Genomic DNA, 57,671 nt, shown 5'->3' on the forward strand with positions numbered 1-57,671 from the left:
TGGCGACATACGGAGCTGACGAATACTAATAGATCGAGGACTTAACCAAATTTTACTTAACAAACTTCAATGTAATTTATCCAGTTTTGAGAGAATAATAAAAACTTTTCTAAAATAGCAAAAAACACTTGCTAAATTTTAAAAAAGATGATATAATTATTCTTGTCCTTAGGTAATACAATAGTCTAGTGACGATGGCAAAGAGGTCACACCTGTTCCCATGTCGAACACAGAAGTTAAGCTCTTTAGCGCCGATGGTAGTTGGGGGTTTCCCCCTGTGAGAGTAGGACGTTGCTAGGCGATCATATTATTCCGAAGTAGCTCAGTGGTAGAGCATCCGGCTGTTAACCGGACGGTCGTAGGTTCGAGTCCTACCTTCGGAGCCATTTTTGGAGAGCTGTCCGAGTGGCCGAAGGAGCACGATTGGAAATCGTGTAGGCGAGTAACCTTGTCTCAAGGGTTCAAATCCCTTGCTCTCCGCCATACACATTTTAATTTATTATATGGCCCCTTGGTCAAGCGGTTAAGACACCGCCCTTTCACGGCGGTAACACGGGTTCGAATCCCGTAGGGGTCACCATTTATAACATATCCGGAGGATTAGCTCAGCTGGGAGAGCACCTGCCTTACAAGCAGGGGGTCGGCGGTTCGATCCCGTCATCCTCCACCATTTAAATTAATAATACCATTATCGCGGGGTGGAGCAGTTCGGTAGCTCGTCGGGCTCATAACCCGAAGGTCACAGGTTCAAATCCTGTCCCCGCAACCAAATGGTCCGGTAGTTCAGTTGGTTAGAATGCCTGCCTGTCACGCAGGAGGTCGCGGGTTCGAGTCCCGTCCGGACCGCCATTTTTTTAAAAAGAATATTAAATTATTATGGGTCAGTAGCTCAGTTGGTAGAGCATTAGATTGAAGCTCTAAGTGTCGGCGGTTCGATTCCGTCCTGACCCACCATAATAATGCCGGTGTAGCTCAGTTGGTAGAGCAACTGACTTGTAATCAGTAGGTCGAGGGTTCGACTCCTTTCGCCGGCACCATGTTTTTCTGGAGGGGTAGCGAAGAGGCTAAACGCGGCGGACTGTAAATCCGCTCCTTCGGGTTCGGCGGTTCGAATCCGTCCCCCTCCACCATTTTTTTATTTTAGGGGCATAGTTTAACGGTAGAATAGAGGTCTCCAAAACCTTTGATGTGGGTTCGATTCCTACTGCCCCTGCCAATTTAAATTATATAATGGCGGTTGTGGCGAAGTGGTTAACGCACCTGATTGTGGTTCAGGCATTCGTGGGTTCGATTCCCATCAGTCGCCCCATTTAATTTTTGACAATAAAACAATTCAGATATAATAATATTATGGCGGTTGTGGCGAAGTGGTTAACGCACCTGATTGTGGTTCAGGCATTCGTGGGTTCGATTCCCATCAGTCGCCCCATATTATTGGGGTATAGCCAAGCGGTAAGGCAACGGATTTTGATTCCGTCATGCCCTGGTTCGAATCCAGGTACCCCAGTTAAATTTGCGGAAGTAGTTCAGTGGTAGAACACCACCTTGCCAAGGTGGGGGTCGCGAGTTCGAACCTCGTCTTCCGCTCCATTTTTTATTTACGGCGGCATAGCCAAGTGGTAAGGCACAGGTCTGCAACACCTCTACCACCGGTTCAAATCCGGTTGCCGCCTCCAATTATTTTAAAAATAACTAAAAATGATCTATAATCATATTATGCCGGTGTGGCGGAATTGGCAGACGCGCACGACTCAAAATCGTGTTCTTTCGAGAGTGTCGGTTCGACCCCGACCACCGGTATCCTAAATATAAATTTTCTAAAGAGTTCTCATTACGAGAGCTCTTTTTTGTTGTCTAAATTTCTTTCTGTGAATAGCGAAGTGAAATTAATCATCAGCAATGACTTTTTGTAATTTAACAAAGTTCATAATTGAAGGAATAACAATAGTGGCATTTAAGTACAAGATACTCTATAGGCACAGTCATTCAATGTTAGCTATAAGGTGCTGGTTTTCTAAATAAGATATTGCAAAATTGGAGGTGGAATTATCTATAATGGAGATTGATTAGGAGTTTGAGTAGGTTACTACAATATTTTATGAACTTAATGAAGAGGGGGAAAGGACTAAAAAAAGGAGGGAAATTTCTCTCCTCTTTTTTATTATTAGCAGTTATAGAAACAAGATCAAGATTTATTGACTTTTATTCCGAAGAAACACATAAAAATTTAACAGGTTTATTTGCGAGATTCAACCAATAATGCGGACTACTAGAGTCGATGATAATGGAGTCATGTTCTTTTAAATGATATTCTTCATCATTAATTTGTACGGTCAGCTTACCATCTAAAACATACAGAAATTCTTTTCCGTGATGAGTAAATTGATTCCCCTTGTTTTCTCCAGGATTAAGAATTATTAGAAGTGGGTTAAAGCCAAGGCCTGTATGATTGCCGGACAGGTCCTTGTAAACGAATTGGTTGACAGTCAAATCCGCACTGTTATTAATTCCCCGAATGACAGTAGGCTGATTTTGTTCTGTTTCTGTGTTGAAAAAGTAACTAGGATTTACTTGAAGTACTTCGGATATTTTCTTGAGCGATTCCAGTGTTAGAGATGATTTCATACGCTCAACTTGTGATAGAAAACTGATGGATAGATTAGTCTTATCTGCAATTTCCTTAAGGGTTAATTTTCTTTCTTTTCGTAGGCTTTTAATTTTATCTCCAATTGTTTTGTCCATAACAATACCTCATCTCAATTTATGTAATGCATACAACATTATATATTTAAAAAATAAAGTTGACAGAATATTAACTCTAATCTAATATTAGGTTATTATAATTTAAGTAATACTTCAATAATGTTGAACTTACACTTAAATTATAAAACATATGTTAATAAATAACTAGAGACTCTTTTTATAAGTAATTTTGAAACAGTATATTAAAAATTGGATTGGAGAGATTTAAATGATTATTAAAAAAGTATATACAACAGTTGATGTACATGTTGCAGGCGAACCATTACGAATAATAACGGACGGGCTACCCGAGATAAAAGGTGATACGCAATTGGAAAGACGTGCTTATTGCATGGAACATCTTGATTATATAAGAGAAGTACTGATGCTTGAACCGAGGGGGCATCATGGTATGTATGGATGTATTATTACGCCCCCTGCAAGCCCTCATGCAGATTTTGGAGTACTGTTTATGCACAATGAAGGTTGGAGTACGATGTGTGGACATGGAATTGTTGGTGTGATCACGATGGGGATAGAAACAGGTCGTTTCATCGTGACAGAAGAAAATCAGAAATTTATCATCGATAGTCCTGCAGGTGAAATAGTAGCTTATGCAAAATGCAATGGTTCTATTGTGGAAGCGGTTTCTTTTGAAAATGTTCCGTCATTTGTATTGGAAAAAGATATGCCTGTAAGTATTGATGGTTATGAATTCAATGTTGATATCTCATTTGGAGGTGCTTTCTACGCAGTTGTTAAAAGCAAAGAGATGAGCTTGAAAGTAAATACTAAAGATTTACCTGCAATTCAAAAATGGGGAACAAAAATCAAACGATACATCGAAGATAAAATAGATGTAGTTCATCCACTTGAAAGTGGTCTTCGTGGCATTTATGGTGTTATTTTCTCAGATGATCCAGTAGGAGAGAATGCAGATTTGCGCAATGTTACAATTTTTGCAGATGAACAAATCGACCGCTCACCTTGTGGTACAGGTACGTGCGCAAGACTAGCAAGCCTTTATGCACATGGTGAATTAGAAGACCAGGGAAGCTTTGTTCACGAAAGTATCACAGATGGCCAATTCATTGGAGAGATTTTATCGATTAGCAATGTAGTGGGGTATCAAGCGGTCATTCCAAAAGTTACAGGAGAAGCTTTCTTAACAGGTTTCCACCAATTTTTAGTTGATCCACGCGACACTTTACCAAGAGGATTTTTACTGGAAGAGATTTGATAGTTTCGAGCTTTAGAGAAAGAATGGACGGTGTAAGATGTTAAAGTGGTGGAAAAAGAAGAATTTTTTTATCCAAGTCGCAATTGGTGCAGTGATTGGAATAATTATTGGTTTGGTTTTTGGACAGCAAACAGGTTATCTTAAACCAATCGGTCATATATTCATCAGATTCCTTCAAACGTTAATTGTACCGTTGACTTTCTTTGTTCTAATTGATGGTATTACAAATTTACCAGGAATGAAATCATTAAAATCGATTGAGGTTCTGCAAGGGGTGCAGATATTGTCATGATGGCAATATTAATGTCCACATTAGGATTACCACTTGAAATAGTAGCAATTTATGCTGCTGTATAACCACTTATTGATACTGGAAACACAGTAAATAATATCGCTGGTGATTTAACGGGAACCGCAATTGTGCACACGCATTTTGGCGATGAAATAGAATCTCTTGAAGAAGCTAAGGAAGCTTCCTTGCCAGAATCAAAAATGGTGGTTCAATAATCTCATAGAGTAACTTGTGTTTGGTGGGAATTTCAGTACTGGAGGAAAAGATATGTTGATTTTAAGTGCACGTGAACAAAAGAATTTGATGGATATGAATGAGGTAATGGACTGTGTTGCGCAAGCATTAAATGAATTTTCCGCATCGAGAACTGAAACACCAATTCGGTTGTCACTTCCTTTTGGCCTATCAAATACAGGACTTGTCATGCCTTCCGTTGCAAAAGAGTTGCAAACAATGGGGGTGAAGTATGTAACGGTTGTTCCCGATAATAAGAAAACTGGCAAAACTATTCAGGGTGTCGTTTTATTGTCTGATATTGAAACTGGTGAACCGTTAGCTTTGCTTGAAGGCTCTTTTTTAACTCTTATTCGAACAGGTGCATTATCGGGTGTTGCGACAAAGTACTTTGCACGTGAAAATGCGAAAGTACTAGGTGTTATTGGAACTGGTGAACAGGCAAAAGGTCTTTGTGAAGCAGTTATGGCTGCAAGATCTATTGAAGAAATCCATTTATTTAATCGTAGTGATGCAAAAGCTAAAGAGTTTGCTCAGTTCTTAGAAGAAAACTTTAATGTGAAAACAGTGCTTTATGATAATCCAAATGAAGTAGTGCGTAAAGCAGATATTCTAGTGACTGCAACGAGCTCGACAATTCCGGTCTTCACTGAAGCATTGAAACCAGGTACGCACGTAAACGCGGTGGGCTCATTCCGTCCAACGATGCAGGAATTACCGTCAAGTGCAATTGCTTCAGCACATAAAGTTATTGTAGAAGCAAAAGACGCAGCTCTGGAAGAGACAGGCGATTTACATATGCCGATTCAAGAAGGAGTGTTCTCTGAAACTGGTATTCATGCAGAGCTTGGAAAAGTGGTAAGTGGGGAACGACCAGGTAGAGAAAATGATGAGGAAATTACCGTTTTTAAATCTGTGGGTCTTGCGATTGCAGATATAGTTGTCGCGAAATATTTGTATGATAAGGCCATTGCGAATAAAGCAGGGGTGCATGTGGAATTATAAGCAAATTGACTAAATAACTAGGCATATTGGTGCCATATTTAATAGTTATGGAAGATACCAGGGAACTGGAACTTAAAGAGCTAAGTTAGTTAACTGTTGATGACATCAAATACACTACTGTCGGTTTTGTAGAATATACTAATAAAGAAATGGAAGAAAATATTGAAATATTCTCTTTCCGAATGAAAGTCGATGAGAACTTATTTGTGATCGAGAGTAATGAGGAATTTGAGAAGCTTCCTGTAGCATTTAAAGAAATAGATGTTTAGAAAAGAGAGGGGCTGAAAGAGTGCTCCTTTTTTTTTGTATATGTCTGCATATAGACCGCTTAGCAATTTACTGGATGGTAGAGGTTTTGATATTAACAGTTCACAATGTAATAAAAGTTACATATTGTAACCTATTTTAAAGTGGTTTTACAGCAGAGTGATAATACATCGGGAATAAGTAAGTCAATGAATGCTTCTTTATTCGCTTTTCATATATAGAGTTTGTTAAAGTAGAAATAAGAACAGAATATATTATTAGGAGTTTTAAGAAATGAAAATACGTCCAAAGAGATTGCAGGTTGGAGATACGGTTGGGATAATTGCACCTGCTAGTCCACCAAATTTAGAGAAGTTAACAAAGTCATTCGCTTTTTTAGAGGAGCTTGGCCTGAAATACGTTATTGGAAAGTCTGTACAACTGAAGAATGGTTATTTGGCAGGAACTGATGAGGAACGTTTATCGGATTTACATGAAATGATTGAAGATCCTAATATTGCTGCTATTTTCTGTGCTAGTGGAGGGTATGGAGCTGCGCGTATTGCAGAACGTATTGATTATCAATTACTAGAGGAGAATCCTAAAATCTTCTGGGGATTTTCAGATATTACGTATTTACATACCGCTTTTGGTTTGTATTCTGATATTGTGACTTTTCATGGTCCAACTTTATCAAGTATGGGGCGAGAAGATGTAGCAGAACGTTCTAAGCATATGTTTAAGCAGTTGTTTGAACCTGCTGAGATTCACTATGAAGAAGATATCTCTACGCTTACAGCAGTTTCTGGTGGAGCTGCAAGAGGAGAACTAGTAGGTGGAAATCTAACGTTAATTGTCAGCAGTATTGGTACTAAGTATGAAATCGATACTAAAGGAAAGATATTGCTTATTGAAGATATTGGTTTAGAGCCAGCCCAAATTGATGGTCTACTCAATCAGTTAAAGCTAACACGTAAGCTAGATGAAGTAGCAGGTGTTATTATCGGAGAGTTTACAAACGCAGAGCCTAAAGAATATGTAGATTCACTCACAATAGATGAAGTATTTGCTCATTATTTTGGTAATTTAGGTAAACCAGTAGTGAAAGGATTCAAAATTGGACATTGTGAACCAAATGTAGCAATTCCATTAGGTGTGGACGCAATTTTAGATGCAGATCGTAAGCATTTAGCTATTTTACCTGGTGTTCAGTGATACCATACAGTTAGGTAAATTCACTGCTTAAATAATAGTTGGAAATTCAATGGGTTTAGGCATAATTCTTCAATCGTTACCTTATAATACAATAACTTCTTGTTAATAAATTTTGCTTAAAATAAATAACATTTACTATGTTACTCATCTCTCTTAGAGGTGAGTTTTTTATTTATTTCTATTAATATATCCATGTAATGATGGAATGAAAAAGTAAATTCATTAATTTATAAATAATTGATATTAAAGTAAATTTCTGTTAATGTATTTTTATGATATTATCAGAATATTATAAAAATGATAGGAGTGGTAGAGTGAAGTATTTTTTATCAGTAGACATGGAAGGGATTACGGGTTTACCAGATTACACTTTTGTATCTCAATCAGAAAATAATTATGAACACTCTAGAAAAATTATGACAGATGAGGCCAATGCGATAATAGGTGCTGCTTTTAAAAGTGGAGCGAAAGAAGTGCTAGTAAACGATAGCCATTCCAAAATGAATAATTTGTTAGTTGAGGAATTGCATGAGGATGCAGATTTGATCACGGGAGATTTAAAGCCGCTCTCAATGGTTCAAAACGTAGATGAAACTTTTGATGGGGTAATGTTTGCAGGATATCATGCGAGAGCAGGGCAACCTGGAGTAATGAGCCATTCAATGACATTTAGCATTCGAACAATGTTCATTGATGATGTGGAAATTGGTGAAATTGGCTTTAATTCATATGTGGCTGGTTATTTTGGGGTGCCAGTTATTTTTCTAGCTGGTGATGATTGTGCTTGTCGTGAGATTGAGGCACTTATTCCTGGTGTTGTAACTGCAGCAGTAAAAGAATCAATTTCAAGATCGGCTGTGAAGACACTACATCCTAAAAAAGCACATGCATTGTTAGCTGAAAAGGCGGCTGAAGCGATTGCGAAAAAAGATTCAATTAAACCACTTGTACCACCAGCTACACCAACATTACGTATAGAATTCACAAATTATGGGCAAGCCGAGTGGGCTGCATTAATGCCAGGAACGAGAATTATTGAAGGCACAACAATGGTGGAATTTAAGGCAAAAGATATTCTAGAAGCATATAGAGCAATGCTTGTAATGGCAGAGTTGGCATACCAAACACGATATTGCTGACAAGGAGGAGGGTTTGAATGATTCAATATATTATAAAGCGCTTCTTCATGATGGTTTTAACAGTGTTGCTTATTGCGACATTGACGTTTTTTTTAATGCATGCAATACCAGGATCACCATTTGATGATGATCGTACTTCAAATCCTACAATTCAAGAAAATCTAGAAAAATACTATAAGCTAGATCAGCCATTGCCGGTGCAATATATGAACTATTTAAAGGCGATAGTTACGTTCGATTTTGGTCCTTCTATTAAGAAACCAAATGACTCTGTTAATAGCTTATTGGCCAGGGGATTCCCTATTTCATTTGAGCTAGGGATCATAACGATACTAGTTGCGGTTTTATCAGGGGTAACGTTAGGCACTTTAGCAGCACTCCGGCATAACGGAATAATTGATTATTTTGCGATGACTTTTGCGGTTATAGGTATTTCAATTCCTAACTTTATTTTAGCAACTTTGCTTATTCAAATTTTTGCAGGTGAACTGAAGTGGTTACCCGCGGCAACTTGGCAGAGCCCGCTTCATATGATATTGCCTACTTTAGCATTAGCAACAGGACCTATGGCGATTATTGCAAGGCTTACTCGTTCTAGCATGTTAGAGGTACTGACACAGGATTATATAAAGATGGCTAGAGCAAAAGGTTTGAAACCGTCTAGAATAATAATCCGGCATGCACTACGAAATGCGATGATGCCTATCGTGACAATTATGGGGACGATGCTAGCTGGAATTTTAACAGGCACCTTCGTTATTGAACGTATTTTCGCAATTCCAGGTATGGGAAAATACTTCGTTGAAAGCATTAATAATCGTGACTATCCCGTAATCATGGGCTCAACTGTTTTTTATAGTGCATTTTTAGTATTCATGCTATTCCTAGTTGATATCGTATATGGCATTTTAGATCCGCGTATTAAATTGCACAAAAAAGAAGGTGAATCATCATGACCAATATAAAAGACGATGAAATAAAAGACGTGTGGTTTAAGCCTAAAGCGAAAAATTTGGAGAAGGCTGAAATGGTTGTAAGGCCGTCATTATCGTATTGGGCAGATGCTTGGCGTAAGTTAAAAAAGAATAAGTTAGCAATGTTAGGGATGTTTTTTTTAATATTCCTTGCCATTATGGCTATATTTGTTCCGATATTTTCTCCGTATTTGGTTACAGCCACTGATTACCCTAGTCAAAATAAAGCGCCTTCTATGACGCATTGGTTTGGAACGGATGAAGCAGGGCGAGATGTGTTTACAAGAACATGGTATGGCGCACGAATTTCTTTGTTTGTAGGTTTGATGGCAGCACTTATAGATTTTTTTATAGGTATTATTTATGGCGGTATAAGTGGTTATAAGGGTGGTAAAGTGGATTTAATTATGATGCGAATCATTGAAGTTTTATATGGTCTTCCACATTTACTTGTAGTTATTTTGTTAATGGTCGTAATGGGATCTAGCTTAACAACAATCATTGTTGCCTTAACAATTACAGGATGGGTAGGAATGGCACGTATTGTACGTGGCCAAGTGTTGCAATTAAAAAATTATGAATTCGTAACAGCTTCTAAGTCTTTTGGGGCTAAGACTTCACGTATCATACGAAAAAATCTGTTACCAAATACTATGGGCCCAATTATTGTACAGATGACACTAACAGTGCCAAGTGCAATTTTTGCAGAAGCCTTTCTAAGCTTTTTAGGCTTAGGTATTAGTGCGCCATTTGCCAGCTGGGGTGTAATGGCAAACGATGCATTGCCTGTTATTTTATCGGGACATTGGTGGAGATTGTTTTTCCCAGCATTATTTATTTCATTAACGATGTTTGCATTTAATGTTCTGGGTGATGGGCTACAAGATGCACTTGATCCAAAATTAAGGGGGTGAATGGCATGGTACGTGAACAAGCGCTGCACAACAATTCTATGGGGCAGCCAACATTAGAGGGAAAAGAGAGAGTGAAAGAAAAAATCTTACAGGTGGAAGATTTACAAGTGACTTTTACTACATTTGGCGGCGTAGTTCAGGCTGTAAGGGGTGTCACATTTGATTTGCATAAAGGTGAGACACTTGCCATTGTAGGAGAATCTGGTTGTGGTAAAAGCGTTACATCAAATGCGATTATGGGATTAATTCCACAACCCCCGGGAAAAATTACAAACGGCAAAGTAATCTTTAAAGGAAAAGATTTAACCTCTTTTAAAAAATCTGATCTTCGTAAAATCCAAGGGCTAGATGTGTCTATGATTTTTCAAGATCCAATGACTGCATTAAATCCAACGATGACAATTGGAGAACAATTGACTGAGGGGCTACGTACGCATCATAAGATAAGTAAGGCGGAAGCTAAAACTAAGGCAATTGAAATGCTCTTACTTGTAGGAATATCAAATCCTAGTGAACGATTAAACCAGTACCCCCATCAATTTTCTGGTGGTATGAGGCAGAGAATTGTTATAGCAATCGCATTAATTTGTGAACCTACCTTATTAATAGCGGATGAACCAACAACAGCTTTAGATGTAACCATTCAAGCACAAATTTTGGAACTGTTTGAAGAGATTCAAAAGAAAACAGGCGTCTCCATTATCTTAATAACACATGACTTGGGTGTGGTTGCTAAAATAGCCGATCGAATTGCAGTTATGTACGCAGGCAAGATTATTGAAATAGGTACGAAGCGAGAAATCTTTTATGAACCTACACACCCTTATACAAAAGGATTATTAAATTCAGTTCCTAGACTAGATTTAGTAGAGGAAGAATTAGAGCCGATTGAAGGAACACCGCCTGATTTATTTGCGCCACCAGTAGGCTGTGCTTTTACAGCGAGATGTCCATATGCGATGGAAGTTTGTAATCATGTATATCCAGTGGCAACATCGCTATCTGAGAAGCATAAGGTAGATTGTTGGTTACAAGATGAACGCGCAAAAGGTTTATTTAACTGAAAATGGTGAGGGGCACATTGTGCTTAATATATTTCACAAAAGAGTTAAAGGGGGATTATTTATGAAAAAGTGGTTAACAGTTTTATTCGTAGCAGTATTTGCAATTGTTTTATCCGCTTGTACGGCAAATAAAGACGCAGGCAAAGAACCGTCATCCACTGAGGGTGGGGGAGATGCCAAGGAAAAAGTACTTTATTTAAATAACGGTAGTGAACCAACTTCTTTCGATCCGTCTGTCGGTTTTAATGCAGTATCTTGGAATGCATTAAATAACTTGATGGAAGGTTTAGTTCGCTTTAATGACAAAGATCAACCTGTAGAAGCGACAGCTGAAAAGATTGCTGTTTCTGATGATGGATTAACTTATACTTTTACAATTCGAGATGGAGCAAAATGGTCAAATGGCGATGCAGTAACGGCGGGAGATTTTGTTTTTGGATGGCTACATATGCTTGATCCAGAAACAGCTTCACCAGCCGCATTCTTAGCTTATCCAATTGATGGCGCTGAAGCTTATAACACTGGAAAAGGTAAAGCGGAGGAAGTAGCTATTAAAGCGACTGATGATAAGACATTTGAAGTGAAGCTGAATGCACCAACTGATGCGTTCTTGAGCATAATTACTAATCCAAGCTTCTTCCCGGTAAATGAGAAAGTTGCAAAGGAAAATCCAAAATGGTTTGCAGAAGCAGATTCATTTGTCGGTAATGGACCATTCAATTTATCAGAATGGGAGCATGATGTGAAATTCGTATTTAAAAAGAATGATCAATATTGGGATAAAGACGCTGTAAAGCTTGATAAAGTTGATTGGGCAATGGTGAATGATACGAATACTGAATATCAAATGTACAAATCAAATGAGCTAGATGTATCGGGTGTACCTGCAGAACTAGCAGAACAGTTAAAGAACGATAAAGAGTTACATGTAGAAGACCAAGCAGGCATATACTTCTACCGATTTAATGTAGAGAAAAAGCCATTTACAAACAAAAAAATTCGCCAAGCTTTTGCTAAGGCAGTAGACCAAGAAAATATCGTGCAATATGTAACGAAAAATGGTGAGAAATCAGCGCATGGTTTTGTAACATATGGCTTCACAGGTCCAGACGGTAAAGAATTCCGAGAATCAGTTGGAGACCTAGTCTCTTTAGATAAAGAAGGGGCAAAGAAATTATTAAAAGAAGGTATGAAAGAAGAAGGATGGTCTAAGCTTCCAAAAGTGACATTAACGTATTCAACAAGCCCAGAACATCAAAATATTGCGGTAGCTTTACAAAGTCAAATAAAAGATGCTCTAGGTGTAGATGCAAAACTACAAAACGTAGAAGCGAGTGTATTCTTAGCTGAACAAAAAGAGCTGAAGCATCAAACATCTCGTTCATCATTCTTATATGACTATGCAGATCCAATCAATGCAATTGAAAGTTTTATTACAGATTCCCCTATGAACCGTACAGCATGGTCAAACAAAAAATTTGATAGTTTGATTAAATCTGCTAAACAAGAAACAGATGCAACAAAACGATGGGAAACTCTACAAGAAGCAGAGCGTGTGTTAATCGACGAAGCGCCAATTGTACCATTATATTTCTATAACCAAGTGTCATTAGAGAAACCTAATGTATCAGGTATTGTTCGCCATCCAGTTGGTTACACGGAACTGAAATGGGCAGACAAAAACTAAAGAGTAGCGGTGCCTATTATAGGCACTGCACTTTCTTTAATAAGTGAGGGAATGTATATGTTACGTTCCTTGATTTATTTTAGAAAGGGAGGAAATGATGATGAAAAATAGACCTATGAGACTTCAAAAGGGCGACACGATTGGGATTATAGCGCCATCTAGTCCACCAAACCAGGAAAGTTTACAACATTCACTCACATTTCTTGAAGGGCTTGGTTTGCATTATAAATTTAGTCCATCAGTAGAGAATATTTATGGTTATTTAGCAGGTACCGATGAAGAGAGACTAAATGATCTACATGCTATGTTCGCGGACCCTACAATTGCTGGCATCATATGCGCTGGTGGTGGTTACGGCTCAGCACGTTATACGGATAAAATCGACTTTCAGCTCCTTGCAAATAATCCTAAAATCCTCTGGGGCTATTCGGATATTACATTTCTACATACAGCGATAGGAAAGTACTCTAATTTCATTACCTTTCATGGCCCAATGTTAGCTTCGGATGTTGGTAGACCTACATTCCGAGAAAAGTCAGGTCAAATGTTCAAACAACTTTTCCAACCAATGGAGTTACAGTATACAGAGGATTACTCACCATTAGAGACAATGGTTGCAGGAGTGGCAAAAGGAGAAATTACAGGTGGTAATTTAAGTCTTTTATCCAATGGACTTGGAACAGAATTTGAAGTCGATACGAGAGGAAAACTTCTATTAATTGAGGATGTAGATGAAGAGCCTTATAGAATAGATTGTATGCTTAATCAATTACGACAAGCGGGTAAATTGCAAGGTGCAGCAGGCATTATTGTAGGTGATTTTAGCAATACTGAGCCGAAAAAGAGAAAGGTCTCATTAAATCTGGAAGAAGTGTTAACTCACTATTTAGGCGCTTTAAATGTACCAGTAGTAAAGGGCTTTAAAATTGGGCATTGTGAACCTCATTTTGCAATACCGTTAGGCGCAGAAGCTATTTTGAATGCGAATGATATAACATTGACCATTTTACCGGGGGTCCAATAAGTGAAGGGGTGAAAAGTCATGATTATCCAATCTATTGATGTATTTCAAGTTGCAGTACCATTAAAAAAACCATTTAAAACTGCGTTACGCACAGTAACGGTCGCAGAATCCATTTATGTACGTGTAACAGTAGAAGATGGGCGGGTAGGTTGGGGCGAGGCACCACCAACATTTGTCATCACAGGAGAAACTTTGGCTAGTATTCAATATGCAATTGAAAAAGTGTTTGCACCATTATTAAAGGGGCAGGATCTCCGATTTTATGAGCAGGTTTTTAAAAAGCTGCATACTGCGTTGGTTGGAAATACAAGTGCTAAGGCGGCAATTGATATGGCATTGTATGATCTATTTGCGCAACGAGCAGATTTACCCCTACATCAGTTCTTGGGTGGATATAAAAAGGAGATAGAAACTGATTATACAGTAAGCGTTAATGCTCCGGAGGAAATGTCAGCTGATGCATCAAAATATATTGCTAAGGGATTTAATGTATTGAAAGTAAAAGTAGGTATTGGTGAAATTACTGATGATATTGCTAGGATAAAAGCAATTCGAGATGAAATTGGCTATAAAACGAAACTTCGACTAGATGCTAATCAAGGTTGGAATGCAAAGGAAGCTGTGTACGCCATTTCTAAAATGGAAGATTTAGGTCTAGATATAGAATTGATTGAACAACCCGTAATAGCACATGATGTGCATGGGTTAAAATTTGTAACGGATCATACATTAACACCAATTATGGCTGATGAAAGTGTCTTTTCAGTTCATGATGCAAAAACTATTTTAGAAATGCGTGCAGCGGATTTAATTAATATTAAATTGATGAAAGCAGGAGGGATTTATCAAGCCTTGAAAATCAATGCATTAGCTGAAAGCTATGGGGTGCAATGTATGACAGGGAGTATGATAGAAACCAAAATAGGTATTACCGCTGCAGCACATTTTGCGGCTAGTCAACCAAATATACAATATTACGATTTTGATGCTCCTCTAATGTTGAAATTTGAAACAATCAAGGGGGGCGTAACATATAAAGAAAGAAATATTACCTTCTCAGAATGTTGTGGATTAGGCATTGAAGAAGTATATACAGGGGGGAATTAAAATGACCACATTACATAATATTTGGCATTGCTCAGTTGCAGTAGCATCTATTTGGACGAAGCCAGAATCAGCTCGAGATATTGATCAGCCAGCTATTACAAACCCTGTACATCTAGTTAAATGGTTAGAAGCGCTTCCTTATAAAGAACGTTTAGACTTATGTGATAGTAATAGAGTCCAAACGCAGTTATTGTTTGGAGAACCTGTAATAGTAGAGGAAATTCAAGGAGAATGGGCAAAAGTGATTGCCATCTTACAACCTACCCATAAGGATGAAAGAGGCTATCCAGGTTGGGTACCTTTGGTGCAATTATCGAAACAAAAACTTTTGGATTCAACGGAATGTATCATTGTGAATGTGGACAAAACTCAATTATGGTCTGAAGATGCTACACCACAAATTGTCTTAACTTTTAATACAATATTGCCTGTATTAGACGAGAAAGCACAATATTATATCGTTGATACACCAACAGGAAGAGGAAAAGTATTAAAATCGAGTGCTATAAAATATACAGGAGACATTGTACAGTCGATGGATAAGGCTGTACAGTTTGGTCTTTACTTTTTGGATTTACCGTACATTTGGGGTGGTATGTCATCGTATGGATATGACTGCTCTGGTTTTACTTATAATATGGCAAAAGCTTGCGGTCTACGAATTCCGAGGGATGCAGGTGACCAAGCTACATATGGTATGGCTATATCAAAGGACAATGAAGAGGAATGGCGAGTTGGAGATTTATTATTCTTTGCAGATGAAAAGGGTACCAAGCCGGTGAGGCATGTAGGTTTTTACTACGGTAAAGGACAAATGCTTCATTCTCCACAAACCGGTAAATCGGTTGAACTAATAAAACTTGCAGGCACAATATTCGAGGAAGAAATCTGTGCTGTTAGACGCTATGGACCGGGAGTGAAAACAACATGACAGAAAAAGTGATTTTATCGGTGCAAAATTTGAAAAAACATTTTGATTTAGGCAAAGGTACAACATTAAAGGCAGTAAATGGTATAAGCTTTGACGTGATGGAAGGCGAGACATTTGGGTTAGTTGGCGAGTCTGGGTGTGGCAAATCTACAGCAGGAAGAACAATTTTAGGACTGTATAATCGTACAGATGGGAAAGTCTTATTCGAGGATGAAGATGTCCATTCAATGACAGAGAAGGAACGCAACAACTTCTTGAAAAAGATGCAAATGATTTTCCAAGATCCATATGCATCATTAAATCCGCGTTCTACTGTCTTTGAAATAATTGCAGAACCAATAGAAATCCATCATTTAAATAAATCGAAAGAAGAACTAAAAGAGAGAGTATATGAGCTACTAGAGGATGTTGGTCTGAATCGTGATCATGCCAATCGATATCCTCATGAATTCTCAGGTGGTCAACGTCAAAGAATCGGAATTGCCAGGGCATTAGCACTTGAACCGAAGTTTATAATTGCCGATGAACCGATTTCAGCTTTGGATGTGTCTGTCCAAGCTTCAGTGGTAAAACTATTGCAGAAGCTCCAAAAGGAAAAAGGTTTAACGTATTTATTTATTGCACATGATTTATCGATGGTAAAATATATTTCAAAACGAATTGGCGTTATGTATTTAGGGCAAATGGTAGAATTGACGACAAGTAAACAATTGTACAATGATCCTCTACATCCATATACACAAGCTTTATTATCAGCTATTCCTATTCCTGATCCGGATATAGAGGAGAAAAGGGAACGTATTATTCTTGAAGGGGAATTGCCAAGCCCTATCAATCCACCAACAGGCTGTGTTTTCCATACCCGCTGTCCAATGGCAAAAGCAGTTTGTTCACAACTACAACCAAAATGGTTAGAAAAAAGCGAAGGGCATTATGTAGCTTGCCATTTATATGATGAAGAAGTGCTTGGGATGGAGCAATTTGAGACGATTGCCCACTAAATAACATATAAAAAACGCGCTCTCCACGAAGGAGAAGCGCGTTTTTTCGTAACGGCAGATCGGGTGATGCTTAACTAATAATTTGTGGGCCTTTGCATTGGTTGGTCATTGGTCACAGTTAATATGTTATCTAGTAAGCGAATATCTTTTCGAACATCTTCAAGTTCAGTATCTACTTCTGTAAGTGAACGCTTTGAAGGTTTGTGTTCTTCGCCTTTTTCCACTTGTACAAAAGCGACACGTTGTAATTCAGAGGATAGCTCATGTACTTTTTTCGCTAATATGCTTTTCAGTTTTACTGCTTCTGCTAATGTAATAGCTCCTACTATAAAACCTCCTTAAATTTCAAGAGATTGTTGAGCATTGAATAATAGACCTGTTGTGAAGTCGCCGCCATGCACTTGTGAGAACATTTTGCCTGCAGCCGCTAATAATGCAATGCTATTTTCAATAGACAAAGATGGACGTAAATAGAACACTTGAAGTGCTTCGGTCGTGTTCTCTGTCACAGCTGTCCGTTTCGAATCAACAAAGGGGCTACCAAAAGGTCCTTTTGCATCTGACGTAACAATAATATTATGTAGCGAATTAAAGCGGCCATTTAATCCTTCATAGCCCGTTTCCTTATCACCAAGAGATACAGTCAAATTACCATCTAAATTTTCAATATCATATATTCCAACTGGCATTTCGTATTGTAATGAAAAGAAATTATTTACATCTACCGCTGAATGAAATGGCGCGATGTAGTTTTGCTTGGCAATACGACGCATCAAACTTTCAGCGGAGTGACGGTAGCGATTTGGATCAGCACCAAGCGCTTTCCAAAGTTTACGCCATTCAGAAATACCAGCACGCTCAGTTACAGGGCTGTCCTGTAATTCTAGAAATAAGTTTTCTTGATATAACTGTGTACGTCCTTTAATCATTTGAGGAGATTCAGACACGACAATTTTGGTATAATGGATAATGCCGATTTTAAAGTCTGGTACTTTGTTAAGTAAAGTAGAATCTAGTGCAACTTTTATCATGAACATCACCTATATTTTGTATTTTCACAAGTGTAACATATAGAAAGGAGTAGAACCAAGTGATTGTCAACGACTTGCAAGAAGAGCTGATTGAGTATGCAAAAACCATTGGCATAGATAAAATTGGTTTTACATCCGCTGCACCATTTATTGAGTTAAAGAACTTATTACTTCGCCAGCAGGAGCTTAATTTTCAATCCGGCTTTGAAGAATCTGATATTGAAAAACGTACTGAACCAGCCCTATTACTAGAAGAGGCACAGAGTATTATTGCTATCGCAATTGCTTATCCATCACGAATGGAAAATGCACCTAAAGGTAAGCGGGGTGAGCGCAGAGGTATTTTCTGCCGAGCGTCATGGGGAATGGATTATCATACAGTGCTTCGCGAAAAATTAGCGTTACTTGAAGTATTTCTACAGGAAAAAGTTCCGCACGCTAAAATGCGTTCAATGGTGGATACAGGAGAGTTATCTGATCGTGCTGTAGCCGAACGAGCTGGCATTGGATGGAGTGCAAAAAATTGCTCAATCATAACTCCAGAATTCGGTTCTTACGTTTATCTAGGAGAAATGATTACGAATATCCCATTCGCTCCAGATGCACCAATGACTGACCAATGTGGGGATTGTACGCTGTGTATTGATGTATGCCCTACAGGTGCCATAGTACAAGCAGGTCAATTGAACTCGAACCGCTGTGTAGCATTTTTGACGCAAACAAAAGGGTTTTTACCCGACGAGTATCGTACAAAAATCGGTAATCGAATTTATGGCTGTGATACTTGCCAAACGGTTTGTCCAAAGAATAAAGGCAAACTTAATTGGCTACATGATGCCTTTAAGCCAGATCCTGAAATTGCGAAACCTCTACTTGAACCGTTATTAACTATTTCAAATAAGGAATTCAAAGCGAAATTCGGCTATATTTCTGGTTCCTGGAGAGGGAAGAAGCCAATTCAGCGTAATGCTATTATTGCTCTTGCTCATTTCAAAGAAGAATCTACCATGCCAAAATTGATTGAAGTTTTACAGAATGACGAACGTCCAGTAATTCGTGGAACCGCTGCATGGGCTATTGGTAAAATGGGTGTAGTAGAAGCAAAAGAAATTTTACAGATAGCACTACAAAAAGAACAGGATCCTGAGGTTATAATAGAAATAGAAAAAGGATTAGCCTTTTTAGCACAAAAATAAAGGAAGTGTCAAAGTTGTCTTTGCATATCGTTTTATATCAACCAGAAATTCCAGCTAACACTGGTAATATCGCTAGAACTTGCGCAGGTACAAATACAAGCTTACATTTAATTCGTCCACTAGGGTTTTCGACGGACGACAAAATGTTAAAAAGAGCTGGATTAGATTATTGGCATAGCGTAAATATTACGTATTATGATTCAGCAGATGAATTTTTTGAAAAGAATGATGGTGGGTCATTTTATTATATTGAAACATATGGTGATAAAGCCTATTCAGATTTTGATTTTAGTAACCAAGATGAAGAGATTTTCTTTATTTTTGGAAAGGAAACGACAGGAATTCCGATGGAGTTAATAGAAGGAAACAAAGATCGTTGCTTGCGTATTCCACAAAGTGATCATATACGCTCATTAAATCTTTCAAATACTGCAGCTATTTTAATCTATGAAGCAATGCGCCAACAAAATTTCCCTGGCTTAAAATAAAAAAAGGACAGCCTATAAGTAGGTTGTCCTTTTTTATACGATGTATTATTTTTCAGAAGTTCCTTGTTTGTCTTCATAACCTGCAGTGAAAATTGCAGTTAAGAATGCTACACAAACACCAAGAATTAAAATTAATTTCATGGAAGTACCCTCCTCATGTTTATAAAAAGTTCTTTATCAAGTATAGCCTACTTTATATAAAAATGAAATATTCGCAGTTATAAAATTATGGCAGAAATCGTTCTTTATTATTTGCAAAGAACATATTAATCGAATAGGATGAAAGAAAGGTGCTAATAATTCATAAGTAATGCATTTTTGTTAAAGGAGCGGATAATATGGATAACAATGAAAAGCAACCAGAAAACGGCTCAATGGCAACTTCTATGGAGGAGCTTAAACAATTAGGCAAGCAAATGGATAAAATGCGTGATGGTGAGGAGCTTGAGCGTGATGGTCGCATACAAGATCCTGTCCAGTCAGATAAAGCACCATCAATTCATCCACGTGATTAAAAAATGCCCATTGCATCTAAATATGCAGTGGGTATTTTTGCGAATGATTAAGATAAGAAAGTTAATTGGAATGCAAATAAAATAGCAAATACATAAAGCAACGGATGCACTTTTTTTGCCTCGCCTTTCGCTATTTTTAGAATAGGGTAAGAGATAAATCCGAAGGCAATTCCTGTCGCAATACTTGAAGTAAGCGGCATGATTAAAAATGCCGGGAAAGCCTCTTCAAATTTCTCCCATTCGATTTCTTTAATAGAACCAATCATCAACGTACCCACAATGATTAATATGGGTGAAGTAATCGCAGAAACTCCTGAAATAGCACTAACTAAAGGTCCAAAGAATGAAGCAGCGACGAATAGAATAGCGACAGTTAAACTCGTTAAGCCTGTACGACCACCAGCAGCAACCCCAGCAGAAGATTCAATAAATGCCGTAGTTGGACTTGTCCCAAACATCGCACCAAAAGTTGTAGCAACTGAGTCTGCTAACAATGCTTTGCGAGCGCGTGGTAATTTACCATTCTTCATTAAACCCGCTTGTTTCGCAACCCCAATCATAGTCCCAGTCGTATCAAATAGTGTAACTAAGATGAACGAAAATACAACGCCGTATAATCCATAAGAAATAACCTGGCCGATAGCTTCAATCGGATTCCAGACTAATATGCCTTCAGGAAGATGAGGAACTGCAACCACCTTTTCAATATGTAATTGATTTGTTAAAGTTGCAACAATACCTGTAGTAAACATACCGATAAATAGGGCACCACTGACATTGCGTACTATTAAAATGACAGTAACAAATAAACCGAATAATGTTAGTAGCACGCCGGGAGAAGTTAAATCACCTAGCATCACTAAGTTACTTTCACTATCGACAATAATATTCCCCATACGCAAGCCTAGGAAAGCAATAAATAAACCAATACCGGCAGCAATTGCCCGTTTTAAATTTTCAGGAATTGCTAAAATAAGTTTTTCACGCAGTGGTGTTAGTGATAACAGAACGAAAATAATACCTGATACGAAAACAGCAGCAAAACCAGTTAAATAATCAATATTACCTTCCGATGATACGACGATTGAATAAGTAAAATATGCATTTAACCCAATACTTGGCCCGATAACGAGTGGATAATTCGCAAATAGCGACATCCATAAAGTACCTATAACGATGGCAATTATTGTCGCTATGAAAACTTGGTCAAGTGGAACCCCAGATGCAGATAACATACTTGGATTCACAACAACAATGTATATCATAGTAAAGAATGTAGTTATTCCTGCTATAAGTTCAGTCTTAACATTCGTTTCATTTTCCTTTAAACGAAACATTTTAATACCTTCTTTCTTGGAAGTGAACGATTTTGATGATGTGAAATATGTTATTTGTGCATATTCGAGAAATAACAAGGGTTTATTAATGATTTCTATTTGAGGAATCAACTCTTTTCCCAAAGTCTTTATTCTCGAAAAAATTTGATTACATTTGTATAATGAAATTAATCAATTAGAAGGAGTTGTGCGATGTGTTGAATATTACATCTACAAAAACACTACATAACGGCGTAGAAATGCCACGTTTTGGCCTTGGTGTGTACAAAATGACTGATCGTGATGAAGCAATTCAAGCGATGACCACTGCAATTGATGCAGGGTATATGGCAATTGACACAGCTTCACTATATAACAATGAAGTAGAGGTCGGGGAAGCAGTCAAAGCTTCTAATGTAAAACGTGAAGATTTATTCATTACATCAAAAGTTTGGAACACTGATCAGGGCTATGATGAAACTTTACGCGCTTTCGAGACTTCATTAAAGAAATTAGATATGGATTACTTAGATTTATATTTAACTCACTGGGCGGTTCCTGATAAATTCAAAGACACATATCGTGCGATTGAACGCTTATATGATGAAAAGCTACTTCGCGCAACAGGTGTTTCTAACCATCAAATTCACCATCTAGAAGAAATATTTGCTACAGCCAATGTCAAACCAATGGTCAACCAGATTGAAGTACACCCATACTTAACACAAGTAGAAGTACGTGACTTCTGTACAGCAAATGACATCGCCGTTACAGCATGGTCTCCATTAGCTAGAGGTAAAACCATAGATGATGAAACTATCACTAGTATTGGCCAAAAATACGGAAAATCTGCAGCACATGTAGTCATTCGTTGGCATTTGCAATTGGGCAATATTGTTATTCCGAAATCAGTAACACCAAGTCGTATAAAAGCAAATGCTCAAGTATTCGATTTCGAACTTACAAACGAAGACATGCAACTAATTAGCGCACTAAACAAGGACGAAAGAACAGGAGCAGATCCGGATAACTTTAGTTTTAAATTTTAATGTTGAAGGCTTTCGCTAAGTTGCAACTTGGTAACGCTTGAAACGTATATTTAGGTACGCTTTAGGGAATGTGTTAGAAGAAAAAATAATAAAAAACGCGAGAAGAAAATGTTGTGTTTTCTTCTCGCGTTTTTTTATTTTATTGCTTGAGAAGCGCCAAAGCGGGAGTGAGAAGAGCTAAAGCCAGCGAGTAGCGTCAAAGCCAGAGCAAGTAGAGCTAAAGCCCGAGTGAGTAGCGCCAAAGCCAGCGAGTAGCGCCAAAGCCCGAGCGAGTAGCGCCAAAGCCCGAGTGAGAAGCGCCAAAGCGGTAGTGAGTAGAGCTAAAGCCAGCGAGAAGCGCCAAAGCGGTAGTGAGTAGAGCTAAAGCCAGAGCGAGTAGCGCTAAAGCCCGAGTGAGAAGCGCCAAAGCGGTAGTGAGTAGAGCTAAAGTCAGTGAGTAGCGCCAAAGCCAGAGCGAGTAGAGCTAAAGCCAAAGTGAGTAACGCTAAAGCCAGCGAGTAGCGCCGAAGCGGTAGTGAGTAGAGCTAAAGCCAGCGAGTAGCGCCAAAGCCAGAGCAAGTAGCGCTAAAGTCTGAGTGAGAAGCGCCAAAGAGGGAGTGAGAAGAGCTAAAGCCAGAGCGAGTAGCGCCAAAGAGGGAGTGAGAAGAGCTATAGCCAGCGAGTAGCGCTAAAGCCCGAGTGAGAAGCGCCAAAGCGGTAGTGAGAAGAGCTAAAGCCAGAGCGAGTAGCGCCAAAGCGGTAGTGAGTAGAGCTAAAACCCGAGTGAGAAGCGCCAAAGCCAGCGAGTAGAGCTAAAGCCAAAGTGAGTAGCGCCAAAGCCAGAGCGAGTAGCGCTAAAGCCCGAGTGAGTAGCGCCAAAGCGAGAGTGAGAAGAGCTAAAGCCAAAGTGAGTAGCGCTAAATCCAAAGCAAGTAACACCAATCCCTACCCAAATTTCCCAATAAAAAAGTACCTCCAAGCAATAAACCGCTCAGAGATACTATGTTAATATTTATTGATCAATAATCTCCATTTTCTTATCTGTAAATGGATGAGCAAATTGGAGTTTTCTTGCATGTAGAGAATAATCGCCAGATGCAGTTTCTCTTGCGTCATATAAAGTATCTCCTACAATAGGATGACCGATATGTGAAAGGTGTACACGAATTTGATGCGTACGTCCAGTTTCTAATACTAGGTTGACGATTGTTGAATATTGCAGATGACGTACGACTTCAAAGTTCGTAATAGCCATTTGACCTTCGGGAGCTACGCGTCGGCGAGTACCATGGTGGCGGTCTTTGGCAATGGCTTCACGGATTGTCCCTTTGCGCTCTTTCATATGACCTTGAACTTCTGCTTCATATACACGAAGGATTTTCTTCTCTTCTAGCAAACGGTCGAAAATGGATTTTGCGATTGGGTGTTTTGCAACTAGTAAAAGCCCAGCTGTACCTTGGTCTAGTCGATGAACATGCTCCGCGTATACTCCACCTTGTTCTTGTATATATTTCATAACATGATTCATACAAGTAAAGCGATCCCAAACGTCATTTGGATGTGTAGCCATACCTTTTGGTTTAGAAACGATTAAGCAATGTGGATCTTCGTATACTACATTAACTTCACATTCACGAGTTGCCTCATATGAAGATTCTGGTACATCCATAGTTATGACAATTTCCATACCTTTTGGACGAGGGTCTTTCCATTGTAGAAGTTCGCCGTTTGTATCTGAGATGGCTTTTGTCATGCGTAATTCATGTACAGTTTTTTTACCTAGCTTCCATTGTTCACGTAGTAGTTCTTCGATAGTTTGGTTATCTTGTAGAATAGTGAATGTCCAAGATTGTTTCATTAATATTCCCCCATTAAAAAGAAGGATTATGTTGTTTGTACAACATAATCCTTTCTAGTTGTATTATTTCACGAGATCAGTTTGTTTTAGGAATGCTTCGAAAGTAGCTTCGTCTGCATCGCCTTCCATACGTTGAATCTCTTTACCATCCTTAAAATAAGAAAGCGTTGGTGTGCCTTTGATGCCGTATTTGTCAAACAAATCATATTCAAGTAAGTTCAATTGATCAATGTGTACACCTAATTCTTTAGCTATTGGCATTAATTTAGGTGTTGCAGCTTTACAATGTGTACACTCTGGACTGAAGAAGTATACCACTGCTGAGTCACCTTTAGATAGCTTTTTCTCAAGTTCTGTCGGTGTAATGATGTTTTGATAGTTTTTATCGCTAAGTAAATTAATTGTAGATTGTTTTAAATCGTCTTTGTCATAAAGGTTAGCTTTTAATTTTTCTTCATTTCCTTGATTGTTTAAGACGATGATTAGTCCAAATATGACAACAATTACGCCGGCAATGATTAGTAGCTTTTTCAATTATTTTCCTCCTTAGATGCTTTTAACATGTAAAAGCTTGCTCCTGCGATTAAGACGAATGCTGTTAATGCAAGGAATGGGATGGTAATGAAGCCAAACCAGTTGATGTATTGCCCTGTACAAGGTACACGACCACATGTTATTGCAGAGCTAGATAAAAATTCGAATTTTTGAATACCATAATGGTAAATGGAAATACAGCCACCGATTATCGAGAAAACAGCTAAAGTTACAGCAATACGTGCATTTTTTTGAATATAAGCAACTGTTGTGATGAGGACAATTGGGTACATTAAAATACGTTGATACCAACAAAGTTCACAAGGCTCGTACTGTTGAATTTCGGAAAAAAATAAGGAGCCTAGCATTGCGACCAATGAGACGATCCATATGAATAGTAAACTATTTTCAACTTTTTTTGACATGCAAAAATCTCCTAGTATTAGAGTATTTCCCTTTGAATTATAGAGGGAGTGTATAGATATGTAAAATATTATATCCTGGACAAAAACTTCTCTATTATAAAAATAAGGCGATCTTGTGAGAGCGAGATTTCAATGCTTGAGTAAAGTATGATCATGCTATCGATGGTACAGTATGACTACATTTAAAGAGCAATTCAAAAAGAATTATTTCCTAACATGAATAACTAAATATTAACATAGTCATTTTTCCTAACGTTAAACGTTGCGGAATTAGAGGTAAACATAATGAGCTATTGTTCCAACCTGAAATATAGCCGTAATTAAAATGAGGAACCTCAGACATTGATAATGGTTATATTATCAATGATAATCCAGTTGACTATAATTTATACTGAAATGAAGTTATAGTCGATTCTAATTATCTACGTACAAAAGTAGTACAACTACTTAATGATGCACGAAAAGGTGTGACTCGTCAATTTTATTGGAAACCCATCATTAAAGGAAGGGACAATTAACATTATGAGGTTAAGTGTTCATTAGAGAAACCGATTAAGATGTGTTAATTCGATAAAACGAAGATGTTAGTGTCGTTTATTTGGAAGAGCTTGATCAAAATCTATATCGTTGACAATGTTCAAAAGAATAATAAGTTTTTACCACTGTATTTTATGAGTAGAAATGGTGGTTTTTTTATTTTCTCAGTCAAAAGAATGAGAGCTATTTCATGCGAATGTATGACAGGCAGTGGTATCATAGTAGGTACAATATATTTATAGATAGAAAAAGGAAGGAGGCAATTACATGCAGCAAAATGATCATTCGAACATTAGTTTACTCAAGGAAATTGCCGAACTTCTAAATGAAGAAACTGAAATTCAAGCAATGTTGCAAGGTGCTCTTAGAAAGTTTTTAGCAGGTACGAATTTTGAAACAGGTTGGGTATTTTTTATTAATAAAAAAGGTAGACATGAGCTCATAGCGCATGAAAATTTGCCACAAGCTTTAAAATATAATAACTGTCATTTTTTAGAGAAAGGTGGTTGTTGGTGCGTATCACGTTATCGGAATAATGAATTAAAAAAAGCTTCGAATATTATTGAATGTCAGCGAATTGAAAGTGCCAATGCTGCTGAACTAGAAGGGGATGGGGGGATTACCCATCATGCCACAGTACCCTTACAGTCTGGACAAGAGCGTTTTGGGCTATTAAATGTAGCTACGCCAAATACCGTCAGTTTTTCTGATGACGAGCTAGCTCTTTTAGAGTCAGTTGCCTTTCAAATGGGATCTGCAATAAAACGAATTTTACTAACAAAACAAGAACAGCAAATGGCACTAGTTGAAGAGAGAAATCGATTAGCGAGAGATTTGCATGATTCAGTGAATCAACTATTATTCTCTGTTACGTTAACATCTCGTGCTGGATTTGAAATGGCTGAGCAACCAGAAATGAAGGAAACGTTTAAGGAAATTCAGAATTTAACACAAGAAGCCTTAACAGAAATGCGTGCTTTGATTTGGCAATTACGCCCTAAAGGTTTAGAAAGTGGCTTAATGGAGGCGATTAAAGGTTATGCTGAAATGTTAGGTCTAAACCTATCTGTGAATGTATCGGGTGTTTTACAATTGCCTTCCCGTGTGGAAGAAACGTTATTTCGTATTACTCAAGAAGCGCTAAATAACGTACGTAAGCATTCAGGTGTTAAAGATGCAGAAATTTTCGTCATTATTACACAGACAGATGTGTTATTAGTTATTAAAGATGAAGGTAGGGGATTTCAAGTTGACTCTCTTGTGAAATTGCCATCAATCGGTTTGCAAAGCATGCGAGATCGCGCAAAGGCACTTGGCGGTAAAGTTGATTGGGTGAGTAATATTGGAAGAGGAACGGAAATTTTAATCCGTCTACCATATTAAGGGGGATTTCGATGATTAGAGTATTAATCGCAGACGATCACCATGTTGTAAGAAGAGGATTATTGTTTTTTCTAAAAACGCAAAAGGACATAGAGGTTATTGGTGAAGCTCAAAATGGTAAGGAAGCAGTGGCATTAACGTCGGAATTAAGGCCAGATATCGTTTTAATGGATTTAGTTATGCCGGAATTAGATGGTATTCAAGCTACAAAACGAATTAAGGCAAAATTTCCTGAAACGCAAGTATTAATGCTGACGAGTTTTTCAGATAGTGACCATGTCATTCCTGCAATTGAAGCAGGGGCTGCAGGTTACCAATTGAAAGATATTGAACCAGATGAATTGGTGACATCAATTCGTAGAATAATGGCAGGAGAAAACACACTGCATCCACAAGCGACAACTCAACTTATTAAAAGTCGAGAGATGCAAGAAGATTTGCCACATATGAAGCATGCTTTGACCCCTCGAGAACGTGATGTTCTAGCTGAATTAACAAAGGGTAAGAGTAATAGAGAAATTGCATCTTCACTTTTTGTTACAGAAAAAACTGTGAAGACGCATATTTCGAATATTTTTTCAAAATTAGAAGTGCAAGATCGTACTCAAGCTGCACTTTATGCAGTCAAACATGGATTAACTGAATCGAGTGAGCAACCATAAAAGAGAAAGCTGTCCCTTAGTCATTGAAATGACTGATAGGACAGCTTTTTTTAACGTTTTTTCTGTGGTTTTTGTTTTAAGGTTTTTGAAACCTGTTTCCATTTATTGCGTTCAGCAATTTGTGCTTGAGCGTTAGTCTTTCTTTCAATATAAGCCAATTCTCGCTTTAGCTTTATATAGCTATTGTATCGTTCGTTTGTTAGTGTGCCCTCATATATTGCATTTTGTACTGCGCATCCAGGTTCACGCTTGTGTTCACAATCTCTAAAACGACACTGAGATGATAGTTCTTCTATATCTTTAAAACTACTATCCAAGCTTTCACCTTGATCCCATAACTGGAATTCACGCATTCCCGGGGTATCAATTAATAATCCGCCACCCGGAATCTTGAATAATTCTCGGTGTGTTGTCGTATGGCGACCTTTATCATCATCCTCACGAACTTCTTGGACGAACATAACTTCAGTGCCACATAGTGCATTGGTTAAAGATGATTTACCAACACCAGATGATCCTAAAAGTGCAGCTGTCTTACCATTAACTAATAATTGTTGAAGCTCATTAATACCTTCACCAGTAAAACTACTTACTGTATAGATGGGTACACCGAAAGCAACAGATTCTGCTTCTTGAATAAAAGGTGTGACATCTTCACATAGATCTTTTTTCGTTAATACGATGATTGGTGTGGCACCTGAGTCCCAAGCTGCGATTAAATAGCGCTCTAATCGTCGAAGATTAAAATCTAAGTTTAAACTCATGATTAAAAAAACGATGTCTACATTGACTGCGATTAATTGTTCCGCAGTAGTTAATCCAGCGACTTTACGGGAGAACAAAGAGGTACGCGGTAATACGGCATGAATAATCGCTTTTTCTTCACCAGGCATTTGTTCAACTAATACCCAATCACCAACTGCAGGGAAATCACGACGTTCAAAAGCAGTATGTTGGAAGCTGCCTGATGGACTAGAAAGCCATTCACCTTGTTCCGTGATAACACGGTAGGAGTGTTTATGCTCTAGCAATACACGTCCTGGAATTGTTTTTGCTAATTTATTTGAAGCTTGGGCAATTTTATATTTTTCTTCCCAAGTATTATTCCATCCGAAATCTTGTAATTTTGTCATTTGTAAATCCTCCTATTGTGTGTGTAGAGATATTGAGCTGAGGCGACTCTTTTTGAAAGTGGGTTCTCAGCATTTAGATATCCAGCTTCACACGCCAGCTACTCGGGTCACTTCGGTCTCTCGGCACAAGACAAAAAGCGTCTTGTGTTCGAGCCCTGCAGTGCCAGTCGTAGCTAAACGGTCGTGTTCAGCATTTAATCTAGATATCCAGCTTCAGGCGCCAGACTCTCGAGGTCACTTTCACCTTCTCGGTCGAAAACTAAAAAGATGTTTTCGATTCAAAGGTTACAGTGCTTGTCGAGTCTAAACGAGCGCCTTCAGCATTAAAAATAAAAAAAACTGTAGCTGCAAATCGGCAGCTACAGTTTATACACGCACAATAAAAGAAAGTATCCTTAAAAAGCATACGGATGGCGAGTATTTTGTAACAAACCGATTTGCGTTGATGCAATGCTCATTAAATTTGTCATAAAACCTCACCTGCTTTCCTTAAAGTTGTTATTAGATTAACAAATTGGAAAAATAAAGTCAACATAAATATTCAATTATTATCAAAAAATTACATTAATCCAGATTTATGTTCATGTACTAAGCCATCTGGTTCAATATGCACAAGTACTACTGTTAATGGTTTTACTAGACGAATTGTATTTTCGATATCTTCGGTGATTTGATGACTTTTCCAAACATTTAGTTCAGGATTAACAGTGACTGTTAAATCTACAAATACCATATTCCCATGATTACGTCCTTTAAAATCTATGAGACGAATAACACCATCTACATTACGGACAAGAGTAGATAACGTTTCAACCTCTTCTTCGTCAAAGCCGTCAGTCAATGTATGAACAGCTTCAAAAAATATTTCGTAGGCTGTTTTAATGATGATAATGCCAACGATAATGGCGGTAATGGAATCAATTATCGGAAAACCAACAATAGCACCTAAAATACCAATTGCAGTACCAAAACTGACAAGTGCATCTGAACGATTATCAAGAGCAGCTGCTTTTACCGCTGAACTTTTAGTGCGTTCAGATAACTTTAAATTGTAACGATAAACACCGTACATAATAATACCACTAATAATAGCAACAACAGCTGTTAGCAGAGAAGGGGATGAGTGGTTGTTATCGATAAAACTTTTGCCTGAATTGAATAACACTTGTAGTCCAACTACTGCCATGATGAATGATGCTATAAGGGAAGCAACCGTTTCAGCTCTTAAATGTCCATAGTGGTGATCTCCATCTGGTGGCTTTTGTGAAATACGTAAGCCAATCAGAACTGCAACAGAAGCGATAATATCTGTTGTATTATTTAGACCATCAGCCTTTAATGCAGTAGATGCACCCATAAAACCAATTATAAGCTTTGAGGTGCTGAGTATGAGATAAGTGACAATGCTTAGCCAAGCGCCTCTTTCCCCTTGTCTTAAATTTGTGTATAACTCCACAATGTTTCCCCCCTGCAAAATTTCTGGACAATACAAAACGACGCACACTAATATTAGTGTGCGTCGTTTCTTGTTAAATTTTCATAATTATTCTTCAGAAGATGAGTTTACATCTTCTAGTGATTCGTTGTTGGATTCATCTGGTATCTTAATAACTTCTAAGTATAAGATATGATGACCATCTACTTCTTTTACGATAAATTCATAGCCTTGTTCAATAATTGCTTCGCCTTTAACGGCATCGAAGTTTTTGGTCATAAACCAACCGCCGATAGTATCGATATCATCTTCATTGATGTCAATTTTAAGGAAATCATTTACGTTTTCAATTAACATTTTGGCATCAAAGATAAAATGGTTCTCATCTACTTTACGAACTTCAGGAATCTCGTCTGCATCAAACTCGTCTCGAATATCACCGACAATTTCCTCGATAATATCTTCGATTGTTACAAGTCCAGATGTACCACCGTATTCATCCATTAAAATAGCCATATGAATACGTTCCCGTTGAATTTTCAACAATAAGTCACTAACTGGGATTGTTTCGATGACGCGAATGATTGGTTGCATATATTCCGTTACTGATTTTGAACCATTAGTTGGGTCTTTAATGTAAGCAGTTAAAAGATGCTTCATATTGACGAGACCTATAATATGGTCTTTGTCTCCATCAATAATAGGGTAGCGTGTATACTGCTCAACACCCATCACTTCGAAAACTTCTTTAAGAGTCATTTCTTTTTCAATACCAATGATTTCTGTACGAGGTACCATAATTTCTTTGGCAATACGATCGTCGAATTCAAAAATGCTATTCACATATTTATATTCAGACTGATTTATTTCACCGCTTTTCAAACTATCCGATAAAATCATACGCAATTCTTCTTCTGTCATTGCCACTTCTGATTCAGAAACATCCTTTAAACCGAAAAGTGATGACAATGAACGAGCAGAGAAGTTTAATGTTTTAATAAATGGATACATGATGTTGTGGAACATAATTAAAGGACCCGCTGTTGCTAATGCTACAGATTCTGCCTTCTGAATGGCTAGTGTTTTTGGTGCTAATTCACCTACTACAACGTGAACAAATGTCACGATGGAGAATGACAACACGAAGGATAGAACAGATGTCACACTTCCTTCAAGTGCGAACAAATCAAATATCGGTCTCAATAAGATCGATACTGTTTCTTCACCGAGCCAACCAAGTCCTAAAGAAGTAATCGTAATTCCCAACTGACAAGCGGATAAATATTCATCCAAATTAGATACTACTTTTTTTGCTTTTAATGCTTTTTTGTTACCCTCAGCTATAAGCTGATCAATTCGAGTTGTTCTGACTTTAACGATAGAAAATTCAGTTGCTACGAAAAAAGCCGAACATGCGATCAAGACAGCAAATGCTGTCAACCGTATGGCTATGTCCAAAGACTTCCTTTGTTCCAGACCCAAATGAGGGGAGAGAACAAAGTGTACACCTCCTGTAATATAAAAAATAGTTAAGTAATACAATGATATGACAACTAAGGTGAAAAAACAAATCATCTACATGATTTGTTTTGACTATAAATAATAATTGTTTATTGAAGTAGGAAATATTGTCAAAAGTAAGAATATAATTAAATTACCCAATTTATTCTAAAAGTATTGACAATTCAAAATTCGGAGTGCTAATATTGAGAGGCACTAAATAATTTATGAAAAAGGAGGTATGGATTATGAAAAAATTAAGAAGTTTATTTAGACAATTAAATAATGAATCCACACCTACCTGTTCAGCAAATAATTCTGTAATTTAACTTTTATAACTAATTGGTATGGGTGTAGATACCTGTATCTTTTTTCAAAAGCGTATGCTCTGAAAGGGGTGTACGCTTTTTTTGTTGCCTTTTTAAGTGAATTACGAGTGCAAAATTATAAAAGGAGAGCTGAATATGTTTATTCAAAAGCGGAAAAAGAAATTTAACAAGGATTCGATTGAAGACGGTTAGTGAAAAAACAGAATAGGAAAGTAGGAATAATAGATGTTTGAGGTCTTATTTAAATTAAAATGGTTTTTTAAAGAAAATCGAAAGCGTTACGCAATAGCTATCGCATTGTTACTAGTGGCTAATGTAATTGAAGTGACGCCACCGTGGATTATTGGTCAATCGATCGATGCAATCCATTCAGAAACATTAACAAGTCATTCTCTTATGTTTTATATTGCTGCGATGCTAGTTATTTTGGTGTTGTCGTATGTCGTCAACTTTATATGGCAATATCAATTGTTTGGTGGAGCGAATGTAATTGAACGTAAACTGAGATCAAAGCTCATGATAAAGTTTTTGAAAATGTCTCCACCTTTTTATGAACGAAATCGTACAGGAGATTTGATGGCGAGAGCGACAAATGATTTACGTGCTGTCTCTGAAACAGCTGGATTTGGTATTATGACGTTAATTGATTCGACATTATACTTATTGACAATTTTACTAACGATGGGATTCCTTGTTTCGTGGAAGCTAACAATAGCGGCTATATTACCATTACCGATATTAGCAATCATTATGCAAATTCTTGGTAAGAGAATTCATGAGCGCTATATGAAAGCTCAAGACGTGTTTGGTGAAATGAATGATAGCGTACTTGAAGCTGTAGAGGGTGTTCGTGTTGTTCGTGCATATGTTCAAGAACGTGCTACAGAGCAGCAATTTAGTGAAATGACAGAAGATGTTTACAAAAAAAATATGCATGTCGAGAAAATTGATGCATTATTTAATCCAATTACAAAGATTTTAACAGGCCTTAGCTATATGATTGGTCTTGGTTTTGGTGCTTATTTAGTATCAAAGCAAGAAATGACTTTAGGTGAGCTAGTAACATTTAATGTGTATCTAGGTATGATCGTATGGCCAATGTTTGCGATTGGAGAACTCATTAATGTTATGCAACGTGGGAATGCATCACTTGATCGTGTACAGGAAACATTAGACGAGAAAGAAGATGTTGTTGATCCAAAAACGCCAACAATCATTCAAAATCCAGAGTCTATTGTTTTCAAAGATGTGACATTCCAATATCCACAATCATCTTCTATTAACCTGGCAAACCTTGAAGTTTCTTTGAAAAAAGGGCAAACGCTAGGGATTGTTGGGAAAACAGGTAGTGGAAAGACGACGGTCGTTAAACAGCTATTACGTGAATATCCAAACGGTGAAGGCGATTTATATGTCTCAAATAGCCCTATTCATAATCAAACAAAGGAACAGGTTCGTAACTGGATTGGTTATGTACCTCAAGATCACGTACTATTTTCTAGAACAGTGAAAGAGAATATTTTGTTTGGTAAATCAGATGCGACAGAGGACGAATTACATGAAGCAATCCGTTTAGCAAACTTCGAGCGTGATTTAGAAATGCTACCACTCGGTTTGCAAACATTAGTTGGAGAAAAAGGGGTTTCATTATCAGGGGGGCAAAAGCAACGTATTTCAATTGCTCGCGCATTAATTCGTGATCCAGAAATATTAATATTAGATGATTCCTTGTCAGCAGTGGATGCTAAAACAGAAGCAACAATTATTCAAAATATCCAAACAGCTAGAAGTGACAAAACGACCATAATTGTGACACACCGCTTATCGGCAATTCAACATGCGGATTGGGTCATTGTATTAGAGGATGGTCGCATCGTTGAAGAAGGTACACATCAAACATTGCTTGAAGAAGAGGGCTGGTACAAAGAACAGCATGACCGTCAGCAAGTTGAGGGGGTGAAATAATGGGTACTGGTAAACGATTATTTCAATATGCTTTAATGTACAAAAAGCTACTTATTTCAGGCCTGTTATTATTAGCTATTGCAGTTGCAGCAGACTTAGCGGGACCATTAGTAGCAAAGAAAATTATTGATGATCATATTGCAAAAGCAGAAGTCGCAGGTATTGATTTTCAGCCGATTGCAATTTTATTGGCTGTATTCTTCAGTTTAGCAGTTGTTGCCGCCATTTTTAGATACGGTCAGTATCTTTTACTTCAAATGGGTGCAAATCGTATTATTCAAAAAATGCGCAATGAAGTCTATGAGCATATCCAAACATTGCCGATTCGTTATTTTGATAATTTGCCTGCTGGAAAAGTGGTTGCACGTGTTACAAATGATACGGAAGCTATTCGTGATTTGTTTGTAACGGTTGTCTCACAGTTTGCAGCGAGCTTTATGACGATCTTCGGGATTTATATCGCGTTATTCTTCCTTGATTGGAAGATGGCATTAATCGCATTATTTGTTATTCCAATATTAATTATTTGGACGATTGTGTATCGTAAGTATGCTTCAAAGTACAATCATATTGTACGAGGAAAAGTTTCTGATATGAACGGTATGATCAACGAATCGATTAATGGGATGACTATTATTCAAGCTTTTAGTCGCGAAAAACAAATTGAAGATGAATTTGCGGCACTAAATGAAGAGCATTATCGTTATCAAAATAAGCTGCTTATATTAGATGCAGCTACATCTCACAATTTAGTAGGCGTTATTCGTTCGCTTACATTTGTCCTTTTTATCTGGTATTTTGGCAGTGCTGAAATGAATGGTGCAGCTGCTATTTCAGTCGGTATGCTATATGCTTTTGTTGATTATATTACGCGTTTATTTAATCCTGTAACAGGTATCGTCAATCAATTGGCTCGCTTAGAAAGAGCGAATGTTGCAGCTGAGCGTGTCTTTGAATTATTAGATCAACCAGGGGAGCCTGTAGTCGATAAACGTATACCTCGATATAAAGGAAATGTTCGCTTCGAGCATGTATGGTTTGCTTATAAGGAACAAGAATATGTGCTGAAGGATATTGATTTTGAAGCGAAGCAAGGAGAGACAGTCGCGCTTGTTGGTCATACGGGTTCTGGGAAAAGTTCTATCATGAATTTACTTTTCAGTTTTTATGACGTTTCAAAAGGTGCGATTACAATTGACGGTATCAATATTAAAGAACATTCACGTCAAACCATTCGAGAGCATATGGGAATTGTATTGCAAGATCCGTATCTATTTACGGGTACGATTGAATCGAATGTTAGTTTAGGAGATCCTAGGATTACGCGTGACACAGTACAGAAAGCATTGGATGCAGTTGGTGGTGAACGCGTCTTGAAAAATTTACCGAAGGGTTTGGATGAACCTGTGATTGAGAAAGGAAGTACATTATCTTCCGGACAACGTCAGTTAATTTCATTCGCCAGAGCGCTTGCCTTTGACCCTGCGATATTAATCCTTGATGAAGCGACTTCCAATATAGATACGGAAACTGAGGAAATCATTCAGCACGCAATGGATGTTTTGAAAAGGGGACGTACGACATTTATCATCGCACATAGACTTTCTACTATTAAGAATGCAGATCGCATTTTAGTATTAGACCGTGGTGAAATTGTAGAACAGGGTACTCACGATGAGCTACTGAAACAAGGTGGGCGTTATGAGCAAATGTATAAACTGCAATCAGGTGAAAAAAATATTAGTTAATATGAAGATCCATCAATTTCTCAAACAATTGATGGGTCTCTTTTAATGGGAAAATCAGTTCATTAGAGTAGCGATGAAAATGGAAAGAACGGCACAAAAGGTTATAGAGGTAAGCCAGTTCAATTTTGAAGTGGTTTCCAAAAAGACATTTAATATGCCACTTATAAGTAGTGACACGAAAAAAGAGAAGAATAAATAATAGACTACTTCTGGCATACAAACATTTCCTCCGATTCAAGAAATGTAATTTTTGTTAATAATAGTGTATTTGAAGCATGTAGCTATTGCAAAACTTTGCCGATACTCGTATATTTAGGGAGACGAATTAATTAGCTTGTGAAAGTAGGTGTCAATCCTGAGCAGGTGGCAAGAGTGGTTGTATAGTATCAAATCTTTTAATCGAAATATAAAGTTGTTCATGGTTGGGAATATACTAATTCAAATTGGTATGGGCATATTCAGTGTGATGTACAATTTATATATTAAAGAATTAGGCATGAAGGAAGCTGTTAATGGAAATGTTATTGCAATGACAGCGTTAGCAACTGCTATTATGCTAATTCCAGCCGGTCTTCTAAGTGATCGATTTGGACGTAAGTGGGCGCTTATTATCGGAACAGGATTAACAGCAATTACATTTTTCTATAGAAGTATTGTCACGGTTGAACAACCGATGCTTTGGTCAGCATTCGCAACAGGCATTGTATGGGCAGTAGCTCAAGTTTCAGGGGTACCATTTTTAGCTGAAAACTCCAAGGCTTCTGAAAGAATGAAATTATTTAGTATTCACTTTTCAATCATGACAATTGCCGGTTTTATTGGGAATTTACTTGGTGGAGTTGTGGCTGACTGCGCAAGTTTTCTTATGAAATTGTCAGCTGTTGAAGGAATTCGGGTATCACTATATAGTGGGGTCGCATTCTTTGTCATTGGATTATTTCCATTGTTACGCTTGAAGATGGAAAAGAAAGTTGTCATGGAAACAGTAGTTTCCATTAAAAATGTAGTAAAAGTATCAGAAAAGAGTGCAAGCTTCAAAGAAAATATAAGAATCATTTTACTATTTGGTGTAGCCCAATTGATTATTGGTATAGGATCAGGGCTCGTCATTCCATATTTAAATTTGTATTTCGCTAATCGTTTTAATGCATCCAATACATATATAGGACTTATTTTAGCACTAGGATCGGCAATGACAGCTGTTGCAATGTTGATAGGACCTGCATTAGTTAAACGTGTAGGTGAAGTTAGAGCTATTATTATATTCCAGTTTTTATCCATTCCATTTTTATTTTTAACCGCATTTACGAATTCTTTAGTTATAGCATCGATTGGTTTTTTATTCCGCCAAGCATTGATGAATGCAGCGAACCCGATTCAATCGGCTATTGCTATGGAAATTGTACATGATAAATATAAGGGGTTAGGGAATTCAGTCAATCAGATGGTATTCCAAGTCGGCTGGGCATCAATGGGACTGCCAGCTGCCTTTTTTGTTACGAAGTATGGGCACTACTGGGGATATGCTTATACCTTTACAATAACAGGAATATTGTATTTAATTGCTTCTACCTATTTTTATTTGGTATTTGGACGGAATAAAAAGCTCGAAGTGGCATAAGGAAAACTTAAGAAAAAAGAACATCTACTTGTTGCGATTGATAATAAAACGACAAGTAGGTGTTTTTTATAGTTTTTCAATAATTATTGCGTAATACATCAATTACCATCGCCTTTCTAACATTCGAAAATTCAAATACGATGGTAAAACTGCTATTATAGAAATTAGTGTTTTTAAAGTGAACCAATTTCAAAGAGAGGAAGATATGTTCATGGGACAAGTAGTAGCTAAAATTGAAACGGTGCGTACAAACCTAATCATGACAAACAAAGCACGTGAAGGAATTTTAGCATGGTCAAAAGATGAGCATGCTTTTTTTCATATTCAAAAATCGTTTTTAGTACATATTGAAAGATTGAGTAATTCTGCACAAGGAGAGACTGCAATTACAATTTATTTTGACAATGTAGCAAACACAAACCTTGCTGAAAAGCTAGATAGTCAAGTTGCTGTGATGAATTGTATTGTTAAATATGAAGGACTACTGGCAACTAATTTCCGTGTTATCAGTTCAAGGGTTCCTGTTAGTACAAATAGGAGATTTGCTACACAGTTAGAGTTCGTGACCACCCATAAGAATACTGTAGGATTGCCAATTGAACTCCATTCTAAAATCCGCCAGTTGCCAATAGCTGAAGAACGTTCAGAATATGTTAGAAAACGTATTTCTAGCTGGGAAGGTTATTTAAAAATCCAAGAGCGTGATGCTACGATAGAGGATATGAATGCATCATTCTCAAAGCTTTCGGTCAATGAAGACTTCAGTCGCATGACGCTAAATTGTAGTGGCTTAAAGGATAATGAATGGAATAAAGCTAAGGGATTAAGTGCGAAATTTAAAGGCTCACGAGATGAACTTGGAGAAGTATTAAAAGTGAATCGCGCGAATAGAACAGTAGAAATTGAGCTTCGTCCATATATAAGGGAGCAACTTCGAAAAAATCAGCTAAAACCAAAATCAAAGGAAGTCATCTTTAGTAACTTTGCTACTTTAAGTCAGATTCGAAGATTACGTAGAGGTTTTGCAGATTTAGAAAAAGGCTTAGCTGCAAATGCTAATTTAGAAAAGATATTATTTGAAGATCGACCTCGAATTCAAGCACGAAAAAAGCGAGCTAAACTGGAGTTTCATAACCGATTAAATGAATTTCAACAAGAAGCTGTGATTGGTGCAATGTCAGCTGAAGATTTATTTGTTATTCAAGGTCCACCAGGCACTGGTAAAACAACGGTTATCTCAGAAATTTGTCAGCAAAATGCGAAAGCAGGTTTACGTACATTAGTAGCGTCTCAGTCTAACTTAGCTGTTGATAATGCATTAAGTCGACTACTTTCAAATAAAGATATTCGCATTTTACGCTTTGGTCGAACAGAAAGTATTGAAGAAGAAGGCAAGAAATTCATTGAAGAAAATGTAGCTGAATATTGGAGAGAGCAAACATTACAAGATATCGAGCAGGAGCTAACGTTGCATGCTAGTCAAGAATCGGAACTTACTGCAACATTAGCGACATGTGAGGAAGAACTGTTAAAATTCGAAGCCCAGCTAATGTCTATAAAAGAAAAAATAGTAGAACAACAACAGGCAAAACTCGATTATGAAGTAATAACTGAAGAAATTCAAAAACTAAAAAAGATGTTAGGTACTTATAGAAGGGAACTTAGGGACCTTGAAGAGCATTTTGGAGAAGTAGCAAATAAATACAAACATGTCTTATCGAAGGTAGAAGAGTTAGAGCGTTTTGTTGAAACGAATGAATCCAGTGAAAAATTACTTGAGCGGACTAATCGATTAACTAATGAAATTGAAAAAACTAGAAATCAATTGCTGTATCGTCAAACTGAAGAAGAATTAGAAGCTGTTAACGAAGAACTAAACAATTCTCGTAATGAATACATGACTTGGCAAAAAAATATTTTAGAACTACATCAATTGCAACATGAGTTGAAAGACTTTACTAAAGTTGATGAGCTCATTGATTTTATGCAACAGTACGACATTCCAATGGGTTTCATCATTGAACGCCAGATTAATGCATTAGAGAAAATTAAAAACCAAATGGTGAGTTATCATGATTGGATGGCTGTAAATAATAAGTTGAAAGCAGCAATTGACTATGTAGAACAGCAAATGGGGCATGCTGCTCAAATTATTTTGCAACAAGTTAATGCACGTCCAGAAGATAGCTATTCATCTTATTCGATCCGTGAAGTGCATGAAGCGATAGACTATATGAAGCAGTTTTTAATAACACAAAAAGTTGTAAACCCTGTTCAGTTAAAACCGCATTTAGAAAGACTTTATTTAAGAAGAAAATTTGTATGGGAACAAGGTACAATTCTACAACAACTAAAACAAGAAGCTGTTAGATTATTTGAGATGATCAAGCAAGAAGTGATTAAACAAACAACTGAAGTATTAGCTAACGCACAGCAAAAGAAAAGTACTTTAACGAATAAAGGGATGTTATTAAAAGATAAGCAAGCCCAGCTTCAAAAACGATATGACCAATTAAAGTTGAGTTTTTCTGACATACCTATCTCTAGCAATTCAGAGCAACTAACCACAATGTTACACAAATTAGAAGAAGAATTGCAGCATGTAAAATCAACGCACCAAGTAGTTTTACAAACCATCCCTCAGTTAGATCAAATGCAGCAGCAGCACCAAAAGTTAATGGAAGAAAGAACTACTATAGCTAGTGACCTTGAAGAAAAGAAACTAGCAATTCAAGAGATTAATTCAAGAGGCTTACAGCAGGAAAAGGAATTAAAAGCTCTGGGAGAAATCCTTGATCAAGATTATGAAGATCAACAATTACAAGCAGAGTATGCTATTAAAAAGCTGACAGAAAAAATAACAAAACTTCAGCATAACAAAGCCCAGTTACCTATTAAACAAGCACTACAAAAACAATGGTATACATTACTACAAGAAGCTAATGAACATGATTTAGATGAAATTCGTAAAATGTATGTACGACATGCCAATGTTATTGGGACAACATGTGTAGCTTCAGCACGAAAAGAATTTATGGATAATTATCCAACATTCGATGTCGTTATTATTGATGAGGTGTCTAAAGCAACACCACCAGAATTGTTGCTGCCAATGTTAAAAGGGAAAAAAATTATTCTCGTAGGAGATCATCATCAGCTACCCCCATTAGTTGGAGACGATACGTTAGAGGAAACGTTAAAGGCGATTATCGAAGAAAGTGACGCACTAGAGGAAAGCGCTGAGTTAAAAAAATTATTGAAAGAATCTTTATTCGAACGCCTTTTCAAAAACCTCCCTCGAGATAATAAACAAATGCTAGCGATTCAATATCGTATGCATGAGGATATTATGAAGACAATCACCCCTTTTTATGAAAATGAAGATGACCAACTGCAATGCGGTCTAATCGATTCGGATAATGTTCGAGACCATTTCCTAGAGGGGGATTATATAAAACGGAATGATCACTTATTATGGCTAGATATGCCAAATGAAAAGCCTTATTTTGAAGAACAAATGAAAAATGGTAAAAGTCGGTTCAATCAAGGTGAATTAGATACAATTCGCCAAATGCTACTCGATTTAGAGCATGCAACTGAAATGGCTAAAGCGGCAGGGAAAATAAAACAAGATGAACGTAAAAGCATAGGTGTTATTAGTTTTTACGGGGAGCAAGTTAAGAAAATCGACCGCCTTATTCAGCAAGAACTAAATCTACAACAGTTACATCTACGAACGGGTACTGTTGATAAGTTCCAAGGGATGGAAATGGATGTTATTATCGTGAGTATGGTTCGTAATACACAACATAAAGGTGGAGATATTGGTTTCGCCAAAGATTATCGCCGATTAAATGTAGCGCTATCGCGTGCAAGGGAGCTACTAATTCTTGTAGGTAGTACAGAAATGTTTACACAAAGAGCGAAGCAGAAACATACGCGAGATATGTATAGTCAACTATTAGAAACGGTGAAAGAACAAAAAGGCCTCCGTGACCAAGACGGCAATGTGAAACAGTAAAATGGAAAGGAGAGCCAAGTATGCAAGCATTAGAAAAACGATTAAAAAGAGAAGTTTTACAAAATGGTAAAGTAGAGGTTTTAAAATCCTCAAGCTGGTGCGTGCCAGTGCAATCAATTGATATCACTTATCAGCCAGTGAAACGTTTGAAAATGGATATTTTAATGAAAATGACACTCCTGACTTTTCAACAAGCAGAAATTTCAAATGCGAACGAATTGGGTGAATTACTGTTAGTAGAGGATCTCTTCATTCAAGACCTCCTCATAAATTTAACAAAAACAGGGCTAATTGAAAAAGGAGAGAAATACTATCATTTAACATCTAAGGGTAAAATCCAACTCGAAAATGGCGTGTTTGAAGAAGAGCAGGAAATAGAAACACAGCAGTTGCTTTACAGCGCTTGCCACGAGGCATTCTTACCTGTGGAAATTGATCAGATGGATGAATATGACGAGTTACCAGATCTGTTTCGATATGCTTTAGAGGAACCTGAGGAGACATTAATATTTGTAGAGGAAGAGTTAATAGAAGTTCTGCAAAATAGCCGTAAATCTGAAGACGAAGGTGAAGAACAAACAGTCATTACTGATATCTTATCAAAAGAAGCACGTCAGATTAATGATGTACCTTGTCTTGAATTTATCTTATACAACCGTGAACAGGACCTTCTTTTCGTTCGAGTATGGAATACATTGTTATCTCAATGGGATGATAAGTTGGAGAAGCTACTACTTGAAAAAGAAGTTGTTATGTGGAGAGAAGAGTATTTGAAGGTTTAGTTACAAGTTACCATTTTTAGAGGCATTATTATTAGGCACTCCTTAAAAGAGTATTCTAATAATAATGCTTTTTTATTTTGTGACATAAATGATTAATTGTTGTTAAGTAATCGATGTTCTAAATATCCACAGTTAAATATAGATAAGTATAATGAGATATTTTCCTTTTTACACATTGATGGATATTAAGGAAAGGCTATTCTATGAATTGGGGGTTATATAAATGAAACAGATATTATTGGCTGCTTGTTTGTCTGTCTTTGTATTAGCGGGGTGTAGTGAGAAAGTAGACAAGGAAACAAGCGAGAATTATATTCAACATTTGGAGCTCACAAAACGTGAAAAAAGTTTGATTCAAGCCGTCACTGGTGATGGTGATAATCCCTAGACTCTCGGGACGTTTCGGTCTCTCGGCACAAGACAAAAAGCGTCTTGTGTTCGAGCCCTCCAACGCCTGTCGAGTCTGAACGAGCGCCCGAAGCATTTAGGTGTATCCAGCTTCAGGCGCTAGCTGCTCGGGTCGTTTCAGTCGGGCGCTCAAAGTCAAAGAGCGACTTTGGCTTCCGCCTTCCAACGTCCTCGCAGCTGAACGAGCGCCGGAAGCATTTACTCAGATATCCAGCTTCAGGCGCTAGACTCTCGGGACGTTTCGGTCTCTCGGCACAAGACAAAAAGCGTCTTGTGTTCGAGCCCTCCAACGCCTGTCGAGCCTGAACGAGCGCCTGAAGCATTTAATTAGTCATATACATGATAAAGCATTAGTTCATGGATCATTTTTTTTACGGTTTCTTCATTTGGTGGTATTGACCCTGACCATATGATGGAGCCGTCTTTTTTATATTCGCCTTCGTATCGTTGATGCTTGTAGAAAAAGGCGATTTGCCAGCCTGGTAATTTTGTATTTTCGAACAGTGGTTTGAAGCTGAAATGTTGAATCATATGTATACCCCTTTTCATAGTGCCGTTCCCGTTCGCATATAGTGTGAAAAAGCGTATAGGAGATGGCGGTATGTTTGAAGAACAGCTAAAGAAAGCGATTCAAGATGAATATCAGACGTATTATTGGTACAAATCGATGCTTGAGCTGACGAACGATCCTACATGGAAATCTTATATCGAGCATGCAATAACCGATGAGAAGACTCATTATGAGATGTTCCAACAACTTCATTATATGATGACTGGAGAATATGTACAAAATTTAACGAAAAGACCACCATGCAAAAATCTTAAAGCTTGTGCAAAAGAGGCAATAGGTGAAGAGCTTGAAGCGACGGATTTATATAAAGAAATGTTCTTAAATACGCCACTTGAACAAGGACAATACCCATTCTTTATCGCTATGCAAGATGAGATGGAGCATGCGATTCGCTTTTCAACAATTTACAATGCTCTATAAATAGTATGAAATCCCTAACTTCAATAGCTATTAATTCTCACCTACTTGACTGTCTGTTATAATGTAGGAGAGTTTTTGAAGAAATGGGTGAAGAATATGGGTGTGTTCGTAACAATACTATTCATGGCTGTCATTGGAGCAGTCATCGGTGGATTTACGAATCATTTAGCGATTAAAATGCTCTTTAGGCCTTATAAAGCAATTTATATTGGTTCTTGGCGTGTTCCTTTTACACCGGGTTTAATTCCAAAACGCCGAGATGATTTAGCAAGACAACTAGGAAAAACAGTAGTGAATTATTTACTCACACCTGAGACATTCCGTAAAAAGTTCTTTTCAAATGATATTCGATTGAAAATTGAACAATGGTTAAATGAAAAAATAGAAACAACTTTGTTTACAGATGATAAAACAATCAATGACTGGCTGATGCAAGCGGGTATCGAAAATTTCCACTTAGCGATTGAAGAAAAAGTTGATGCTTTAATCATTGACCAAGTAGATAAAGTACAAAATGTCCTATCTACAAAAAAGGTTCGCGAGCTTTTACCTGAAAGATGGCAAGAGAAGGCGAATACGAAAATTCCGGATATCGCTCGTTATATTTTAAATAAAGGCGATGTTTATTTTGAATCAGATGAAGGCTATCAAACGATTAAACGATTAATTGATGATTTCCTTGATACAAAAGGAACGCTTGGTGGCATGATTCAAATGTTTTTAGGCGACTCTTCATCAATAGTTAACAAAGCTCAAAAGGAAATTAAAAAATTTCTAAATGCAGATGGCACATTTGTGCTCGTTTCGAATATGTTATCGAATGAATGGGTTAAATTACAAGATCAAACGGTTACTCAACTAGTTGGCGATTTAGATTTTAATTCAACAACAAAAGCGGTTCAAAGTTATGTGAAGAGTGAATTGAAAATTGAAAATCGTTTAGACCAGCCAATTGTACATTATTGGACAAATGGTGCCGAGTGGATGCAACAAAATGTTGTACCACAGGTAGTTGACAATGCTTTTGTACAAGCAGAAGCGAAATTGGAAGATGTTTTAAAACGATTGAATTTAGAAGAAGTGGTACGTGAACAAGTTGACACATTCCCTGTTGAAGTACTTGAGGATTTGGTACTGGGCATTTCAAAAAGAGAATTTAAAATGATTACAGTATTAGGTTTCGTACTTGGTGGTATTATTGGGGTTGTTCAAGGTATTATCGTGACGCTGATTCAATAAAATTGAAAGTAGGGTATCAAAATGATTAACATTTATAATGACATTAACAAGTTAGAAGCAACATTCCGTCAAACGGCAGAATTTGAAGCATTAAAAGCTGCTGTTGAGGTAGTGAAAAATGATTCAGAGGCACTAGCATTGTTCCAAAACTTCCGTAAAGTTCAATTGAATTTACAAGAAAAACAAGCAAAGGGCGAACAAATCCAAGAAGATGAATTAACTTACGCTGGAAAAACTGCTCAACTTGCTCAACAGAATAGTAAGATAGAAAAAATGCTTCAAGCCGAAATGGCTCTAAGTGGTTTAATTGAAGAAGTAAATCGTATTCTGATTAAACCAGTTCAAGAACTATACGCAGAAATCTAATCACGAATATAATTTGTGAGGAATACACAAATACATTAGATCGAGCAAAATAATAAAGAAAATTGAAAAGGAGATACTACATGAATTGTAGTATCTCCTTTTTTATTTTTAAGCAAATTTAATTGACTTAGTAATTTCAATTATTAAAGCATAGCTACAAATAGACCAGTTTTTTTTATAGATATGCCAATGAATATACTTAAATATTTTTAGTTTCAGATTGAAGGAATTACATAAGTAGAGTGTCCAAAAAATATATAATCGTAATTTTTAATAGGTCTAAGTTATTAGGTGAAAGGAATTTAATTAGCGAAATTTGTTAATAAATTAATATAATGAGATTACTCAAATATATTATATTATGCACTATTTGTAAATTAAGTAGCCATGTTGGATGGATATTGTAAAATATGTAAATGTTGCTGCAGTAATATAGAATCTATAAGAGTCATACCATATAATCGAAGTGGTTGAACTTAATAGCTTTTCTATTAGGTAAATACAACCCCAAAAATAGAGAGGTGTGAGATAGTGAGGAAGTACAGTTATAAATTTGTAAAATCTTTAACATCATTAGTGTTAGGGGCAACTTTATTAACAAGCGCCGTCGTTGTTCCGATAAACAGTGCGGAGGCAGCAGGGTCTTCTAGCTATAAAATTACCAAAGGGAAGCTAGTTTCAAAATCAACTAGCAAAATAGTAAAAGGGATAAAGACTTTCAATGGTAAGGTTTACAAAGATGGCAAGTTACTAACAGGTATAAAATCAGGGCTTTATTATAAAAAAGGTATTAAATCTACTGGTTGGTATAAAGGCAAATGGTACGAAAAAGGTAAAGCATTAACGGGTTTTGGTAAAAACACTGGTAAATTATATATTAATGGAAAGCTCGCAATGGGTAATTGGTATAAAGGTAAATGGTATGAAAATGGAAAGGCTTTAACTGGACTTGGTAAAAATACAGGGGATTTATACGTTAACGGTGTTATAAACACTGGAAAGTATTTATACAAAAATAAATTATATGACGGTGCAGTTTTAAACAAAGGTCTAAAGCTATATAGAGACAAACTATATAGTGGTGCAGCATTAAATCAAGGTCTTATATTGTTTGAAGGGAAACTATACAATGGCTCGGCATTCAATCAAGGTTTAACACTGTTTGAAAGTAAATTATATAACAATACAGAGTTAAATGTAGGCATCGTAAAATATGGAGGTAAATGGTACAGCGGTTCTAGTCTAGCGTCGGGAACTATTACAACCCCGGACGGAAAAACAATACAGGTTGAGAATGGTGTTGAAAGTGGATCATCGTCAGGTAACAATGGCGGAACAAGTGATCATGCTCCAACAGCATCAAGTGTCAAGATTGTTGGAGTTGCAAAAGTAGGTGTAACGTTAGAAGTTACATATACTTATACAGATGTAGATAAAGATGTAGAAAAGGGTACAACATTCCAGTGGTATGCAGATGGAAAAGCAATTACTGGGGCAACTACTTCGACATTTAAACTGACAACAGATCAAATAGGCAAAGTAATTTCTGTACAAGTGACGCCCAAAAATGATAAAGCGATAGGAAATGCCGTAACAGCAACTTTACCAAATGTAGTAGTAACTCCTCAATAAAATTAAACGAAACGTTACTTTATAAGCTAGAAAAACATCTAGTGAAATAAGTGGGAATAATCATTTTGAATAGAACATTTTAAAGATAAAAACCTTCATAATGAATGTTTCTAACTGTTATTTTCCAATTGGTAGGTGTAATCCCTACTCTTGCTCAACAGTCTTTTGAAGCAAGTGCCTAATCCTCCTGGACCCAGTGATGCGCTGATCAGCGGAAGGGGTTAAGTCAGGTGAAGTCGTACTCGAAAAAACGAGGCGGGGCTCTTTAAAAGACAGCTATGGTTAGGCAGACGAATCCATGTAGGCAGTGTGAGGTAGTGAATGTTGCGAAACGCTAGGAGTTCAACATTCAACCTTATAGATGAAATGATGTAATGGGGGTTAGCAAAATTGACTGTTAAACTAACCATTCTCACAACTGAATAGTGGAGACCTAAGGCTGTCAAAATAAGGGGTGGATATAACGGAACGTTTGAAGTTCTTCTTGACGAGGTGAATCAGCACTGATGAAGCAAGAAGAACGGCAGCGGGTTCGTAGTAGTGATGATTGCTGGCCGTTTGGATTTGTATGGTAACATACGAAAAGGATAAAACCAGCTGGAGCGAAGGAACCCAGTCAGCAGAGTATTCTCTTAATTGCTTATCTCCTCAATTGATAATTCAGAATATTAAATTTTTATGAGTATTTAATGAGGTAGAAAAAAGTGAAAAGACAATCATTCTACTGATAGCACGCCGTATGCGATGAAAGTCGCCTGTACGGTGTAGGCCCGAAACGAAAGCCACAAGATGTGGTATAAGACGGGAATAGCGAAGAAAATTTTACTTTGTCATTAATGCATACCAACGACACGCATGCACATTTAGATAATATAGCGAAAAGAACAACTGCCATCAAAAATGTAAGAGCTAAAAAGCCAAATGCGTTATTACTAGACGCAGGTGATGTTTTTAGTGGAACGTTATATTTTAATGAATTCCAAGGAAAAGCAGATTTGGCATTTATGAATTTATTACGCTATGATGCCATGACCTTTGGTAATCATGAATTTGATTTAGGTTCAAGTCCGGAGGGGCATCAAGCTTTAGCTAATTTTATTAAAGGGGCAAATTTCCCATTTATTAGTGCGAATGTAGACTTTTCTGCAGATAAGCGTTTTACGGGCTTATTTACAGATTTAATCTCGAGTAAGCCTGAAAAAGGTAAAATTTATAATGGAATCATTAAAGAAATTAATGGCGAAAAGGTAGGGATTTTTGGTTTAACAACGGAAGAAACAAAGGATATTTCAAGCCCTGGTAGTATAGTGTTTGAAAATTATATTAAAGAGGCTGAAAAAGCAGTTAAAGCATTTGAAGGTCAAGGTGTCGATAAAATTATTGCATTAACACATATCGGTTATGATGATAATGCGAAAATCGATAATGATTTAATATTAGCTTCAACAGTTAAGGGCATTGACGTGATTGTTGGTGGTCATAGTCATACACAATTAAATAAGCCAGTCGTCGTAGGGCAAGATAATAACAATAAAACAAAAGATCCAACTGTTATTGTTCAGGCGTATCAATATAGTGATTATTTAGGCACTGTTGATGTTGAGTTTGATAGTAAAGGTAAAGTTATTACAACAAATGGAGAATTGATTAAACTTAGCAGCCTTGCAGATGACGCAGAAGCAGCTAATCTACTTAAAAAATACGCTGATAAGATAAAAGAAGTATCAAGTAAAGCAGTCGGAGCAGAAGCGTTAAGTGAATTGAGTAACCCAAGAACATCAGATACGGGTATAAGTGTGCGTAATAGTGAAACAGCACTTGGTAATATCATTACAGATGGAATGTTAGCAAAAGCAATAGCGCAGACCAAAAATTCTAATATTATCATGGCACTACAAAATGGTGGAGGTATTCGATCAAACATTGATGCAGGTGATATCACTGTTGGGGAAGTTATATCAGTACTACCATTTGGTAATACATTAGCAACAATGACTCTTACAGGAGCTGAATTAAAGCGAGCATTTGAAATAAGCTTTAAGGAATCGCCAAAAGAAAGCGGAGGCTTCCTTCACGTATCTGGTGCCAAAGTAGAATATGACTCAAGCAAGCCAGTAGGAAAACGTGTTATTTCAATTAAGTACAAAGATAAAGCTAACAATTATACGGAGATTAAAGACGAAGTGAGCTACACAGTAGCAACAAACGCCTTCACTGCAAAAGGTGGAGATGGATATGATGTCTTTAAAAAAGCCTATGAAGAAGGTCGTGTAACAGACTTAGGACTTTCGGATTGGGAAAATTTAGCAGAACACTTAGCGTCTCTTAAAAAAATCAATCCTACGATAGAAGGACGTATTGTAGACGTTAGTGAAGAAGAAAATCCAAATACTGAACTTCCTGGTGGTAACGTCGCAGGTGCAGATTTCTCTGGAACAACTTCAACGCCAAAAGTTTACAAAGAGAGTGTAACTGTAGATATAACAGATATTTCTTCTTTATCCAATGCAGTCATTAAAGGAGACTTAATTATCACTGGTACATTATCGAAAGATATTACCATTTCTAATATTAAAATAGAAGGGGATTTAGTTCTTTCCTCAATTGTAGGAAAGAATTTGACTAGCTTTAATAATATCGAAGTAGCTGGAGAAACAATTTTCTGATTTTCCACCCAAGCCTCCAGCTCATAGGCTGCCGGCTTTCCCATTTGAATATCATGTTAGTGCTACAAATAAACTTTATAAGTGTAGAAGGAGACTGACTCTATGAGTAAAGGAAAATGGAAAAAAGGGTTAAATTCTTTGTTGTCGGTAAGTTTAGCTGCAAGCTTAATACTGCCTACACTATCAACATCTGTGGAAGCTGCAACTAATGCGACGGATCTAATTATTTCTGAATATATTGAAGGGAGTAGTAGCAACAAAGCAATCGAGCTTTATAACGGTACAGGATCTTCAATCGATTTAAGTAATTATACATTAGAGCTTTACGCTAATGGCTCAACTGCAGCAACTGCATCGTTAAAATTATCGGGAACATTGGATAATAAAAAAACATATGTTTTGTACAATAATGCGGCAAATGCAGATATAAAGAGCAAAGGTAATGGTGCAAATAGTACAGTAATTAATTTCAATGGTGATGATCCAGTTGTATTAAAAAGGTCTGATGTAGTCGTTGATTCTATTGGACAAGTAGGTTCTAAGGATAATTGGGGAGCTGATGTCACATTAATACGTAAAAGTACCGTTACAACTGGAGACACAGTTATTAATGATGTATTCGATAAAACGATAGAGTGGGAAGCTTTTCCTAAGGACGATTCATCCAATTTAGGTTCCCATACAATGGTTGATGATAGTACTCCACCTACAGAAAATAAAGTAGAAAGTGTATCGGTTTCTACGCCATCATCAAGTGTCCCGAAGGGTACTATAATTACATTATCAACAAACACTTTGGGCGCAACAATCTACTATACGTTAGATGGTAGTGATCCAACTACCTCAAGTACAGTATTTTCAGAACCAATCGTGATTAATGAAAATATGATGATTAAGGCATTTGCAGTAAAAGATGGATTAGATAACAGCTCTATTTCTGAATTCACTTATACAGTTGTAGGTGAATCTGCAACACAAACAATTGCAGATGCTCGCACTAAAGCAATGGGAGAAACTGTAACGATTAAAGGTATTGTCGCTGCAAAGTTAAAGAATACTCTTTCAGTTCAAGATGCGACTGGTGGTATTGCAGTTCGTCCGGTAGGTTTAAATGCCGTGGTTGGAGATGAAGTTACATTAACAGGTAAATTAGCAGATTATCGTGGATTGCTTCAATTAGATGGAGCAACCATTGTAGAAAGTAAGAAAAATGTAGGTGAACCTCAACCAAAAGTAATTACAGGTGCAGATGTTAAGGAAGAAAACGAATCACAACTTGTGACAGTGAAGAACGTTTCACTTACCACAGTACAAGATGGCGGTAGTTGGGCAAACTTTACTGGGAATGATGGAACAGAATTCATCGTACGGGACGAAACGAATGCTTCAGGTTTAACAGCCAATACGAAATATGAGTCTATTACAGGGATTGTTCAACAATTCGATAATGACTACCAAATTATCCCGCGTTCTACAACAGATATCGTTGTTGATAGTACAACATTAGCGCCTGCTGTCGCTACTCCAGGAAGTGGGACATATGTTAAAGATACAGCTGTCACTTTATCTACAAGTAGTGCAAATGCAGAGATATATTACACGATAGATGGTACTGATCCAACTATTGCTAGTACTAAATATGAAAAGCCAATCCAAATTACTAAAACTACAACACTCAAGGCCATGGTGAAAGCTCAAGATGGTAAATTAAGTGAAGTGTCGACTTTCAATTATACAATTGCAGACCGATTTGAAATTCATGATATTCAAGGAGATAAACATGCTACTCCATTTAATAATCAAATTGTGGAGGCTATTGAAGGTGTTGTAACTTATTCATTTAAGCTAGGCACTGCAAATTATTATACGATCCAAACGCCAGATGATTTGGCGGATAGCAATCCAAATACATCTGAAGCTATTCTACTTTATAGCGGAAACAAAGCTTGGCCAATCAAAGTGGGTGATTTAGTATCCGTTACAGGAAAAGTAAGTGAATATGCATACGATGGATATAGTGATCGTCAAGATACAGACTTGAAAACAACTCAAATAAATGTTCGTGATGATCAAGGTGGAAAGGTTTCAGTCATTAAAAGCGGTGTTAAGCTGCCAGAGCCAATCATTATTGATGAGGATAAGATGTCATTAAAAGCAATCGATAGTGATAATTTATCCGTTTTTAATCCAACAGTAGATGCAATTGATTTCTGGGAAAGCATTGAAGGTATGCGTGTACAAGTCGGAAATGTGAAAACTGTAGCGCCACAAGATAATGGTGACTTGGTGACGGTTCTTGAAAGTGCAAAAACAAATTCACTTCACGGCGGGGTTTTATATAAGGAAAATAACCAAAATCCAAATCGTATCCAATTCCGTTTAGAGCCAAATGGAACTGCACGTGATTTTGAAGTAGCGACAGGAGATCGATTTAATGGTCCAATTACAGGTATAGTTGGTTATTCATATCAAAACTTTAAAATCTATGCTTCTTTAGATGAGATGAAAGCAGCTCATAGAAAAGGAAATGCAACACCTGAAAAAACAACGATTGTCAAAGCAGATGACAAGTTAACGGTTGCTTCTTATAACTTGGAAAATTTTTCAAATAATAAGACATCAACTTCTGATAGCAAAGCTAGTAAATTAGCTAGAGCAATTGGTATTGATATGCAAAGCCCTGATATCGTAGGTGTGACTGAAGTACAAGATAATAATGGTGAAAGTGTAGGCGATAGCAAGGCAGATCAAAGTTATGCAAGATTGATTACAGCTATAAAAGCTGCAAGTGGTGTGGAATATAAATATGTAAACATTGACCCAGTAAACAATCAAGATGGTGGAGCTCCAAATGCTAATATACGTGTCGGATTCTTATATAATCCAAATCGTGTGACATTAACTAATGGGAATCCACAAGGGGATGCAAAGACTGCAGTAGGTTATGAAGATGGAAAGCTTACGTTGAATCCAGGTCGAATTGATCCAACAAATGAGGCATTTAATAGTAGTCGTAAACCATTAGCAGCACAATTTAATTTCCAAGGTGAGAATGTAGTGGTCATTGCAAACCATTGGAATTCAAAATCAGGTGACACACCATTATTTGGTTCTAGTCAACCACCTGTTTATAAAAGTGAAATTCAACGTAAAAAAATTGCACAAATTGTTTCAAATTTTATAAATGATATTAAAACAAAAAATCCAAAAGAAAATATTATTTCTCTTGGGGATTTCAATGATTACCAATTTACTGAATCTCTAAAAATTCATGAAGGTAAGAATATGACGAATATGATTCATAAAGTAGAAGAATCCGATCGTTACACATATCTTTACCAAGGGAATTCCCAAGTGTTAGATCATATTCTAGTTTCTAATAACTTAGTAAATAAAACCGCAATTGATATCCTTCATATCAATGCTGATTTTACAGATATGGCTGGTCGAGCAAGTGATCATGACCCTGTTTTGGTACAAGTCGATTTGGATGAAGAATCAGAAGTTGAACCAGTGAAACCAGAAAAAACGTATGATTTGGTTAATTTTAAAACAAAGAAATTGACTATTACGAAACCAAGTGTTGCCGTACATTTAGATGGGGCATCTATCATCACAGAAGGTATCTTATTAAAAAGTAATTATGCAGAACTGAATGGTGCTGGATTCAAAACAACAAAAGTCATGATAGCCGCAAATAAAGAAGGGGCTATAATAGATTTAAAAGGTACAGAAATGAAAGAGATAATTATTGATGGGCAAAACGTTAGCGAAATAAGAGGTGCAGAAAATATTCAAAGCATTGAGTTTATTAACGGTGCCAAAGCAGAACGAATTAAATTTACGAATACGAAAGGGGAACCCATTGAGGTTCCTTCTTTCCCTTCTGAAAATAAAGCACCAGTTGTAACGAGTGAAATTCCAAACAAAACGGTAAAGACTGGGGAGATGGTTTCGGTGTTACTTACAAACCACTTCTCTGATCCTGATGGTGACAAACTAACATTCACAGCAACAAAAGGTAATGTCAACCAAGCGACTGCTACACTGACACTTTTACTTGAAGAAGGAAGCTATATTATTGGTGTTACAGCTACTGACGGTAAAAAAGAAGTAACAACTAATTTCTCTGTAACTGTTACTGCAGCCGATGTTCCAGCTGACGATTATTATAAAGACGCAATGGGGAAAACTGGTCAAGCTTTAAAAACAGCATTACATGACATTATAGATGAGCATAAACAATTAACTTACGACCAAGCATGGGAAGCGTTAAGAGAAACAGATGAAGACCCAAATAACTCAAATAATGTGATTTTGTTTTATTCGGGAGAATCACGCTCTAAAACCCGTAACGGAGGAAATGTTGGTGACTGGAACCGAGAACATACATGGGCAAAATCACATGGAAACTTTGGTACAACTAAAGGTCCCGGTACAGATATCCACCATTTACGTCCAACTGATGTGAACGTGAACAGTAGCCGAGGTAATCTAGATTTTGATAACGGCGGTAGTCCAGTTGCAGGGTGTAATGGTTGTTTTAAGACTTCTAATTCATTCGAACCACCTAATAGAGTAAAAGGTGACGTTGCCAGAATACTATTATATATGGCAACACGCTATGAACAAGGTGATAAAGTAGATCTCGAATTAAATGAAAAATTGAATAATGGAACTGCCCCGTATCATGGCAAGCTTTCTGTATTGTTACAATGGCATTTACAAGATCCAGTCGATGAGTTTGAAATGAACCGAAATAATGTCATTCAAGAATGGCAAGGCAACCGTAATCCATTCATTGATCATCCTGAATGGGTAAAGCTCATTTGGGGAACACAAAGCAACAGTAAATTAAGCACAGACAACTTAGCATCTTAAGTACTACTGCTCAATAAAATATGCGGTGTATAGATATTTGTGTAACCTTTGTTCTGGATATTAATAAAACATAAATTATGTTGAGGGGATTTATTTTTGTGTTATTCAGAAATATTTCCCTTCAATTTGCATTTTTTATCTCATTTTATTTGGCGTTTACTAATTGCATCTAAAGCATAAAGGGAAAATTAGCAACTTATCCTACGAATGAAGTTCTAGATGTATCATTTAAAGGGGAATATATGTAAAATTAAAACCTCGCACTGACAATTATCAGTACGAGGTTTTAATTTTACATAGCAGTTAAGCTTTTAGTCGCATCATGGATAGGTTCCGAATTCTGCTGAATTGAATTTAAGTTTCCGTTTAAATCCTGCACACCTATAAATAATTATTGCTAGACAGCTTTTCTAGAGAGCAAAGTATTTTTGTCATTTCAACGATATCACTAGTTGTCTCAGAAGTAACCGCACTAAGAGAAATGGAGTTAGATTGAATTATATCCATGATTTCTGACTTTCGCTCATTTTCTTTTGTGAGAGCTTCTTGATGTGTCTTCAGTTCTTAAACTGTTAATCGAACTGTTTTGATTAATAATTTTACCAAATGAATATTCTTTTTCGAGATTTTCATGAAATTTTGCTACAATGGATTCAATGTTTTTGACAAGAGTAGGTTTCATAATGTGTAAAGTAGCTAAGTCGTTTTTAGTTAGCTGAATCATATCCATCTGTATATATATGGACGGGTTTAGCGAATTAGATATAACAATGTTATTAAATTCTTGGGAAACTAATATTTCTAGAGATGTATTTATAGGCTTTGACTTTCTTGTGAGAAAAGACAATTTACTCGCTCCTTTAACATTATAGTAAGTATGATATAAAGTTTTTCTATTTTATTTGAAAGTAAAAACGAAAGAAGTGAATAGCTGATATGAAAGTCCTTGGAATTAATGGAGATTACCCTCAGGATTGGGTGAGAGTCTTCAATCATATTACAAATTTGTTTTTTGAGGATTCGAAAGTTTCGAAAACAGAAAAAGATACGGATTTAAATGTTTATTTTGAATGGCATATAGAAGCCAATCATACAGTAACAACAACCGCTGAATTACATTCAGATGGTGAAACGTATTTAAGTAAATTTGTTCAAGAGTACGCTGATGAAGCTAATGAAAAGGAACAAAACATTCGACTGAAGAGAGCATTATCTCATGTGCTTTTAGACACACTTGAAAAACTGACGGGCATTCACCAGAAATGGGGTATCTTAACGGGTATACGTCCTACAAAGCTGTATCATAAATTTAGAAAAAGTGGATTAACTGATTTAGAAATTCATACTAAGTTAAAAGAAGAATTTAGACTATCAGATGAAAAAATAACGCTAATGAAAAAAATAGTAGATCGTCAGCTCACGACTATTCCAGATTTAGATACAATAGGTAATGAAGTGAGTATTTATATTGGTATTCCATTTTGTCCTACAAAATGTGCTTACTGTACATTCCCTGCGTATGCTATCCATCGTAAAAATGGCCGAGTAGAGTCATTCTTAGATGGGCTTCATATTGAGATTCGTGAAATGGGGAAATGGTTAAAGGAACGTGATATGAAAATTACATCTATTTATTGGGGTGGAGGAACACCCACATCTATAGAAGCTGATGAGATGGATGCATTATATCAAACGATGTATGAATCATTTCCACACGCTGAATCGATTCGTGAAGTGACTGTGGAGGCTGGACGCCCAGATACAATTACCCCTGCAAAATTAGATGTCTTAAAAAAATGGGGAATTGACCGTATTAGTGTTAATCCACAATCCTACACAGATGAAACATTAAAGGCGATTGGACGTCACCATACAGTTCAGGAGACTATTGATAAGTTCTGGCTTTCTCGTAATATGGGAATGAATAATATTAATATGGATTTAATTATCGGCTTACCAAATGAAGGTCTAGAAGAATTTGAAAATTCGCTAGCTGAAACAGAAAAAATGCAACCGGAATCACTAACCGTGCATACATTATCATTTAAACGTGCTTCAGAAATGACGCATAACAAACAAAAATATAAAGTTGCAGACCGTGAAACAGCTGAGAAAATGATGCATCGTGCACATGAATGGACTACAGATAATAACTACGAGCCGTATTACTTATATCGTCAAAAAAATATTTTAGGGAATCTTGAAAACGTAGGATATTCTAAAAAAGGTGAAGAAAGTATATATAACATTGTGATTATGGAAGAGGTTCAAACAATAATAGGACTTGGTTGTGGAGCTTCAAGTAAATTCGTTAATGCAGAAACAGGCAAGATTACACAATTCCATAATCCTAAAGATCCTGCAGCTTATATTATGACATTTGAAGATGCTATTGATAAAAAGCTAGAAATTCTTGATGAACTATATAAAGAAGAACCTGAATTAATATAAAAAAATAGGTGAACATCTCTAATCAAGTGATGTTCACCTATTTTTATTTCTTAACCAAAGGGCGATTTGAAGAATGATTGCCTCTTGGAATATGGCAGGATTATAACCGGTTATTTCATGTATTTGATTTAAGCGATATGTCAGTGTATGTCGGTGAATCCCTAGTTCTTCAGAACAAACTGTAAGTTGTTGATTATGTGAAAAATAGACAACCAACGTATGTATAAGTTTATTATTTAAATCTTTTAATGTACGATTCGTGAAGAGCAAAGCTTCCTGAGAATCACTTTTTTTTAGTAAAGAAAAAACTTCAACTTCTTCAAAAAAGTTGATCGTTTTTGTTTTGTCACCGTACTCAATGGCGTTTCTTGCTGTTTCATAAGAGTTAAATACTTTTTCTAATGTTTGAACTGGTTGACCGATGCCCATTTTAACAATGAAATATTTTTTTACTTGAGTCAACAACAGCGTTAGTTTGTCTACAATCGCTTTAGCATCCATACCAGATACTAAAATGAAATGCTCATTTAATTGATATCTACCAAAGATGACAGATTCATGGATAAAAAAATCCTCCATATGTTCGACAAAAGATTGGTATGCTGTTAGTTTTGGTTCGATATCCAATGTAATACCATAAAAGGGCGGTGCATGAAAGAAGCCAATTTTAGACAAACGTTCTTTCATTACTTTTTGCAAAGGCTGTTGAGTCATC

General features: G+C 36.9%; 46 protein-coding genes, 16 tRNA genes and 1 rRNA gene (1 of these 63 running past the window's edge). 49 read left to right on the forward strand and 14 right to left on the reverse strand.

The window, feature by feature from the left end:
* Positions 1-184: 184 nt before the first annotated feature.
* The 17 genes from rrf (at position 185) to ACQKM9_RS13210 (ending at position 1,800) form a co-directional block, all read left to right on the forward strand.
* Positions 185-300 (forward strand): 5S ribosomal RNA (gene rrf / locus ACQKM9_RS13130).
* An 11-nt stretch (positions 301-311) separates the two neighbouring features.
* Positions 312-386: transfer RNA gene (locus ACQKM9_RS13135), tRNA-Asn, on the forward strand.
* Positions 387-391: 5 nt separating this feature from the next.
* Positions 392-483: transfer RNA gene (locus ACQKM9_RS13140), tRNA-Ser, on the forward strand.
* A 22-nt stretch (positions 484-505) separates the two neighbouring features.
* Positions 506-580 (forward strand) — tRNA-Glu (locus tag ACQKM9_RS13145).
* 14 nt (positions 581-594) lie between these two features.
* Positions 595-670 (forward strand) — tRNA-Val (locus tag ACQKM9_RS13150).
* A gap of 22 nt (positions 671-692) precedes the next feature.
* Positions 693-769, forward strand: a tRNA-Met gene (locus ACQKM9_RS13155).
* A 3-nt stretch (positions 770-772) separates the two neighbouring features.
* Positions 773-849: transfer RNA gene (locus ACQKM9_RS13160), tRNA-Asp, on the forward strand.
* A 29-nt stretch (positions 850-878) separates the two neighbouring features.
* Positions 879-954: transfer RNA gene (locus ACQKM9_RS13165), tRNA-Phe, on the forward strand.
* A 7-nt stretch (positions 955-961) separates the two neighbouring features.
* Positions 962-1,037: transfer RNA gene (locus tag ACQKM9_RS13170), tRNA-Thr, on the forward strand.
* 9 nt (positions 1,038-1,046) lie between these two features.
* Positions 1,047-1,130: transfer RNA gene (locus ACQKM9_RS13175), tRNA-Tyr, on the forward strand.
* A gap of 12 nt (positions 1,131-1,142) precedes the next feature.
* Positions 1,143-1,216 (forward strand) — tRNA-Trp (locus ACQKM9_RS13180).
* Positions 1,217-1,233: 17 nt separating this feature from the next.
* Positions 1,234-1,309, forward strand: a tRNA-His gene (locus ACQKM9_RS13185).
* A gap of 44 nt (positions 1,310-1,353) precedes the next feature.
* A tRNA-His gene (locus ACQKM9_RS13190) sits at positions 1,354-1,429 on the forward strand.
* A 6-nt stretch (positions 1,430-1,435) separates the two neighbouring features.
* Positions 1,436-1,507 (forward strand) — tRNA-Gln (locus ACQKM9_RS13195).
* A gap of 8 nt (positions 1,508-1,515) precedes the next feature.
* Positions 1,516-1,590 (forward strand) — tRNA-Gly (locus ACQKM9_RS13200).
* Between the two features lie 12 nt (positions 1,591-1,602).
* Positions 1,603-1,676, forward strand: a tRNA-Cys gene (locus ACQKM9_RS13205).
* Between the two features lie 42 nt (positions 1,677-1,718).
* Positions 1,719-1,800, forward strand: a tRNA-Leu gene (locus ACQKM9_RS13210).
* 402 nt (positions 1,801-2,202) lie between these two features.
* On the opposite strand, the gene ACQKM9_RS13215 is transcribed toward ACQKM9_RS13210, so the two are convergent.
* Positions 2,203-2,742, reverse strand: a complete 540-nt coding sequence (locus tag ACQKM9_RS13215) for a helix-turn-helix domain-containing protein (protein WP_427734805.1) — start codon at positions 2,740-2,742, stop codon at positions 2,203-2,205.
* 229 nt (positions 2,743-2,971) lie between these two features.
* On the opposite strand from ACQKM9_RS13215, the gene ACQKM9_RS13220 reads away from it, so the two are divergent.
* From ACQKM9_RS13220 to ACQKM9_RS13280, 13 genes are all read left to right on the forward strand, one after another.
* Positions 2,972-3,982 (forward strand): proline racemase family protein, encoded by a 1,011-nt coding sequence (locus tag ACQKM9_RS13220; protein WP_427734806.1) that lies wholly within the window; start codon positions 2,972-2,974, stop codon positions 3,980-3,982.
* Between the two features lie 37 nt (positions 3,983-4,019).
* Positions 4,020-4,274: a cation:dicarboxylate symporter family transporter gene (locus ACQKM9_RS13225; protein ID WP_427734807.1), complete on the forward strand. Its 255-nt coding sequence runs from the start codon at positions 4,020-4,022 to the stop codon at positions 4,272-4,274.
* A 267-nt stretch (positions 4,275-4,541) separates the two neighbouring features.
* Positions 4,542-5,513, forward strand: coding sequence for an ornithine cyclodeaminase family protein (locus tag ACQKM9_RS13230; RefSeq protein WP_427734808.1), 972 nt, complete (start codon positions 4,542-4,544; stop codon positions 5,511-5,513).
* Positions 5,514-6,053: 540 nt separating this feature from the next.
* Positions 6,054-6,974, forward strand: coding sequence for a S66 peptidase family protein (locus ACQKM9_RS13235; protein ID WP_427734809.1), 921 nt, complete (start codon positions 6,054-6,056; stop codon positions 6,972-6,974).
* A 314-nt stretch (positions 6,975-7,288) separates the two neighbouring features.
* Positions 7,289-8,113 (forward strand): M55 family metallopeptidase, encoded by an 825-nt coding sequence (locus ACQKM9_RS13240; RefSeq protein ID WP_427734810.1) that lies wholly within the window; start codon positions 7,289-7,291, stop codon positions 8,111-8,113.
* Between the two features lie 17 nt (positions 8,114-8,130).
* On the forward strand, positions 8,131-9,069 hold the full coding sequence (locus ACQKM9_RS13245; protein WP_427734811.1) for an ABC transporter permease: 939 nt from the start codon (positions 8,131-8,133) through the stop codon (positions 9,067-9,069).
* Positions 9,066-10,001: an ABC transporter permease gene (locus ACQKM9_RS13250; protein WP_427734812.1), complete on the forward strand. Its 936-nt coding sequence runs from the start codon at positions 9,066-9,068 to the stop codon at positions 9,999-10,001. Before ACQKM9_RS13245 ends, ACQKM9_RS13250 begins: the two co-directional genes overlap by 4 nt.
* Positions 10,002-10,039: 38 nt before the next feature.
* Positions 10,040-11,065 carry an ABC transporter ATP-binding protein gene (locus ACQKM9_RS13255; protein ID WP_427734931.1) on the forward strand — a complete coding sequence of 342 codons (1,026 nt, stop codon included), beginning with the start codon at positions 10,040-10,042 and terminating at the stop codon, positions 11,063-11,065.
* A 61-nt stretch (positions 11,066-11,126) separates the two neighbouring features.
* Positions 11,127-12,752: a peptide ABC transporter substrate-binding protein gene (locus tag ACQKM9_RS13260; protein WP_427734813.1), complete on the forward strand. Its 1,626-nt coding sequence runs from the start codon at positions 11,127-11,129 to the stop codon at positions 12,750-12,752.
* Positions 12,753-12,852: 100 nt separating this feature from the next.
* Positions 12,853-13,776, forward strand: coding sequence for a S66 peptidase family protein (locus ACQKM9_RS13265; RefSeq protein WP_427734814.1), 924 nt, complete (start codon positions 12,853-12,855; stop codon positions 13,774-13,776).
* Between the two features lie 18 nt (positions 13,777-13,794).
* The gene (locus tag ACQKM9_RS13270; protein ID WP_427734816.1) at positions 13,795-14,883 is read left to right on the forward strand and encodes a dipeptide epimerase; all 1,089 of its coding nucleotides are present in this window, start codon (positions 13,795-13,797) and stop codon (positions 14,881-14,883) included.
* A gap of 1 nt (position 14,884) precedes the next feature.
* Positions 14,885-15,814, forward strand: coding sequence for an NlpC/P60 family protein (locus ACQKM9_RS13275; protein ID WP_427734817.1), 930 nt, complete (start codon positions 14,885-14,887; stop codon positions 15,812-15,814).
* Positions 15,811-16,815, forward strand: a complete 1,005-nt coding sequence (locus ACQKM9_RS13280) for an ABC transporter ATP-binding protein (RefSeq protein ID WP_427734818.1) — start codon at positions 15,811-15,813, stop codon at positions 16,813-16,815. Before ACQKM9_RS13275 ends, ACQKM9_RS13280 begins: the two co-directional genes overlap by 4 nt.
* A gap of 74 nt (positions 16,816-16,889) precedes the next feature.
* On the opposite strand, the gene ACQKM9_RS13285 is transcribed toward ACQKM9_RS13280, so the two are convergent.
* Positions 16,890-17,039 carry a hypothetical protein gene (locus ACQKM9_RS13285; protein ID WP_427734819.1) on the reverse strand — a complete coding sequence of 50 codons (150 nt, stop codon included), beginning with the start codon at positions 17,037-17,039 and terminating at the stop codon, positions 16,890-16,892.
* A 114-nt stretch (positions 17,040-17,153) separates the two neighbouring features.
* Entirely contained in the window at positions 17,154-17,843 is a 690-nt protein-coding gene (locus ACQKM9_RS13290; protein WP_427734932.1) for a B3/B4 domain-containing protein, read from the reverse strand.
* 62 nt (positions 17,844-17,905) lie between these two features.
* Here ACQKM9_RS13290 and queG point away from each other — a divergent pair, with 62 nt between their 5' ends.
* The 3 genes from queG (at position 17,906) to ACQKM9_RS13305 (ending at position 20,045) form a co-directional block, all read left to right on the forward strand.
* The gene (queG, locus tag ACQKM9_RS13295) at positions 17,906-19,042 is read left to right on the forward strand and encodes a tRNA epoxyqueuosine(34) reductase QueG (RefSeq protein ID WP_427734820.1); all 1,137 of its coding nucleotides are present in this window, start codon (positions 17,906-17,908) and stop codon (positions 19,040-19,042) included.
* Between the two features lie 14 nt (positions 19,043-19,056).
* On the forward strand, positions 19,057-19,530 hold the full coding sequence (trmL, locus tag ACQKM9_RS13300; protein ID WP_427734821.1) for a tRNA (uridine(34)/cytosine(34)/5-carboxymethylaminomethyluridine(34)-2'-O)-methyltransferase TrmL: 474 nt from the start codon (positions 19,057-19,059) through the stop codon (positions 19,528-19,530).
* Positions 19,531-19,868: 338 nt separating this feature from the next.
* Positions 19,869-20,045, forward strand: coding sequence for a hypothetical protein (locus ACQKM9_RS13305; protein WP_169786375.1), 177 nt, complete (start codon positions 19,869-19,871; stop codon positions 20,043-20,045).
* 47 nt (positions 20,046-20,092) lie between these two features.
* Here ACQKM9_RS13305 and ACQKM9_RS13310 read toward each other — a convergent pair whose 3' ends face one another.
* Positions 20,093-21,382 (reverse strand): NCS2 family permease, encoded by a 1,290-nt coding sequence (locus ACQKM9_RS13310; RefSeq protein ID WP_427734822.1) that lies wholly within the window; start codon positions 21,380-21,382, stop codon positions 20,093-20,095.
* A 197-nt stretch (positions 21,383-21,579) separates the two neighbouring features.
* Between ACQKM9_RS13310 and ACQKM9_RS13315 the strand changes: the two genes are divergently transcribed.
* The gene (locus ACQKM9_RS13315) at positions 21,580-22,410 is read left to right on the forward strand and encodes an aldo/keto reductase (protein WP_427734933.1); all 831 of its coding nucleotides are present in this window, start codon (positions 21,580-21,582) and stop codon (positions 22,408-22,410) included.
* A gap of 751 nt (positions 22,411-23,161) precedes the next feature.
* Here the strand turns inward: ACQKM9_RS13315 and ACQKM9_RS13320 are convergent.
* From ACQKM9_RS13320 to ACQKM9_RS13335, 4 genes are all read right to left on the reverse strand, one after another.
* Positions 23,162-23,368 carry a hypothetical protein gene (locus ACQKM9_RS13320; protein ID WP_427734823.1) on the reverse strand — a complete coding sequence of 69 codons (207 nt, stop codon included), beginning with the start codon at positions 23,366-23,368 and terminating at the stop codon, positions 23,162-23,164.
* A gap of 33 nt (positions 23,369-23,401) precedes the next feature.
* Positions 23,402-24,247: an RluA family pseudouridine synthase gene (locus ACQKM9_RS13325; protein WP_427734825.1), complete on the reverse strand. Its 846-nt coding sequence runs from the start codon at positions 24,245-24,247 to the stop codon at positions 23,402-23,404.
* A 63-nt stretch (positions 24,248-24,310) separates the two neighbouring features.
* On the reverse strand, positions 24,311-24,781 hold the full coding sequence (locus ACQKM9_RS13330) for a thioredoxin family protein (RefSeq protein WP_427734826.1): 471 nt from the start codon (positions 24,779-24,781) through the stop codon (positions 24,311-24,313).
* Positions 24,778-25,206 (reverse strand): disulfide oxidoreductase, encoded by a 429-nt coding sequence (locus ACQKM9_RS13335; RefSeq protein ID WP_427734827.1) that lies wholly within the window; start codon positions 25,204-25,206, stop codon positions 24,778-24,780. Before ACQKM9_RS13335 ends, ACQKM9_RS13330 begins: the two co-directional genes overlap by 4 nt.
* 804 nt (positions 25,207-26,010) lie before the next feature.
* Here ACQKM9_RS13335 and ACQKM9_RS13340 point away from each other — a divergent pair.
* A complete protein-coding gene (locus ACQKM9_RS13340; protein WP_427734828.1) occupies positions 26,011-27,126 on the forward strand; it encodes a GAF domain-containing sensor histidine kinase in 1,116 nt (371 codons plus the stop codon).
* A gap of 11 nt (positions 27,127-27,137) precedes the next feature.
* Positions 27,138-27,788: a response regulator gene (locus tag ACQKM9_RS13345; protein ID WP_427734829.1), complete on the forward strand. Its 651-nt coding sequence runs from the start codon at positions 27,138-27,140 to the stop codon at positions 27,786-27,788.
* A 50-nt stretch (positions 27,789-27,838) separates the two neighbouring features.
* On the opposite strand, the gene rsgA is transcribed toward ACQKM9_RS13345, so the two are convergent.
* From rsgA to ACQKM9_RS13360, 3 genes are all read right to left on the reverse strand, one after another.
* The gene (gene rsgA, locus ACQKM9_RS13350) at positions 27,839-28,921 is read right to left on the reverse strand and encodes a ribosome small subunit-dependent GTPase A (protein WP_427734830.1); all 1,083 of its coding nucleotides are present in this window, start codon (positions 28,919-28,921) and stop codon (positions 27,839-27,841) included.
* Positions 28,922-29,480: 559 nt separating this feature from the next.
* Entirely contained in the window at positions 29,481-30,377 is an 897-nt protein-coding gene (locus tag ACQKM9_RS13355; RefSeq protein WP_427734831.1) for a cation diffusion facilitator family transporter, read from the reverse strand.
* An 87-nt stretch (positions 30,378-30,464) separates the two neighbouring features.
* Positions 30,465-31,814, reverse strand: coding sequence for a hemolysin family protein (locus ACQKM9_RS13360; RefSeq protein WP_427734832.1), 1,350 nt, complete (start codon positions 31,812-31,814; stop codon positions 30,465-30,467).
* 596 nt (positions 31,815-32,410) lie between these two features.
* Here ACQKM9_RS13360 and ACQKM9_RS13365 point away from each other — a divergent pair.
* The 6 genes from ACQKM9_RS13365 to ACQKM9_RS13390 all read left to right on the forward strand — a co-directional run bounded on the left by ACQKM9_RS13365 (position 32,411) and on the right by ACQKM9_RS13390 (position 42,710).
* On the forward strand, positions 32,411-34,150 hold the full coding sequence (locus ACQKM9_RS13365) for an ABC transporter ATP-binding protein (RefSeq protein ID WP_427734833.1): 1,740 nt from the start codon (positions 32,411-32,413) through the stop codon (positions 34,148-34,150).
* Positions 34,150-35,898, forward strand: coding sequence for an ABC transporter ATP-binding protein (locus ACQKM9_RS13370; RefSeq protein WP_427734834.1), 1,749 nt, complete (start codon positions 34,150-34,152; stop codon positions 35,896-35,898). The genes ACQKM9_RS13365 and ACQKM9_RS13370 overlap by 1 nt, the downstream gene beginning before the upstream one ends.
* 355 nt (positions 35,899-36,253) lie before the next feature.
* Entirely contained in the window at positions 36,254-37,519 is a 1,266-nt protein-coding gene (locus ACQKM9_RS13375; RefSeq protein ID WP_427734934.1) for an MFS transporter, read from the forward strand.
* A 178-nt stretch (positions 37,520-37,697) separates the two neighbouring features.
* Positions 37,698-41,540 carry an AAA domain-containing protein gene (locus tag ACQKM9_RS13380; protein WP_427734835.1) on the forward strand — a complete coding sequence of 1,281 codons (3,843 nt, stop codon included), beginning with the start codon at positions 37,698-37,700 and terminating at the stop codon, positions 41,538-41,540.
* Between the two features lie 20 nt (positions 41,541-41,560).
* Positions 41,561-42,322, forward strand: a complete 762-nt coding sequence (locus ACQKM9_RS13385) for a hypothetical protein (protein ID WP_427734836.1) — start codon at positions 41,561-41,563, stop codon at positions 42,320-42,322.
* Between the two features lie 223 nt (positions 42,323-42,545).
* A complete protein-coding gene (locus tag ACQKM9_RS13390; protein WP_427734837.1) occupies positions 42,546-42,710 on the forward strand; it encodes a hypothetical protein in 165 nt (54 codons plus the stop codon).
* Positions 42,711-43,057: 347 nt separating this feature from the next.
* Here the strand turns inward: ACQKM9_RS13390 and ACQKM9_RS13395 are convergent, their stop codons facing one another.
* Complete coding sequence (locus ACQKM9_RS13395) at positions 43,058-43,261, reverse strand: YheE family protein (protein WP_038189043.1); 204 nt, start codon at positions 43,259-43,261, stop codon at positions 43,058-43,060.
* Positions 43,262-43,331: 70 nt separating this feature from the next.
* Between ACQKM9_RS13395 and ACQKM9_RS13400 the strand changes: the two genes are divergently transcribed.
* The 6 genes from ACQKM9_RS13400 to ACQKM9_RS13425 all read left to right on the forward strand — a co-directional run bounded on the left by ACQKM9_RS13400 (position 43,332) and on the right by ACQKM9_RS13425 (position 54,505).
* Positions 43,332-43,721, forward strand: coding sequence for a ferritin family protein (locus ACQKM9_RS13400; protein ID WP_427734838.1), 390 nt, complete (start codon positions 43,332-43,334; stop codon positions 43,719-43,721).
* Positions 43,722-43,817: 96 nt separating this feature from the next.
* Positions 43,818-44,960, forward strand: coding sequence for a DUF445 domain-containing protein (locus ACQKM9_RS13405; protein ID WP_427734935.1), 1,143 nt, complete (start codon positions 43,818-43,820; stop codon positions 44,958-44,960).
* 21 nt (positions 44,961-44,981) lie between these two features.
* Positions 44,982-45,326 carry a YlbF family regulator gene (locus ACQKM9_RS13410; RefSeq protein WP_427734839.1) on the forward strand — a complete coding sequence of 115 codons (345 nt, stop codon included), beginning with the start codon at positions 44,982-44,984 and terminating at the stop codon, positions 45,324-45,326.
* Between the two features lie 531 nt (positions 45,327-45,857).
* Positions 45,858-46,958, forward strand: coding sequence for a hypothetical protein (locus ACQKM9_RS13415; RefSeq protein WP_427734840.1), 1,101 nt, complete (start codon positions 45,858-45,860; stop codon positions 46,956-46,958).
* A gap of 836 nt (positions 46,959-47,794) precedes the next feature.
* A complete protein-coding gene (locus ACQKM9_RS13420; protein ID WP_427734841.1) occupies positions 47,795-49,624 on the forward strand; it encodes a bifunctional metallophosphatase/5'-nucleotidase in 1,830 nt (609 codons plus the stop codon).
* A 102-nt stretch (positions 49,625-49,726) separates the two neighbouring features.
* Complete coding sequence (locus ACQKM9_RS13425) at positions 49,727-54,505, forward strand: endonuclease (protein ID WP_427734843.1); 4,779 nt, start codon at positions 49,727-49,729, stop codon at positions 54,503-54,505.
* Between the two features lie 523 nt (positions 54,506-55,028).
* Here ACQKM9_RS13425 and ACQKM9_RS13430 read toward each other — a convergent pair.
* Complete coding sequence (locus tag ACQKM9_RS13430) at positions 55,029-55,235, reverse strand: protoglobin domain-containing protein (RefSeq protein ID WP_427734936.1); 207 nt, start codon at positions 55,233-55,235, stop codon at positions 55,029-55,031.
* A gap of 206 nt (positions 55,236-55,441) precedes the next feature.
* Here ACQKM9_RS13430 and ACQKM9_RS13435 point away from each other — a divergent pair, with 206 nt between their 5' ends.
* Positions 55,442-56,956, forward strand: coding sequence for a coproporphyrinogen III oxidase (locus ACQKM9_RS13435; RefSeq protein ID WP_427734844.1), 1,515 nt, complete (start codon positions 55,442-55,444; stop codon positions 56,954-56,956).
* A gap of 33 nt (positions 56,957-56,989) precedes the next feature.
* Here ACQKM9_RS13435 and ACQKM9_RS13440 read toward each other — a convergent pair whose 3' ends face one another.
* Positions 56,990-57,671 carry the 3' portion of a CdaR family transcriptional regulator gene (locus ACQKM9_RS13440; RefSeq protein ID WP_427734845.1) on the reverse strand. Its footprint extends 404 nt past the window's final position, so only the last 682 of its 1,086 coding nucleotides appear in the window; its start codon lies off the right edge, out of view; the stop codon is at positions 56,990-56,992.

Source organism: Viridibacillus sp. NPDC093762 (genome assembly GCF_050279675.1).
Lineage (GTDB): Bacteria > Bacillota > Bacilli > Bacillales_A > Planococcaceae > Viridibacillus.

What these genes read in the sequence shown, in the direction of transcription:
- ACQKM9_RS13225 (WP_427734807.1), top strand. Translation starts at nt 4,020, where the DNA reads ATGTTAAAGTGGTGGAAAAAGAAGAATTTTTTTATCCAAGTCGCAATT.
- ACQKM9_RS13215 (WP_427734805.1), bottom strand. Translation starts at nt 2,742, where the DNA reads ATGGACAAAACAATTGGAGATAAAATTAAAAGCCTACGAAAAGAAAGA.
- ACQKM9_RS13220 (WP_427734806.1), top strand. Translation starts at nt 2,972, where the DNA reads ATGATTATTAAAAAAGTATATACAACAGTTGATGTACATGTTGCAGGC.
- ACQKM9_RS13365 (WP_427734833.1), top strand. Translation starts at nt 32,411, where the DNA reads ATGTTTGAGGTCTTATTTAAATTAAAATGGTTTTTTAAAGAAAATCGA.
- ACQKM9_RS13385 (WP_427734836.1), top strand. Translation starts at nt 41,561, where the DNA reads ATGCAAGCATTAGAAAAACGATTAAAAAGAGAAGTTTTACAAAATGGT.
- ACQKM9_RS13250 (WP_427734812.1), top strand. Translation starts at nt 9,066, where the DNA reads ATGACCAATATAAAAGACGATGAAATAAAAGACGTGTGGTTTAAGCCT.
- ACQKM9_RS13435 (WP_427734844.1), top strand. Translation starts at nt 55,442, where the DNA reads ATGAAAGTCCTTGGAATTAATGGAGATTACCCTCAGGATTGGGTGAGA.
- ACQKM9_RS13265 (WP_427734814.1), top strand. Translation starts at nt 12,853, where the DNA reads ATGAAAAATAGACCTATGAGACTTCAAAAGGGCGACACGATTGGGATT.
- ACQKM9_RS13390 (WP_427734837.1), top strand. Translation starts at nt 42,546, where the DNA reads ATGAAACAGATATTATTGGCTGCTTGTTTGTCTGTCTTTGTATTAGCG.
- rsgA (WP_427734830.1), bottom strand. Translation starts at nt 28,921, where the DNA reads ATGACAAAATTACAAGATTTCGGATGGAATAATACTTGGGAAGAAAAA.
- ACQKM9_RS13420 (WP_427734841.1), top strand. Translation starts at nt 47,795, where the DNA reads ATGCATACCAACGACACGCATGCACATTTAGATAATATAGCGAAAAGA.
- ACQKM9_RS13395 (WP_038189043.1), bottom strand. Translation starts at nt 43,261, where the DNA reads ATGATTCAACATTTCAGCTTCAAACCACTGTTCGAAAATACAAAATTA.
- ACQKM9_RS13260 (WP_427734813.1), top strand. Translation starts at nt 11,127, where the DNA reads ATGAAAAAGTGGTTAACAGTTTTATTCGTAGCAGTATTTGCAATTGTT.
- ACQKM9_RS13340 (WP_427734828.1), top strand. Translation starts at nt 26,011, where the DNA reads ATGCAGCAAAATGATCATTCGAACATTAGTTTACTCAAGGAAATTGCC.
- ACQKM9_RS13345 (WP_427734829.1), top strand. Translation starts at nt 27,138, where the DNA reads ATGATTAGAGTATTAATCGCAGACGATCACCATGTTGTAAGAAGAGGA.
- ACQKM9_RS13280 (WP_427734818.1), top strand. Translation starts at nt 15,811, where the DNA reads ATGACAGAAAAAGTGATTTTATCGGTGCAAAATTTGAAAAAACATTTT.
- ACQKM9_RS13425 (WP_427734843.1), top strand. Translation starts at nt 49,727, where the DNA reads ATGAGTAAAGGAAAATGGAAAAAAGGGTTAAATTCTTTGTTGTCGGTA.
- ACQKM9_RS13405 (WP_427734935.1), top strand. Translation starts at nt 43,818, where the DNA reads ATGGGTGTGTTCGTAACAATACTATTCATGGCTGTCATTGGAGCAGTC.
- ACQKM9_RS13400 (WP_427734838.1), top strand. Translation starts at nt 43,332, where the DNA reads ATGTTTGAAGAACAGCTAAAGAAAGCGATTCAAGATGAATATCAGACG.
- ACQKM9_RS13325 (WP_427734825.1), bottom strand. Translation starts at nt 24,247, where the DNA reads ATGAAACAATCTTGGACATTCACTATTCTACAAGATAACCAAACTATC.
- ACQKM9_RS13310 (WP_427734822.1), bottom strand. Translation starts at nt 21,382, where the DNA reads ATGTTTCGTTTAAAGGAAAATGAAACGAATGTTAAGACTGAACTTATA.
- ACQKM9_RS13305 (WP_169786375.1), top strand. Translation starts at nt 19,869, where the DNA reads ATGGATAACAATGAAAAGCAACCAGAAAACGGCTCAATGGCAACTTCT.
- ACQKM9_RS13335 (WP_427734827.1), bottom strand. Translation starts at nt 25,206, where the DNA reads ATGTCAAAAAAAGTTGAAAATAGTTTACTATTCATATGGATCGTCTCA.
- ACQKM9_RS13230 (WP_427734808.1), top strand. Translation starts at nt 4,542, where the DNA reads ATGTTGATTTTAAGTGCACGTGAACAAAAGAATTTGATGGATATGAAT.
- ACQKM9_RS13235 (WP_427734809.1), top strand. Translation starts at nt 6,054, where the DNA reads ATGAAAATACGTCCAAAGAGATTGCAGGTTGGAGATACGGTTGGGATA.
- ACQKM9_RS13275 (WP_427734817.1), top strand. Translation starts at nt 14,885, where the DNA reads ATGACCACATTACATAATATTTGGCATTGCTCAGTTGCAGTAGCATCT.
- ACQKM9_RS13245 (WP_427734811.1), top strand. Translation starts at nt 8,131, where the DNA reads ATGATTCAATATATTATAAAGCGCTTCTTCATGATGGTTTTAACAGTG.
- ACQKM9_RS13410 (WP_427734839.1), top strand. Translation starts at nt 44,982, where the DNA reads ATGATTAACATTTATAATGACATTAACAAGTTAGAAGCAACATTCCGT.
- ACQKM9_RS13430 (WP_427734936.1), bottom strand. Translation starts at nt 55,235, where the DNA reads ATGGATATGATTCAGCTAACTAAAAACGACTTAGCTACTTTACACATT.
- ACQKM9_RS13255 (WP_427734931.1), top strand. Translation starts at nt 10,040, where the DNA reads ATGGGGCAGCCAACATTAGAGGGAAAAGAGAGAGTGAAAGAAAAAATC.
- ACQKM9_RS13270 (WP_427734816.1), top strand. Translation starts at nt 13,795, where the DNA reads ATGATTATCCAATCTATTGATGTATTTCAAGTTGCAGTACCATTAAAA.
- ACQKM9_RS13370 (WP_427734834.1), top strand. Translation starts at nt 34,150, where the DNA reads ATGGGTACTGGTAAACGATTATTTCAATATGCTTTAATGTACAAAAAG.